Raw genomic sequence first — 57,031 nt, 5'->3', positions numbered from 1 at the left:
CCCAGCAGGCCCAGTTCACCCATCTTCGCCACCAGACCGTCATCGATCCAGCCGGCCTTCTCCCAGGCTTGCGCATGGGGCGCGATTTCGCCGCGGGCAAAGTCCCGGGCCATGTCGCGGATCATGACTTGCTCTTCGCTCAATTCGATATCGTGCATGGTTCAGTTCCCACTCTGTTCAAAACCGCTGAAGAAACTCGCGACGTGCTCGGCGTCCAGCGCCTGCAAGGTCGGCGGGTTCCAGCGCGGTTGCTTGTCTTTATCGATCAGCAAGGCGCGCACGCCTTCGATCAGGTCGCCGCGCGCGAACCACTGACGGTCCAGGTGCAGCTCAAGGGCGAAACAGTCTTCAAGACTCAAGTGCCGACCACGGCGCAGCATTTCCAGGGTGACGCCCATCGCCAGCGGCGAACGGCTCTCCAGCAGGTCGGCGGTGGACTTGGCCCATTCATGGCTGTCGGCGACCGTGACTTCACGCAGTTGCTCAACAATACTCGGCACATCGGGCAGGGCGAAGAAATGGTCGATGGCCGGGCGCAACGCGCTCAGTGGCGCATCGGGAAGTTGTTGGGCTGCGAGCTTCGCCAGCAGACCTTGAAGGTCCTTTAGCGGCGTTTCGTGCCATTCGAGCTGATCGAGGTGCTCGTCGAGGGTGCTGAGTTTTTCGCTTTCCAGATACCAGTCGGCCAGGCCGCAATAAAGCGCATCGGCTGCGCGAATCTGCACGCCGCTGACGCCCAGGTAAATCCCCAATTCCCCCGGAACCCGTGGCAGGAAATGACTGCCACCCACGTCCGGAAAATAACCGATGGCCACTTCCGGCATCGCCAGACGGCTCTTCTCGGTGACCACCCGCAAATCAGCGCCTTGCACCAGGCCCATGCCGCCGCCCAGGACAAAACCGTCCATCAGGGCCAACACGGGTTTGCGGTAGTGGTGAATGGTGAGGTCGAGGGCGTATTCCTCGACGAAGAAATCTTCGTGCAATGTGTCGCCGTTCTTGAAGCTGTCGTACAGCGAGCGGATGTCACCGCCGGCACAGAACGCCTTTTCGCCAGCACCGCGCAAGACCACCGCGTGTACGTGCGGATCCAACGCCCAGGCGTCGAGCTGGCGCTGCAGGTGGCGGACCATGTCCAGGGTAATTGCGTTGAGGCCGGCGGGGCGATTGAGGGTCAGGTGACCGATGTGGTTGCGGACCTCGGCCAGCACTTCGTTTTGCATGGCATCCATGGACGAAGTTCCCTTCGATGAAACCTGAGCAGTCATCACTAACTCCCTGCTTTTATTGTTCTTTATAGAGAAGCTCGCGCGCGAGCGATCCCGGATCGTACCAGTGCAAATTTGTGATGTACAACTGGGATATATGCAGGTACTTCCTGCATATTTGCATGGCTCTTAAAGTGGGAGGAGTGCGGTCAGGAGCTGTGGCTCAGGACTTCACCAATACTGCGACGTTTGGCACGCAACTCACTGATATCGATCAGTTGTTCAAGGTCTTCCGGCAGACATCGAAGAACGCTTCTGTTTCAGCTCAGATGAGAATTAAACAGCGTTGTTTAATAGACATCTCCAGATACTCTCTCAGGCTACACATCCTTGCGTCGTTGCCTACGACTGCGCCAGAATCCGCCGGCTTGTGCGCCTTGGTCCTGGGTTTTATCGTTTCCCCGTCGCTGAAGAACAGCGATGGGGGGTTGGTAGCCCCGGGTTTCCTGTGAGGTGCTAAGCATCACCATTTACGGCGTTTTTTCGTCTCTGTTTTATGGTGGTCATGCACAGGGCGTCCTCGGGCGCGCCGGTCTCCTCACATCCCGGTCTACCAACCTGTGCATGGCCACCACCCGTCGTTTGGTAGCGAGGGCGGTGGCTCCCAAATACGATGAGAGGAGTTTCACCTATGTTCAAACCAACACCCAATCCACCCGAAACGGACGACGTTTCCCCTACGAATCCATTGATTCCAAAAAACTCAACGAGGCCGCCGAACGCGCTCTCGACTTCCACTTCCCGTCCAATGCCGACGTCAAAGCCACCCCGCGAACACGCAGTACCCTGTTTTCCGTAGACCCACAGGCCACGACCGAAACCCTGGCGGTGCATCTGGTCGAGACGCTGGCCTCGGTCGATGTGATGGTGCACCAGTTGGTGGATCATCTGGAGGGTGAGTCGCGTTACGCGCTTTTGGGTATTTCCAATAGCATCATGATGGCGGAGATCACGGCGAACCGGGTGCTGGATAACGTCGGCCCGCAGGGTTAAGCAGATTCCGTAGACCGCACCTATCTGTGGCGAGGGGGTTTACCCCCGTTTGGCTGCGCAGCCGTCGTAAATCCTTGTTCACGCGGTTTAACTGCCAAAGCTGCGGTGTATGGATTTGGGGTCGCTTCGCGGCCCAGAGGGGATAAATCCCCTCGCCACAGGGTTTTCAGCGCTTTGAAGTACAGAGTTCAGTGACGTTATGTGCGACGCGACAACACTTCACCAATACTGCGACGTTTGGCATGCAACTCACTGATATGGATCAGCTGTTCAAGGTCCTCCGAGGTGACATCGAAGAACGCTTCCATCTCCGCCAGGGCCAGTTTCAAGTCCTGAGCGGTAATGGCCAGGCTGTCGATCGGCGGATGATCGGCCGGCACCACGGCCACCGGCTCGCTGGCACGTTTGGGGTAGCGAATGCGCGTCAGGTTGTTGTACGCCAAGGCGCTGAGCAGCAGGGTCGATGCGCCGAGCATCACCGGGCCGAGGGCTTTCCAGTCCAGCGCGATGGTCGCCGGGTCTGCCAGGACCAACAACAGCGCCAAGGCTCCGGCCGGTGGGTGCAGGCAACGCAGCCAGCACATCAGAATCAGCGCCATGCCGGCCGCCAGGCATGCGCTGCCGAGGGTTCGTCCGAGTACGTGAGCGACCAGCAGCGAAACGACGCCGGCACTCAAATATCCGGCAAGAATCGACCACGGCTGGGCGAGCGCGCCGGAGGAAACGGCGAACAGCAACACGGCGGATGCGCCCAGCGGCCCGATCAAATGCTGGGCCACTTCCATGCCGAACACTTGCGCGCACAGCCAGACGCTGAACAGCGTGCCCAGGGACATGCCGATAGCGGCACGGCTCCACTCGGTGGGGCGGGTGTTGATGGCGGCAGGTAACCAGCGAGCGAGCATGAGGCAAACGATCCGTTGGCTAAAATCCAGGAAAAAAAAAGGCTTAACTGGGAAACCCAGAAAGCCCTTGAAGGTGTTCCAACTATTGGGGGAGGAACGAGGCACAGTGTGCCGTTCATTCCCAACACTGACAAATTCATATTAATGCAGTTTGAGTGCATTATTTTTGCTGTAAAGCGACTCGGCGACCGCTCATGAAACACATACACCCGCCCATGGCCGTCAGCGCGCTCAGTGCGTAAAACATCGTCGGCGCCGGTGTGTGCATCAGCAGGAAACCGCAAATCACCGGGCTTAGCGCACCACCGAGGGCCGCGAGGTTCTGTGCACCGTAGTAACTTCCGCGCAGTTCTTCCGGGGCCAGGGTGTCGACGAAGAGGAATTCGGCGGGGTAAATGATCATTTCACCGAGGGTGAAAATGAACATCGCCACGCACCAGCTCATCAGGCTGTCGGCCAGACTGAAGCCGATCAGCCCGACGATAAACAGGCTGGTGCCGCCGGCGATCCAGTAACGCAGCTGTTCGCGCTTGAGGAAACGGCCGATCTGGTATTGCAGCAGGATCACGCTGATGGCGTTGCAGGCGAGCAGAGCGGCCATGGTTTCCAGCGCCCGCTTGGAATCATGGGTTACCAGCAAGTATTGCGACAAGTACAGGGTGAATCGACCGTGGACCACGGTACTGAGCAGGCAACCACAGGTGAACATGATCAGCGTGCGGTCGTTCTTCAGGGTGATCAGCGTCTTGAGAAAACTCTGGGGCTGGCCGATTGCGGGTGTCTGCGCCGAATCCTTGGGGATTCCGATCATCAGGAAGATACTGAAAAATGCGATGCCGCCGGCAATCAGGAACGGCGCAATCGGGTACACGCCGGCAATCACCACACCGAGCATCGGGCCGGTGGCGTAGCCGATGTTGGTCAGGGTGTAGCGCAGGGAAAACGCCTTGGCGCGTTGGCCAATCGGCAGGTTTTCGCTGAGGATCGCCTTAGAGCCGATCAGGAACAGCGCCGAGGCGGTTTCGGTGATGACCAGGGTGGCGGTGGTCAGGTAGAGGTTTTCGGCGAAGGTCAGCAGCACGAAGCCAATTGCGCTGGAGAGCATCGCAAGGATCAGCAGTCGACGCTTCTCGAGGCGGTCGATGATGTAGCCGCCGTAGAGCGCGAGCAGGGTGGCGATGAACACCGCGATGCCCAGCAGCAAACCGACGTCCTGTTGGTTGAGGCCGAGCTTGTTGCTCAGGAACAGCGTGAGCAACGGGCTGGTGATGGCGCGGCTGACGACGATGGTCAGCGAAACGATCATCAACCGGCGGATTACGAGCGAGTAAGTGGCCACGGTGGGGCAAATGTCCTTATTCAGATTTTTTTGTGTTCGACGTGGAACCGAGTCGCCTTCATTCACGGGCAAGCCTCGCTCCTACGGGTTGTTGGTGTCCGCATGATCAACGCATGACCTGTAGGAGCGAGGCTTGCCCGCGAAGAGGCCCGCACAGGCAAAACACCGATTCAAGCGTGTCCAGCCGCCACAATTTTTCGAGCAATTCTCAACGGATTCCCCGGCGCGCCCAAGGGTGGGTCGACACAAAGACTCGCCTGCCGACCGTCCACGGTCCGCACGCGGATGACGGGCTCGCCATCCTCTGACAGTTGCGGATCCACTTCAAGACGAATGCGCGACATCCAGTCAGCAATCCGAGGGTCGCCCCGTTGTGCCTCGTCGTAGGCCTACAGCCGGCAATGACCATGAACCAGCCGGGCGGCGAGGGCATACGGCAAACTCATCTGTGCCGCCACGAGCGTGCTGACATCCTGCCCACCGCACATATACTGAAGAAAGCCGCACAACGAGAATTCGATGTGATCGGCGCCGACCTGCAGTTGATCCATTAGCAACCCCAACGCATCGCACACCGCCGTTCGCCGGGTAAACCGTGAACGGTTTCGTCGTTCAAAACCTTGGTTAAACGTGGGCCGACTTCAGCAGGCCCCAATGTTTCAAAGCCCATGCGCCGATAAAACGCTTCATTCCATGGCACATCGCGAAACGTGGTCAGGGTCAGACCCTGGAGTTCTCGATCCCGGGCACATTCAATGGCCGCTAACAGCAACTTTCGTCCTGCGCCCCGCCCTTGAAAGTATTGGCTGACGGACAGTTCGTGAATATGCAGTTCGTTGTCGATTTCAACCGCACTGACAAATCCCATCACAGCGCCATCGACCGATTGCGCCACCCAAACGTCATCCGTCTCGATTGCCCGTTGATGGTGTTCAGCATCGGGCACCGCAGCGTCGGCGAGCCAGGCCAGTGAAGGGTCACAACGAAATAGCTCCGCCGCCGAGCGCTCGATGGCGGGGAGGGCGGTGGCGTCGTCAAAGTGGGCACGGCGGACAATAAAATTCATGCGCACGACTGTAGCAGCTGCCGAGCAACGCGAGGCTGCGTTCGGCGACGAAGTCGTCGTAAAACCTGCGCATGTGGTCTTCCTGACGCACCGCATTGCCTGATTTTACGACTGCTTCGCAGCCGAACGCTGCCTCGCGTTGCTCGACAGCTGCTACAGGGGTTGTGACAGTGTAATCAAGCGACGACCTGCGCCGCCGGCCACTGCTGATGTGGAATCGGCAGTTTGCGCGATTCACCACGGCCCATCGGGAAGTACAGGAAACCACTGCGTGCCAGGCGTTCGGCGTCGTACAGGTTGCGTCCGTCGAAGATCACCGGCGCCTTCAACCGTTGCTCGATCAGGTTGAAATCCGGCGCCTTGAACTGCTGCCATTCGGTGCAAATGATTAACGCATCGGCGCCGGCCAATACCGATTCCGGTGTGCCCATCAGCATCAACTTCGACTCGTCGGGATACAAATGCTGGGTTTCCTGCATGGCTTCTGGATCGAATGCGCGTACGCTGGCGCCGGCGGCCCACAGCGATTCCAGCAGCACCCGGCTCGGCGCATCACGCATGTCATCGGTGTTGGGTTTGAAGGCCAGGCCCCACACGGCGAAGGTCTTGCCGCGCAAGTCGCCCTTGTAGAATGCGTTGATGCGCTCGAACAGCTTGTGCTTTTGCCGCTGGTTGATCGCTTCCACCGCTTGCAGCAGGTCGCTGGAGCAGTGCGCCTCTTCGGCGCTGTGGATCAGCGCGCGCATGTCCTTGGGAAAACACGAGCCGCCATAACCGCAGCCGGGGTAGATGAAGTGGTAACCGATGCGCGAGTCGGCACCGATGCCCAGGCGTACAGACTCAATGTCGGCCCCCAGGTGCTCAGCCAGTTCGGCGATCTGATTGATGAAGCTGATCTTGGTGGCCAGCATGCAGTTGGCGGCGTACTTGGTCAGCTCGGCGCTGCGCAGGTCCATGAACATGATGCGGTCGTGGTTGCGATTGAACGGCGCGTAAAGGTCGCGCATCACGTCGCGAACATCATCGCTGTCGCAGCCGATGACGATCCGGTCCGGGCGCCGGCAGTCCGCCACGGCGGAGCCTTCCTTCAGAAATTCGGGGTTGGAGACGATTTCGAACTGCAACAAGCGGCCGACCTTGATCAGGCACTTGTCGATATGCGCACGCAAGGTGTCGCCCGTGCCCACCGGCACCGTGGATTTTTCCACCAGAATCACCGGCTGCTCACGATGCCGCGCCACCGCTTCGCCCACCGACAACACGTAGCGCAGATCCGCCGAACCATCGTCCCGGGACGGTGTACCGACCGCGATAAACAGCACCTGACCATGCTGCACCGCGAGTTTTTCGTCGTTGGTGAATTGCAGGCGTTTGGCTTCGAGGCTTTCACGCACCAGGCTGGCCAGCCCCGGTTCGAAAATACTCACGTGGCCCTGTTGCAGCAATTCGACTTTTTTCTCGTCAATGTCCATGCAGACCACGTCGTGGCCGACTTCCGCCAGGACGGCGGCTTGCACCAGGCCAACGTAACCGCTACCAAATACACTGATTTTCATGAGGCACTCCTGAGTTCGGGCGCGCGCGCTGGACGTGAGTTGATGGTGATGACCCCGAGCATGACCAGGGCCACCCCGAGGGTTTTTGAAAGGCTGAAGGTTTCGTTGAACAGCGGCAGGCTGGCGGCCAGCAGATACACCAGCGCGTAGCTGATGCTCAGCAGTGAATAGGCCCGGCTCAGCGGCACATCCCGCAGGGCGGCGAGCCAGCACAGCATTGACAGGGCGTAGGCCAGAATCGCCCCCAGCACCACGGCGACCGCTGTCGGGTCGATGCTGGAAGTCAGCAAGTGTTCGGGTGACGGCAAGCGCGTCATGCTCCAGCGCATGCCCAACTGCGCCGCGCTGCCGAGCAAGACGCTGCCCATGGCGCAGGTGAGTCCGCGACGCAGGCTCATGTGTGTTGCCCCAGCAGAATCACGCCGCCGATCACCAACGCCACGCCCAGCCAGTGCTGGCGGTCGATCGGTTCGTGAAAGACAAACCGGGCGATTAGGGTGATCAGCACGAAATTCAGGCTCAGCATCGGGTAGGCAATGCCGACTTCAAGGCGCTGCAACACCAGCAGCCAGACCAGCAAGCCCAACCCCAGCGAAGCGAGTGCCAGCCACAACCACGGCGAGCGCAGCGAGCGCAGTTTCTCGTCCCAGGCCGACGGCTTCGCGCGCCAGCTCTCGACGGCGTACTTTTGGGCGATCTGGCCCAGACAGGTCAGCAGGCACGCGGCCAACAAAAGTAGCAGGGTCATGACGCGCCCTGTGGAAAGATCAGAATCACCAGATTGCCTTCTTCATAGCGCTTGCCATCCTTGGGCAGTCGTTCAATTTCTTGCAGCTCGTCCTCACCCTTGACCCGCATGACCACGCCGACCGAGCCGTTCTGCCGCGCCTCGTGCATCCACTGTTGAACTTGATCGAGGTCGACGCGCTGCTGCACCGAGTCAGGATAGGCGAGGCCATATTTCAATTCGCCTATCGTGTTGTACAACGCCACGTCCGGGCGCTTCAGGCGCCAGGCCAGGGCCGAAGCGGCGCCGAGATCGTTGCTCAACAGCTTGCTGGTCTGCGCCAGTTCATCGGCGTGATGGAGGATGAACTGGTCGGGCATCTTGTTGGCCACCACCGAGTCGGGCAGCCCGGCGGGCACCAGACCGATCAGCAGCAGGCTGCCGAAGGCCGGTGCGGCCCAGCATTGCAGGGGTCTGAAGGCTTGCAGCAGGTTGGCCATGATCCAGCCGATCAAGCCGATGAACACCAGCATCAGGTTGTGCAGTTCGTGGTCATACAGCGGCTTTTTCAGTTGCAGATAGACCAGTGCAAGCAAGGTGATCACACCCAGTAGCAAGTTCAGCAAACCGTTGATGCCCAAAACCCGGCCTTGCTCCAGCTTCAGTCGTTCGGCCAGGGTATGGCCCAACAGCAAGGCCAATGGCAGCAGGCAGGGCAAGATGTAGCTCGGCAGTTTGCCGTTGCTCAGGCTGAAAAACAGCAGCGGCATCACCAGCCACAGCAGCAGAAAACCGATGCGGGCCTGGCCCCGGGTTTTCCACGCCTGGCGCAGCGCCGACGGCAACAACGCCACCCATGGCAGACTGAACGCCACCAGTAACGGCAAGTAGAACCACCACGGTGCGTCATGCTGGGCGTCGTCACCGGCAAAGCGACGGATGTGTTCGTGCCAGAAGAAGAACCGCCAGTAATCGGGTTCCTGCGAGTGAATCGCCAGCGCCCACGGCAGACTCACCGCGATCGCCACGACAACGGCCACGGGGCCGAAGACCAGCAACTCACGCCAGCGTTTTTGCCAAATCATGAAGGGCAGGGCGATCAGCACCGGCAGCAACCAGGCGAGAAAACCCTTGGTCATGAATCCCATGCCGCAGGCCAGTCCGAGCACTGTCCAAGCGATCAGCCGCGGGCCTCGGTGGACACGGTCAAGCGCGAACCACAGGGCGACCAGGCTCAGATTGACCCAAAAAGTGAATTGCGGATCGAGGTTGGCGTACCCCGCAGCGCCGGCGATGACGGTGAAACTCATGTACAGCAGCGCACAGGCAAAACTCTTGCGCGGCTCGTTCCACAAACGACGGGCGACCAGGAAACACAGCAACACACTCAGGCCCATGCTCAGCGCCGATGCAAAGCGCACACCGAACAGGTTCTGGCCAAACAGGGCCTGGCTGGCGGCAATTACCCAGTATCCGGCTGCCGGTTTTTCGAAATAGCGCAGGCTCATGAAATGCGGCGACACCCAGTCGCCGCTCAGAAGCATGCCTTGGCTGATCTGCGCGTAGCGGGTTTCGTCGGGAATCCATAAGCCGTGGCTGCCCAACGGCAACAGATACGCCAACAAGAAAATCCCCAGCAGCAGCGGCAATCCCCAGCGTTTGCTCATGCGCTTTGCACTCCCAGCCAGCCTTCCCGGCCTTCGAGAGTGCCGCGCACGACGCGTCCTGTTGGCAAACAGTTCGGGGCTGCAGGAAGCAGATCGCCCAAGGGTTTGAAGCAGATGCCACGCTGGCGCGCATCGGCCAACAATCGACGAAAATCATTGGCCATCAGAATCCCTTCTACTTCGGCGTGGATCGTATAGACGTTGAGTTTTTCAGGAGTGAATCGATCGAGGATGAACCCGTTGAAGTCCTTGGCTGCGACGACAGGGCCGACCACTTCATCGAAGGTCGGCAGGTCCACCGGAATCTGCGGTGCCCCCACGCCACCCCCGGCCAACCTCGGTTGGAACAGACCCTGGCCGCGGCAATCGCTGTTGTAGCGAAAGCCGAACGTTTGCTTGGCCTCGATCACGCGCTCGTCCGCGCGCCAACCGGCAGACGCCGAACACTCGACTGCTTGCCCAAGGATGTCGCTGAGGGTGTCGACGCCCAGGCGGATCTGTTCGATCAACTGCGCCTCGCTCCAACACCCGGCATTGGCCTGCCAGCCATGGTGATCCCAGGCGTGCAGCCCGACTTCATGACCCGCATCCCGGGCCTGTCGCATCAGGTGCCCGAGGTCGCGGCCGATGGGTTTGCCCGGCCAGGCGGTGCCAGCCAGCAGAATGTCCCAGCCGTACAGGCCGGCAGCGTTGGAGCGGAGCATTTTCCAGAGGAATTGCGGGCGGATCAGGCGCCACAGATGGCGCCCCATGTTGTCCGGCCCGACGCTGAAGAAAAATGTCGCCTGGACCTGCGCATCATCGAGGATTTCCAGCAGTCGCGGCACCCCCTCACGAGTGCCTCGGTAAGTGTCGACATCGATTCGAAGGCCTGCCTGCATCAGCGCGATTCTTCTGTTGGGGGCGCCGCCATTTCGAGCATGGCCTCGCGCAGGAAGAAATCCAGCGTGTTGCCGATGGTCTCGCTCATCTCCACCGTCGGCGTCCAGTCCAGCAGGCGCTTGGCGTTGGCGATACTCGGTTTGCGGTGGGACACGTCCTGGTAGCCGGTGCCGTAGAACGCCTTGCTTTCCACGTCGCGGAAACCGGCGAACGGCGGGAAGTTGTCGCGCAACGGGTGCGCTTCAAACTGACGCAACAGCTCTTCGCCCAACTGACGAATGCTGGCCTCGTTGTCCGGGTTGCCGATGTTGATGATCTGGCCATTGCAGGCATCGTTTTCGTTGTCGATGATCCGGGCCAGCGCTTCGACGCCGTCGGCAATGTCAGTAAAGCAGCGTTTCTGCTCGCCGCCGTCGAACAGACGAATCGGCGTGCCTTCCACCAGGTTCAGGATCAATTGGGTGATGGCCCGGGAGCTGCCGATCCGCGCCGAGTCCAGCCGGTCCAGGCGCGGGCCCATCCAATTGAAAGGACGGAACAGGGTGAAGTTCAGGTCTTTCTGGCCGTAGGCCCAGATCACCCGGTCAAGCAATTGCTTGGAGATCGAATAGATCCAGCGCTGCTTGTTGATCGGGCCGACGACAAGATTGGAGCTGTCTTCGTCGAAGTGCTGGTCCTGGCACATGCCATACACTTCGGAGGTCGACGGGAAGATCACGCGCTTGTTGTATTTGACGCAGTAGCGCACCAGCTTCAGGTTCTCTTCGAAGTCGAGTTCGAACACCCGCAGCGGGTTGCGGGTGTATTCGATCGGCGTGGCAATCGCCACCAGCGGCAGGATCACGTCGCACTTCTTGATGTGGTACTCGATCCACTCGGAGTGAATGCTGATATCACCTTCGACGAAGTGGAAACGCGGATGGCTGCGCAAGCGCTCAATGGCATCGGAACCGATGTCGAGGCCGTACACCTCGTAGCGGTCGTCGCGCAAAAGCCGTTCGGACAGGTGATTGCCGATGAAGCCGTTGACGCCAAGGATCAGCACGCGGGTGCGACGTGGCGCGCGGCCGGACTCGGCGCCACGCAACACGGAACCGTCGACCAGCCCCAGTTCGCTGGCCAGTTGCGGACCGCTCAGGTACAAGCCGTTGTCGTTACGCTGGCCGGAGTTGATGACCAAAGAGTCTTCGCCACAGGCAATGCGCAGCGGATCAACGCTGATCACGCGGCCCGGTGCCTGGCCTTCGTTGCCCTTGGCAACTTCTGCGCTCCAGACAATCAGCTTATGTTCGCCCACGGCGCAGAACGCGCCGGGGTAAGGCTGGGTGACGGCGCGGACCAGGTTGAACAGTTCTTCGGCGGGGCGCTTCCACACAAGCTTGCCGTCGGCCGGGGTGCGACGGCCGAACACGGTGGCGCTGGATTCGTCCTGCTCCGTTTCGCTGACTCGACCGGCGAGCAGCGCCGGCAAGGCATCTCGCAGCAGGTCGATGGCGGCCATGCGCAATTTTCCGTGCAGGCTCAGCGCGGTGTCGCTGCGCTCAATGCCTATCCGTTGCTGGGCGATGATTGCGCCGGCGTCGGCGCGCTTGACCATGCGGTGCAGGGTCACGCCGGTTTCGCTTTCACCGTTGACCAGCACCCAATTGGCCGGTGCGCGGCCCCGATAGCGCGGCAGCAAAGAGCCGTGCAGGTTGAACGCGCCTTTACGGGCCGTGGCCAACAGCGGTTCGCTTAGCAGGTGGCGGTAGTAGAACGAGAACAGGTAATCGGGATTGAGCTTGCTGACGCGCTCGATCCACAACGGATGATTGGCATCTTCCGGGGCGTGAACCGGGATGCCCCTGCTCGCGCAGAGTTTCGCCACGGAGCCGTAAAAGGCGTTTTCCTTCGGATCATCGGCATGGGTAAACACGGCGGCGATTTCGAAGCCCGAGTCGAGCAGGGTTTCGATGCCGGCACAGCCAATATCGTGATAGGCGAAGACAACAGCTTTTGCGCTCATGAGAGGACCTGATCGGAAGAAGTGGAAGTGAGGCCGTCGACCGTGACAACCGGAGCTGGGGTGGCGGGCTGGCTACGCAGTACCTTCTCGACGAAGAACCGAGGGCGGGCGCGGACGTCGCTGTACATGCGGCCCAGGTATTCGCCCAACAGGCCCATGCCAATGAACTGCCCGCCGGTGAACACGAAGAGCACGGCGAACAACACGAACGTGCCGTCGCCAGCCCATTCGGCGCCGAAGACCAGGCGCAGGACGATCAGCGCGGTGGCGAACAGCAAACCCAGTCCGGCCATGGCGAAACCGACGATGCTCAGCAACCGCAGCGGCGTGGTGGTCATGCAGGTGATCAGGTCGAACATCAGGTTGACCAGGCGCATGGGGCTGTATTTCGATTCGCCGTGCTCACGCTCGGCATGCATCACCAGGATTTCCGTGGTGTGCCGGGCAAAGCTGTTGGCCAGGATCGGAATGAAGGTGCTGCGTTCGCGGCAGGCGAGCATCGCGTCGACAATGCTGCGGCGATAGGCGCGGAGCATGCAGCCGTAATCGCTCATGGCCACGCCGGTTGAGCGCTGCACGGCAAGGTTGATCAGCTTCGACGGCCAGCGGCGCAGCGCCGAGTCCTGACGGTTGTTGCGTACCGTGGCGACCACGTCATAGCCCAGCTCGGCCTGCGCCACCAGACGGGGGATTTCTTCCGGCGGGTTTTGCAGGTCGGCGTCGAGGGTGATCACCACATCGCCTTTGCACTGCTCGAAACCGGCCATGATTGCTGCGTGCTGGCCGTAGTTGCGGTTGAGAATGACCGCCACCACCGGGCTGCACTCGCGATGGGCGGCGTCCTCGAGGATTCGCGCGGAGTTGTCGCGGCTACCGTCATCGACCAGCACGATTTCATAGTCATGGTGCAACTGCTGGCATGCCGCTTCGGTGCGCCGCAGTAATTCGGACAGGCTGTCTTGCTCGTTATAGACCGGGATGACGATCGACACGCAACGGATCGGATAGGGTTTCACAGGCGTCTGTCCAGGGTGTGTTCGATGGCGTCGACCACACGATTGACGTCATCGGTGGTCATGTCGGGGAACAGCGGAATCGAGCACAGCCGCGCCGAGTTCCATTCGGTGTTGGGCAGGTAAATATTGGGGAAACGCTGGCGGTAATACGTGTGCAGGTGCGTGGCGATGAAATGAATGCCAGTGCCGATGTTCTGTTCCTGCAAAGCCTTCATGAACGCTTCGCGATCCAGTCCGCAGCACTCGGCGTCGATGCGCAGGATGAACAGGTGCCAGGCGTGCTGTTGCGGATACGTCGGGATGGTCAGCGGTTGCACCGGTAAACCTTCGAGGCGTTGCAGGTAGGTGCGCGCCAGCTCGGTGCGCTTGGCGTTGATGTCGTCCAGGCGCTCAAGTTGCACCAGGGCGATGGCAGCATTGATGTCGGCCAGGTTGTATTTGAAACCCGGCTCGATCACTTGGGCCTGGGGTTTGCGGCCGTGGGTCAGGCGATCGTAGGCATCAACGCCCAGACCATGAAACTTGAGCATGCGCACCCGGTTGGCCAGCGCGGTGTCGTCGCTGACGAACATTGCGCCCTCGGCGCAGGTCATGTTCTTGATCGCGTGAAACGAGAAGATCGCCGTGCCTTTCGCGCCGACATGCCGACCTTTATAGAAGGTGCCTGCCGCATGGGCGGCGTCTTCGATGATGGGGATGCCGTGTTGGTCGGCCAATGCGTAAAGCGGATCGAGGTCGAAGGCGGCACCGGCGTAATGCACCGGAATGATTGCCCGGGTGCGCGGCGTGATCGCCGCCTCAATGCTGGCCAGGTCACACATGAGCGTGTCACGGTCAACGTCGACGAAGACCGGTTTGGCACCCAGCAGGCAAATCATGTTGGCGGTGGACACCCACGTCTGGGACGGCGTAATGACTTCATCCCCCGGACCGATTCCCAAGGCCAGTAACGTGATGTGCATACCGCCGGTGGCCGAAGAAAGTGCAATGGCATGACGGCAGCCGACATAGTGGGCGAATTGCTCTTCCAGTTGCTGGGTTTTCGGCCCAGTAGTAATCCAGCCGGAGCGCAGTACTTGCTCTACGGCCTCGATTTCTTCATCGCCGATAGTGGGGCGAGAGAAGGGGAGAAACGCCTCATTCATAAGAATCTCCGGGCGAACGGCTTCCTTCAGCGAAATCGCCGAAAGAAGCGTGTTTTCAAGGGGTTGACTGCCGGAGCAGGAAGCCATCAATTGACTTTCCTGGCCGCGACCGGCAGCGTGACGACCCACAAGGGCTCGTCGGGTTGATTGAAGGTTATGCCCGATTTTGTGAAAGGAACATGAAAAACCGGTCTTCGAATCGTTTATCTGAAAGTCATACAGCCACTGTTCAGACTTCTGCCGTTCATCACGATTTTTGGAAGAAAAGTCCTGCCGAAGTGTTCCGCTTTATATGAACGATGTTTCAATCCTTAGTTGTTTTTTACTGAATTGTTTCCACTCAAGGCCGTTTCGTTTGATTGACTTAGCTAATACCGATCCTGTTGCTTCGAAGACCAACCCGATGACCGTCTACCTGGCCCGACTGGCGCCCTCCAGTCAGTTGACCATGCGTTACGTTTTGCAGGATGCGGCCGACCGTTTGGGTTTCGAAGACATGAGCGTCGAGGAGATTCCCTGGCATCAGCTTCAACCCGACAATGTGATTGCGCTGGTCGCGGCCCTGCGCGAAGACGGGTACGCACCGAATACCTCGTCGCTGTACGTCAATGCGGTGCGGGGGGTGATGAATGAAGCGTGGCGCATGAGTCTGATCAGCCAGGAACATTTACTGAAAATGCGCTCGGTGAAGGGCATTGCCGGCACGCGATTGTCCCAGGGCCGCAATCTCAGGCGCTCGTTGATTCAGGAGATGATGGCGGTGTGTGCCGCCGACCCGCGTCCTCAAGGGTTGAGAGACGCAGCAATCATCGGGATTTTGTACGGTTCGGGTATGCGCAAATCCGAGTCGGTGAACCTGGACCTGGCACAGGTGGATTTCAGCGAGCGCAGCTTGCGGGTCACCGCCAAGGGCAACAAACAGTTGATCAAATACGCGCCGGCCTGGGCCTTTGAAAAACTGCAGGCCTGGCTGGAACTGCGCCGTTCGCACCTCAAGGAAGGCGAGGTGGACGACCCGTTCCTGTTCAACCGTATTCGTCGTGGCAGCCACATCACCCGCGAGCGCATCACCAAACATGCGATCTATTACATCGCCCGGCAGCGCGGCGCGCAGGTCGGGGTGAAGATCATGCCGCATGATTTTCGGCGCTCGTTCATTACCCGGGTGATCGAAGAGCACGACCTGTCGATCGCGCAAAAACTCGCTCATCACAGCAACATCCAGACGACGGCCAACTACGATGTGCGCGATGACAACGAGCGGCGTCGGGCGGTGGACCGCTTCGATCTCTGATGGACTTGATTCACGGTTCACTCAACACATGTGCATGGCCGATGGTCGATACGTGAACGGCGCTGCCAGCGGGCGGCGCGTACATGCCAGAGCTGCGCACCATCAATGATCGACCGTGAGGATCGCCGGCGACGGTAGGTTGCAACTCCACGGTCAAGGTGCAGGTGTTGCCGCTGAAATCCCGCTCGGTCACCACGGCGCGGCATCCGGCAACTTCGGTCGGACTGGGCTGGATGCTGACCAGTTGCAATTGCTCGGGGCGCAGCATGATCTGCGCCGATTTGTTGTTACGGTGATTGTTCACCGGAATACGGCCCAGGTCGCAATGGGCCCAACCGGCCTCGATCCGGGCGGGCATGACCACGGCATCCCCGAGAAACAGCGCGGTTTGTTCATCATCGGGATAACGGTAAAGGTCCAGCGGATGGCCCGACTGCACCAGCCGACCGTCGCGCATGACCGCCAGCTGATCGGCAAACGACAATGCTTCACTCTGGTCATGGGTGACCAGGATGGTGGTGACACCGGCATCGCTCAGCAGTCGAGCGACCATTTTGCGCATGGCGCCCCGAAGGCCGGTATCGAGGGCCGAAAACGGCTCGTCCAGCAACATCAAACGCGGTTGCTGTGCCAACGCTCGAGCCAGTGCCACTCGCTGTTGCTGGCCGCCGGAAAGCTCATGGGGCCAACGTTGGGCCATGCTCGAATCGAGGGCTACGCTGTCCATCAACTCGGCGATTCGCTGTTGCTTCGCGTCGCCTTTGGTTGAAAGCCCGAAACCGATATTGGCGGCCACGGTCATGTGCGGAAACAGGGCGCCGTCCTGGGGAACATAGCCAATCAGGCGCTGATGCGCCGGGACCTCGTGGGTGTCGTCGACGAGTGTCTGACCCTCGAGCGAAAGGCTGCCCGTGTCCGGAAATTCGAAACCGGCGATCATTCGCAGCAACGTGGTTTTGCCTGAGCCTGAGGGGCCGACGATGACTGTTCGGCTACCTTTCGGCACCGACAGGCTGACGCTCTCCAGCGCTCGTTGGGAACCGTAATATTTGCAGATCGAGTGGAGCTCCAGAGCGTTCATCGTCCAGCCGTTCGTTTGGATTGGTGATAAAGAATTCCGGTCAACGGAAGTGACAGCACAATCATCAGCAAGGCGTAGGGGGCCGCGGCGGCATAGTCGATTTCGCTGGTCAGTGCCCAGAAACCGGTGGCCAGGGTGCGTGTGCCGTTGGGGGCGAGTAGCAGGGTCGCGGTCAGCTCGTTGGTGATTGCCAGAAAGACCAATGCGGCGCCTGCGGCCGCACCCGGCGCGGCCAGGCGCAGGGTGATCAGCCACAAGGCCCGGGCGGGCGAGCGGCCGAGGCTGCGCGCCATGTTTTCCAGTTCGACCGGTGCCTGCGCGATGCCTGCACGCAAACTCACCAGGGCCCGGGGCAAAAACATCAGCAGATACGCCAGCAATACCGTGATCGTTGTCTGGTAGATCGGCCGGGCGAAATGGATGGTGATGGTCACCAACGCCAGGGCCACGACGATCCCGGGCAACGAGCTGGTGATGTAGTTGCAGCTTTCCAGCAATCGCTGCAGCCGCCCCGGTGAGCGGATCGACAGCCAGGCAATCGGGATGGCGGCGCAGGTGGTGAGGACTGCGCCGCAAATCCCGAACAGCAGGGTTTGTTCCAGCGCCGGCACAAGCTCCGCCCAGTCCCAGACTTGCGTGCCGCCCGCGATCAGCCATCGGCCCAAAGTGATCAGTGGCACACCCAGTGCCAGCGCACAGGTGGTGATTTGCAGCATCAAGCCAAGCACGGTGGCTTGCGCGTCCAGGCGCACCACCCTTTGCTCACGCGCGCTGCCGGAGCCGACCCGGGCGTAACGCGCCGTACCGCGAGCGGCCGATTCGGCGGTCAACATCACCAGGCAACACAGGGCCAGCACGCTGGCCAGCATGTGGGCGGCAGGGCCATTGAAGGTGGATTTGAACTGATCGAAGATCGCCGTGGTGAAGGTGTCGAAGCGAATCATCGCGTACAGGCCATATTCGGCCAGCAGGTGCAGCCCCACCAATAGAGCTCCGCCGCAGATGGCCAGGCGCAATTGCGGCAGCACCACGCGGAAAAAGATTGCCCGGGGCTTGAGTCCCAAGGATTCGGCCACGTCTTCGATCGCCGGATCGAGCCGGCGCAACGTCGCTGCAATCGGCAAGTACAGGAACGGGAAGTAGGCGATGACTGAGACCAGCACCCCGGCAAACAGGCCGTGAATTGGTGGGGCCAGGCTGACCCACGCATAGCTGTGCACGAAGGCCGGCACTGCCAGCGGCGCGATCGCCAACAACGACCAGCCGCGTCGCCCCGGCAGGTTGGTGCGTTCCGTCAACCAGGCCAGGGCCAGACCCAGCACAACGCACAGGGGAATCGTGATCACCACCAGCAACACGGTGTTGGTCAGTAACTCGCCGACCCGTGGCCGGAAAACCAGGGGCCCCAATGTTGCCCAACCGGTTTGTATCGACACGCCGATGACGAAGGCTATCGGCATCAGCGCGAGTAACGAAACCAGCACCGACAAACCGATCACCCACGCGCCACCGCGACCGGCGAAAACGCCACGGGCGCGGCGTCGCAGGTTGTCGGGTATCGCGGCGGGGATACCCGTTGGCAGGGTTTCAGGCATCAATTAAAGCAGTCCCGCCTGAGTCATCAGTTCCACGGCTTTTTTGCTGTCGAGTTTCGAAGCATCGACCATAGGGGCGTCGAGCTGCTGCAAAGGCACCAGTTTTGGATTGGATTGGGCGTTTTTGCCCACGGCGTATTCAAACGATTTGCCGGTCTTGAGAATCTCCTGGCCGTCCTTGCCGGTGATCCATTTCAGCAGCGCCTGGGCTTGCTCCTTGTGTTTGCTGGACGCGAGAACCCCGCCTCCCGAGACGCTGACAAAAGCGCCGGGGTCCTTGTGCTTGAAGTAGTGCAGGGCGGTGTTCTTGCTGTTTTCGCCGGTCTTGGCCTGGTCGCCGAAGCTGTAATAGTGATAAATCACGCCGCTGTCGATCTGTCCTGCATTGACCGCCTTGAGCACCGAGCTGTTGCCGCGATAGGCGGTGAAATTGGTTTTCATCCCTTTGAGCCACTCCAGCGTGGCCGCTTCGCCCTTGAGTTCCAGCACTGCGGCGACGATCGCCTGGAAATCGGCACCGGCCGGCGATGCACCCCAGCGACCTTTCCAGTCAGGACCGGCGAGGTCCATCAGCGACTTTGGCAAATCGGCTTCGGGCAGTTTGCTCGGGTTATAGACAAACACCGTGGAGCGCGCGGCGATCCCGACCCATTTGCCGTGGGCCGGACGATAAGCCGCATCGACTTGCTCCAGAGTGGTCGGCGCAACCGGTGCAAACAGCCCCGCGTTGTCCACCAGCACCATCGCCGGGGAGTTTTCAGTCAGGAATACGTCGGCGGGAGAGGCGGCGCCTTCCTGCACGATCTGGTTGCCCATCTCGGTATCGTCGCCGTTGCGCACAGTGACCTTGATGCCGGTTTCCTTGGTGAAGCCCTCGACCCAGGCTTTGGTCAGGCTTTCGTGCTGTGCGTTGTAGACCACGATGCCGTCGGTGTCCGCTGCAAACACCTGTCCGACACTGAGCAGAGCGGTGGCCAGCAAGGCTGTTTTGAGGAAGGAAGGAATAGGGGTGATCATTCTGTCGGCAGCTCCTGTTCTTTTTAGAAGTCATGCACGTCGATTCGCTGGCAAATCGATGCGAACCGTCTGCAGGGTGTGAGTCGCAGGGAATGTAGAGCGCAAAATGAGAAATCAACGTCAAAGAGACCATTAATACATGTCATTTTCATTCAGATTAGCAGCACCTCGGCCCCTTGCCCGATGGATCTGAATCAAACGATGTCGTCACTGGGTCGAAGGGCAGCCTTTCGATGTTCCGCCGGCGGCCTGACTGATCGCTGCGGCCAGACGCTTGACGTTGTTCTGATGGGCCACCACCAATTCATCAATGCTGGGGCCTGAAGGGGTCTGCAACGTGCTGCGGCAGGTCACCAGCGTGGTATCGCTCTCGCCGAAGTTACGCAGGCGCCATTTGACGTCGATCAATGCGTATTGCCCTGGAACCGAGTCGAAGCGCTGCACATCCAGGCGCACGGACAGTTTGCGCTGAGGATTGTTGTTGAGCAGTTGATCGACCAAGGCGCTGCGCAATTCATCCACCAGGCTCGCGGCCCACCATTCGGTTTCGAGTATCGCCAGGCCGCTGTTGCCCTGGCGGATAACGATCTGCGGACGATCGACCTGGGGCGGCACGCTGAGGCTTTCAATCTGGATCTCCGCAACACCGCCTCTGGATTGATTACCCAACTGCGCCGGAATCAGGGTGTGAAACTGAATCGGATCACTGCGGCAAGCGGTGAGCAGTAACAGCGCGGTGACCACGGTGATCTTTAGCGGAAAAGCCATGGTGTTACTCCTGTGGTCAGTTGCGCGGTGGCGCCTGCAGATCCATCGGTGCGGCGTTGTTGGGGCGGCCGCGAATCAGCGATTCAGGATGCCGTCCCAGGTAGTCCGAGAGTTCACGCAAGGAGCGCGACATGCGTCCGAGTTCGTCCAGGGTCTGGGTCAGTTGTTCGCGCTGCGGCGAGTCTTCGGCCAGCGTCGAACTGGCTGATTGCAGCGTCTTGCTGACGTCGGCCAGGGTGGTTTGCACGCCCGGCAGGGTCTTGGCGTTGAACTGGGCGAGGCCTTTGCGCAGTTCGACTAGGTTGCTGTCCAGATTGCCGGCAATCCGCTCGATCGGCAGTTTGTTGATCTTGTTGACCATGCCTTCGAGTTTTTCCTGCAACTGTTCGAGGCTGCCCGGAATAGTCGGAATACTGACCGGACGGGCGCTCGGATCGAACGCGACTTTCTCGGCATTGGGGTAGAAATCCAGCGCTATGTACAGCTGCCCAGTCAACAGATTGCCGCTGCGGGCCTGGGCGCGCAGACCGTTCTCGATAAAAGAGCCGATCAGGCGCACGCCTGCGGCTTCATCATTGGGATCATGATTCAGCACCTTGAGCATTTTGGTGTGGGCCAGACCCAGGCGCTGCGGGTAGATCACGACGCCGACGTTGACCGGGAAGCTGCGCTTTTTCGCATCGAAATCCAGATTGATCGACACCACTTTGCCGAACTCCACGCCGAGGAATTCCACCGGTGCATCGACTTTGAGGCCGCGCAGGGCCTGGTCGAAACGCAGGCTCAAGTATTGGCCCTTGCCACTGGGTGGGGCGAGGGCGGTTTGCTGGTCGGGGAACAGTTCATAGGCATACTCTTCTGCCGCCGGTTTATCGTTGGGGCTGTACTCCGGCGCGCGGAAGGCGATGCCGCCCACCAACAGCGATGACAACGACTCGGTCTTCACCGCAAACCCATTGGCGCCGACGCTGACATCAATACCGCTGGCATTCCAGAACCGGGTGTTTTCGGTGACATAGGCGTCATTGGGCGAGTGAATGAACAGGTCGATATTCACGCCTTTGCCGTCAGGGTCCAGCGCATAGCCCACCACTTGGCCGACCGGGATTTTTCGGTAATAGACCGGCGAGCCGATGTCCAGCGAACCGAGGTCCTGAGTGTGTAAGGTAAAGCGCTTGCCCGGCTCGCCATAGGTAATCGGTGGCGGGTTTTCCAGGCCTTTGAAGTTTTTCGCGCGATTGTTGGCCTGGCCGATGTCGGCGCCGATGTAGTCGCCGGAGAGCAGGGTGTCGATGCCCGAGACGCCACCGGCTCCGATACGCGGACGCACCACCCAGAACTGCGAGTCTGCGCGAGTGAAGCTTTCCGCCTGTTTGGCCAGTTTGATCGTGGCGTTGACACTCTTCTGGTCGCTGCTCAGTTCCACGTCCGAGACCTGACCGATCACCACATTGCGGTATTTGACCTCGGTTTTGTTGGCAGTTAGGCCGCTGCCGGTATTGAACGTGACGGTGATGGTCGGGCCTTCCTGCATCATGCTGTGGACCACCAGGGAAATGCCCACCAGTACCGCGATGATTGGCACGATCCAGACCAGCGAAACGCTGAAACGACGAGTCTTGATTGGGGCCTGGCCAGGGGTGTGCGGCCCGTCAGTGGCTTGCGACTTCATCCATGTCCTCCTCGGTGTGTGAGTTTTTATCCTGCTCGTTATCCCAGATCAGGCGCGGGTCGAAACTCATCGCTGCCAGCATGGTGAACACGACCACCAGACCAAAAAACAGAATGCCCGGGCGCGGCTGGATATCGGCCAGGGCTTGAAACTTCACCAGTGAGGCCACCAGGGCTACCACGATTACATCGAGCATGGACCAGTAACCGATGACCTCGACAAATCGGTACAGCTTCGATCGCTCCTTGCGCGCCCACAGGCTGTCGCGATGCACCGTGATCAGCAACAGCATCAGGGCGACGAACTTGATGCCCGGCACCGCGATGCTGGCGATAAAAATGATCAGGGCGATGTCCCAGGCGCCGTGCTGCCAGAACTCCAGCACGCCACTCATGATCGTGCTGTCGGCGCCGTTGCCGACCATTTTGGTGTTCATCACCGGCAGCAGATTGGCCGGGACGTAAAACACCAGGGAGGTCAGCAGGTAGGCCCAGGTGCGGGTCAGCGAGTTGCTTTTGCGGTGATGCAACGGCGCGCCGCAGCGCTCGCATTCGTCGGGATTGAGGGTCATGTCACAGGCCAGTCCGCAGCTGTGGCACAGGCACAGGTTGAGTTCGCTGGCGACCGGAGGCCTTGTCATAAGGTGTCCCACAGGTCGCGGACATCACGCCCGGCGATGCGGATCATCATCAGGCTGAGCACGGCCAGGGCAAACAGACCGATGCCGGGCAGTACATCCAGCAACCCGGCAAGTTTGATCACCGCTACCATCGCCCCTAGCAGACAGACTTCGAGCATGCTCCAGGGCCGCAAGGTTTCCAGCCAGCGCATGCAGAACTTGAAACCGGGCGAGCGCCGGGAGGCGAGGGCATAGCTCAGCACCCAAATCAGCAACAACAGCTGGAAAATCGGTGCGATGATCATCGCGATCGCCGCCACCATGGCAATGAACGTGATCGGCCCCAGGCTCAGGGCCAGCACCGAATCCCATAGGGTTGCGCTGTTTTTAAGGCCTTTTAGGCTGATGCTCATGACCGGGTAGAAATTGGCGAAAATCCACAGCATCAACGCGGTATAGGTCAACGCCAGACGTTGCTCCACCGTCAGGCTGTTATAGCGCTGGAGCACGCCGCCGCAGCGTGTGCACAGGGTTTTTTGATGTTTGGCGAGCGTGACTTTTTCATACACGCAGTCGCAGTGCTCGCAGATGATCAGTTGGTCAGTCGTCGCCATAAGCCGCACTCGCCAGGACGCAGGAAAGTCAGAGCACCCCCTCAATATAGAAGTGCCTTGCGATTGAGCAAATCGAAAGGCTTAAACAACTGATTTACCGCGTTATCGTTCATCGCGAGCAGGCTCGTTCCCACAGGGATCGTCGTCGTTCACAAATATTGTGTTCGCTGAAGATCCTGTGGGAGCGAGCCTGCTCGCGATAGCGGTGGGTCAGCCAAGTTGATTTCTAGCCGAGCATCTCGCGTAGGCGATACCAGAACATGCCTAAGGCCAGCAACGGCGAACGCAGCATCGGCCCGCCGGGAAAGGTCATGTGCGGCACGGCGCTGAACACGTCGAACCCTCGACTGTGCCCGGCATGAATCGCTTCGCCCAACAGCTTTGCGCACCAATGCGTGACGTTCAGTCCATGCCCGGAATACCCCTGGGCGTAGAACACGTTCGGGTGCTGACTCAAGCGCCCGACCTGCGGAAAACGATTGGCCGAGATGCCAATCCGCCCACCCCATTGATAGTCGATGCGCACATCGCGCAGTTGCGGGAAGACTTTGAGCATCTGCGGGCGCATATAAGCCGTGATGTCAGCCGGATCACGCCCGGAATAATGACAGGCCCCGCCGAACAGCAAGCGCCGGTCTGCCGAGAGCCGGTAGTAATCCAGGCCGACTTTCTGGTCGCACAACGCCAGATTCTGCGGGATCAATTGCGCGGCAACCTCAGCTGCCAAAGGCTCGGTGGCGATGATGTAGCTGCCGGCCGGGAGCACCTTGCCGCTGAGTTTCGGTTCGAGTTCTTCCAGATGCGCGTTGCAGGCCAGCACCAGGCTACCGGCGCGTACGGTGCCCCCGGCACACCGAACCTGCACCGTGCTGCCATGGATCAATTCGAGTACCGGGCTCTGCTCGAAGATCTGCACGCCAAGGGAGTGCGCCAGCTTTGCTTCGCCCAGCACCAGATTGAGCGGATGCAAATGACCCGAACCCATGTCGACCAGGCCACCGGCGTAGACGCCTGAATCCACTACTTGCTGCCGGATCTGCTCCGGCCCGACCAGACGGGTTTCATGGGCGTAACCTGATTCCGCCAGACTTTGCTGCTCCGCCTTGAACGCAGCGAACTGCGCCTTGGTGTTGGCCAGTTCGCAGAACCCCCAGTGCAGGTCGCACTCAATCCCGTGTTCACGGATGCGATTGCCCACCAGTTCCACCGACTCGATCCCCGCACGCTCCAGATAGCGCACGCCGTCCGCACCGACGTAACGGGTGAAACCGCTGACGTCATGGCCGATGCCGCGGATCAGTTGCCCGCCATTGCGCCCGCTGGCGCCCCAGCCGATCCGCCGTCCCTCCAGCAGAATCACCGAGAGGCCACGCTGAGCCAGTTCGATGGCGGTGTTGACCCCGGTGAAACCGCCGCCAATCACGCAGACGTCGGCCACAAGGTCCGAGGTCAGCGAGGGGTAGGGCGTCAGGCCATTGGCCGTGGCCGCGTAATAGGAATGTGCGTGTTCGTTATTCATTTGTTGGACTTCACTTTGCTCCAGGAACGGGTCATCAAACGCATGATCGCCTGGGGCGGGGTGGTCGAAACGTAGAGTTTGTCGAGGACTGCCTGCGGCGGATAAACCTCAGGGTTGTTCACCAGCTCCGCGTCCATGTAGGCCTTGGCGGCCGGGTTCGGGTTGGCGTAGCCGACCGAGACGCTGACCTTGGCAATCACTTGCGGGTTCAGCAGGTAGTTGATGAAGGCATGGGCTTCTTTCGGGTTGCCGGCATCAGCAGGAATCGCCAGCAGGTCAAACCACAAGTTACTGCCTTCCTTCGGAATGGCGTAGGCGATGTTCACGCCGTTTTTGGCTTCCTTGGCCCGGTTTGCGGCCTGGAACACGTCACCCGAATAGCCGAAGGCCACGCAGATGTCGCCGTTGGCCAGGTCCGACACGTATTTGGAGGAGTGGAAATAGGTGATGTAAGGCCGGATGCTCAATAGCTTGGCTTCGGCCTTTTTAAAGTCCTCGGGGTTCTCGCTGCGCGGGTCCATGCCCATGTAGTTGAGGATCGCCGGGAACACTTCATCGGCCGAGTCCATCATCGACACGCCGCACTGGCTGAGTTTCTTGATGTTTTCCGGTTCGAGCAGCACTTCCCAGGAATCGATGCGGTCGATGCCGAGCACTTGCTTGACCTTGTCGACGTTGTAGCCGATGCCGTTGGTGCCCCACAGGTACGGCACGGAATGCTCGTTACCCGGATCGTTTTTCTCCAGCAGCGCCAACAGCTTCGGGTCCAGGTTCTTGAAGTTGGGCAACTGCGCACGGTCCAGCTTGAGGAAAGCGCCGGCCTTCACCTGACGGGCGAGGAAGTGGTTGGACGGCACGACCACGTCATACCCGGAGCGGCCGGCGAGCAATTTGCCCTCCAGGGTTTCATTGGAATCGAAGACGTCGTAGATCACCTTGATCCCGGAGGTGGCCTGGAAGTCGGCGAGGGTGGTTTCGCCGATGTAATCGGTCCAGTTGTAGACGCTGACGGTGGGCTGAGCCTGGGCAACGGCACTGAACAGCACGGCCAGCGCGGCCGGCGCGATGGATTTCAATAGACGCATTCGACACCTCTTTAGTTATTAGACTGTGTAGGAGCGAGGCTTGCCCGCGAAGGCGGACTGACTGTCAACGATGATGTTGAATGGACCGGCCTCTTCGCGGGCAAGCCTCGCTCCTACAGGGGAACGCGTGATCTCGCGTGGTTTTCAGACACTGAGCATCAAGAACTCACGCTCCCAGGAGCTGATCACGCGCTTGAAGTTCTCGTGTTCGGCACGCTTGACCGCGACGTACCCGCGCACGAATTTGTCGCCCAGATACCGCCCGATGGTTTCGCATTCTTCCATCTGCGTCAGCGCATCTTCGATGGTGATCGGCAGGCGCAGGTTGCGGCGCTCGTAGGCTCGACCTTGCACCGCTGCACTCGGCTCGATGCGTTCAACCATGCCCAGGTAACCGCACAACAAACTGGCCGCAATCGCCAGGTACGGGTTGGCGTCGGCCCCCGGCAAGCGGTTCTCCACGCGCATCGAATCCGGCGTCGAGGTCGGCACCCGCAGGCCGACGGTGCGGTTTTCTTCGCCCCATTCGACGTTGACCGGGGCCGAGGTGTCCGGCAAGAAGCGACGGAACGAGTTGACGTTGGGCGCGAACATCGGCAGCACTTTGGGGATGTACTTTTGCAGGCCGCCGATGTGGTGCAGGAACAGTTCGCTCATCGTGCCGTCGGCATTGGCGAAGATCGGCTGACCGGTGGCAATGTCGACGACGCTCTGGTGGATGTGCATGGCGCTGCCGGGCTCGTCGCCAATCGGCTTGGCCATGAAGGTCGCGGCAACGTTGTGCTTGAGTGCCGCCTCACGCATGGTGCGCTTGAACACGGTGATCTGGTCGGCCAGGTCCAGCGCGTCGCCATGACGGAAGTTGATCTCCATCTGCGCCGGGCCGTCTTCGTGGATCAGTGTGTCGAGGTCCAGGCCTTGCAGTTCGCACCAGTCGTAGACGTCTTCGAACAGCGGGTCGAATTCGTTAGCGGCATCGATGGAAAACGACTGACGACCACTTTCCGCACGGCCCGAACGACCCAGCGGCGCCTTGAGCGGCAAGTCGGGGTCTTCGCAACGTTGGGTCAGGTAGAACTCCATTTCCGGCGCAACAATCGGCCGCCAGCCTTTGTCGGTGTACAGCTGCAGCACTTTCTTCAGCACGTTGCGCGGCGACAGTTCGATCGGGTTGCCGAACTTGTCGAAGGTGTCGTGGATCACGATGGCGGTCGGCTCGATCGCCCATGGAATCACGTACACCGCGTCGGCGACGGGCTTGCAGACCATGTCGATGTCGGCCGGGTCGAGCAGGTCGTAGTAGATGTCGTCATCGACAAAGTCCCCGGTTACCGTTTGCAAAAGCACACTTTCCGGCAGGCGCATGCCTCGCTCATGCAGGAACTTGTTGGTAGGTGCAATTTTGCCGCGTGCAATGCCGGTCAAGTCACTGACCACACACTCGACTTCGGTAATCTTGTGATCTTTCAGCCACGTGAGGAGCTGATCGAAAGGGGCATTCATAAAGACCTCGTTATTGGTTTTTTTAACGCCGGGGAGGATGGTTTCATCCACCACACACTTCCCCTGAGACGCGTTGACGACTATCTTGGGCGAGCCTTGCGGTTCCATCTATCCACTTTCAGCAGCACCAAAACGCACCAAACGAGTGCGTAAGGTCATTCATGTCAGCGTCCAGTCCAATACAGGTTCAAGCGTTCAACACCGACGATGTCGCCGCGCAGATCCGCGCCACGCCGGGTTGGGTCCAGCATTATCAGCAGATGTCGCCGGGGCATTTCGCCGGGCGCGTGCGCTACCTGGACCTGCAAGGCGTGGAGATTTACGAAGAGCAGATGAACACCCGGGTCGAACAGAATTTCAGCGCGCCCGAGGGTTCGCTGGCGTTCTGTTTCGACCGCAGCGACAACGCGCTGTACGTGTTGAATGGTGAAAGCCGCAACATCTGGATCACCCCGGAGAACTACCAGGAAGTCGCCGTGGTGTTCGGTCCTGAGTTCGTGCAACGTCACGGTTTGAATGTCGCGCGGCTGGAAGGCTTGTTCATGTCTCCGCTGAATTCGGGGCAGAACGCATTGTTCAGCCGCTGGTTGAGCGGCACCTTGACCCGGCTCGCCGAAACGCTCGACCCACCCAGCAAAGAAGCGCTGACCCAGCAACTGCTCGAAGACTGCCTGTACATCCTCGACAACGCCTGCGTGTGCCTCGATCGCGGCGGTCTGCAACGCCGCACCGAAGAACGTGCGGTGATGAAGCGCATTGGTGAATGGGCCGCCGATTCACCGGAAGAAACCCTCAACCTGCTGGAGCTTTCCCAAGTGGCCGGGGTTTCACTGCGTCAGTTGCAGCACGCGTTCAAGGCCTTCACCGGGATGACGCCGACCCATTGGCTGCGCCTGCGCCGCCTCAACAGCGCCCACCGCGAATTGCTCGCGCGAACACCGAATGACACGACTGTTGCCGAAGTGGCGATGAATTGGTCGTTCTGGCATTTGGGACGGTTTTCTAGCAGTTATCGGGCGTTGTTCAAGGAGCTGCCGAGTGAAACGCTAAAACGCCATCACCCGTGCAGGAAGTGATTCGCGAGTTCCTCCTCGCCGACAGGGCGCAACACCTTCCTGAAAGCCCGGCTGCTCTCGTTGTTCAAGCCGTGGGCGCGGGTTTCGCCAGTTCAATACCCGCCGCACCCAATCGTTTGAGGATTTCAAACAACAGATCGCTTTTGGTCGTGCCGACGATTCTCGGGCTGCTGACGTAACCGGTGACCGTCAACGTGATGCCTTCGGGGCTCAGTTTGCTGAATCGAACGAAGGGTGCCGGTTTATCGAGGATGGTTTCGTGCTCCTGGTAAGTGTCGAACAGCAGGTTTTGCACTTGCTCGGGGTCGATGTCCAGCGGGAACATCAGCTCCAGTGTCGCCACCCCTTGGGCGCTGCCGCCGAGGGTGACGTTGCGCAGGTTCTGCGAAATCAGTTGTGAGTTGGGCACGATGACGATCGAGCGGTCACTGAGTTGTATTTCGGTGGCCCTGACGTTGATACGGCGGATGTCGCCTTCGACGCCGCTGATGCTGATCAGGTCGCCGACCTTGACCGGGCGTTCGGTCAGGAGAATCAGGCCGGAGACGAAATTCTTGACGATTTCCTGCAAACCGAAACCGATCCCCACCGACAGGGCACTGACAATCCACGCCAGGTTGGTCCACTGGATGCCAAGGGAAGACAACGTCAGCAGAATGACCAGGGCGTAGCCGATGTTGGCGAACAGTGTGCTGAGCGAGGCACACATGCCGGGGTCCATGTCGGTCTTGGGCAGGAACTCGTTATCCAGCCATCGGCGCAGTGAGCGAATCAGGTAGATGCCGATGAACAGGGCCAGCAACGCATTGAGCAAGTGGCCCGGAATGATGTTCAGTTTGCGCAGGCCGTCGCCCCCGAGAATGGCGAACGTCTGGGTGAACAATTGCCCGAGCGTGGTGCCGACGCCACCGACAAACAGTGAAATGACCGCCAGCAGCAATAACCCGGCGCGACTGACACCGGACAGAATGATCGACACTTGCTCAAGGCGTACATCACCGATTCCGAGCAATTGTTTGAGCGCCTTGCCGCTGGGGCTCTTGGATGAAAACAGGTACTCACAGCTGTCTTTGAACAATTGCATCAGCAAGTAGAAGCCCGACAGGATGATAAAACCCCAGACCAGTTGGTACGTGATGAACCGTGCCAGGGAGACGTAGCCGATCAGCAGCGCAAGCAGCGATACAATCGTCGCAATACCGGCCAACGAATAAATCAGGCCAGCGAGGGTAGTACTCGATTCGGGTGCTTCCCCGGTGGCCGCGACGGCTCTGCGGACTTTGCTGGCACGGCGGAACAACGTGCCGATAATCAGCGTGACCACCAGCGCGACCAAACCGCGACCAAAGAGAATGGCGGGCGGGCTCATGCCCGTGACGTTGGTGATTTGTGCCAGCCCGACCAGAATCAGTAGCGTGACGGCCAGTATTCTGGGGAAGGGCTGGATCGCCAGCGCCACGGGATCGGAGATGGCCGGCAGTCGCCAGGAAGGATGGCGGGTCGACAGCAGCGCCCGGCTCAGACCGGTAATCAGGATGCAAACGTAGATGACTTTTTCGAATTCATCGGCAAAGTTCTGAATCAACGGCGACAACGGTAATTGCCGGGTGAGCGCATAAAACAGCAGTTGCATTGCAATAGCAGTGGTCAGCACCGTGGCCACGACAGAGGCCAGTGCGAGCGAACTCCGACGCAAACGTCCTTCCGGCATTCGATGAATACACACCCAGGTCAGCCCACGCTCGGCGATTCTTCGGCCCCAGGACCAAATCCCCAGGGCCAGTACGATCAATGCGGCGGCAAACAGGCGTTCGCCAGGTTGCCAGGCGGCCTTGATTGCGCTGATGGCTTGCTGGATAAAATCACTCAGCCGCTGGCGGTCCTCCTTCAGCGGATTAAATAACGGCGCCCAGAACCCCGGCCCCAGAATACTGCCGCTGCGCAGCGTGACCTCGGTTTCCAGCAGGCTGCGGCGAATGCCGGCGATTTGAATGATGAGACCGGCGGCGTTGTTTCTAAGCGCCGTCAGGGTTTTCAGATTGGAGTCGACCTTGGTCTTTTGCTCGAACAGATAGGCTCTTTGCGTCGCAATATCGGTTTTCTCGGACGCGACATCCTCTTGCGATACCGGCCCCAACACATCCAGTTGCGCTTGCAGTTGCTTCTGCTCGGGCAGCAGGGATGACTGCAGGCTATCCACATCATTGATAAACAACTGAACGGAATCTTGCAGGCCGACCATCTGGGTCAGGTTATTGGCCAGCGAAATCTGTTGTTTGATTCGGTCAAGGCGGATTTGCAGGTCTTGCAGATCACTCTGAGAGATTGCGAACGACGAAGTGCCCGATACAGCGGTTGGAGTCGCCGGCATGTCGGCGGCCGACAGCGCTCCGCTACTGGTTCCAAGCAGCGTAAGCACGACGAAAATCATTAACTTCAATGCATTACGCATAAGAGTGCTCGACTCTGTTGTTGGTCGCTCAACTTATGAGGGTAGGCCATCACGCCAAAACGATCGAAAAAAATCCGGTTCATCGTCCGGATCCGGCAATACCGCGCTGGGAGTGGATGCCGCGTGATCTACACTCTTGGTTGCTCAACAAGGCCCCGGGGAAGTCAACATGAACAAGCTTTCGTCTATTGGCCTGTGTGTTCTATTGTCGGTTTCATGCACCCAGGCCTGGGCTGAAACAGTCGTGCCGATGCACGGACAGACCTCGCAACAAATCCAACTCGATATTGACGACTGCCATGACGTAGCGCTCAGCCAGGGCTCTGCACCGGTGCCTGCTGCAGGTACAACCGTGGCGGAACAGCCCGGGCGTCAGCATGACGAGTTTTATGAGGGGGGCGATGACGCCGCGAAGCTGGCGTATACAAACTGCTTGCAAGGGAAGGGTTATCAGGTGAACCCTTAAAGGGGGGGGCGCGCCTGCACCGGTCTGATGAATTGCATCCACAGAGAGCAGGTGTTGGTTGAACTACACTTCATGTTGCTGAATCAAGCCCGGAATCAGTCATCAGCGTTTTACCCACGCGGTGTTCTTGCAGAGTGACGGGCTGAGCCTGGAGGTGGTTATGAGCAAGGTATCGCCCATCTGCTTGAGCATCGCATTGGCGGTTACATGCACCCAGGGTTGGGCTGCATCGGTCGTTCCGATGAAAGGGCAGAGTTCGCAACAGACCCAGTTGGACATCAATGAATGCAACAGCATCGCGGCCAGCCAGGCCGCGTCGACGGCGCCGCCTCCCTCCGGAGGGCGCCTGAAAGGTGCTGCCGTGGGGGCCGCCGCCGGAGCGGCCGGGGCCCAGGTGCGTGGTAATCAGCATGACGAGGTTTATGATCGCGTCGATGACGACGTGAAGCAGGACTATCGGCAGAATCGCGCCAAGGAAACTGCCGCCGCCGGCGCGGTGGTCGGCGGTTCGCGTCAGCGTCAGGAGCGCCGGGCGCAGCAGAAAACCAGCGCCGCGAACACCTCGACGGCGTACACCAGTTGCCTGCAAGGCAAGGGCTATCAGGTCAATCCCTGAGCTTTTTGCGGCCGTTGCTCGAGCAGATACACCATCAGGCAGGCATACAACGTCACGGCGAGGAACAAGCCCATGCGCACCGCAAACGCGGTGTATACGTCCTTGCCGGCGATGCTGTCCTGAACCGACTGGCCCAACAGGATAATCAGCGTGATCAGGGTGTTGAGCCAGAACCCCGGGCTGAACCGGGTCGGGCTCAGGGCATAGAGTTTGCGCGCCAGTACCAGGCCGAACAGCAGCATCCACAGATAGAACATCCACAGGTGCACAAACAGGCTGAGGGCGCTCCAGAACAGGATCGCCAGCAGGCCTGCGAGCAAGGTCGACCCGACGAGTTCACGGCCGGCGTTGTGGGCGTTGGTCGTAGAGCTTTGCTGACCCAGGCTGACAGCCTTGAGGATGATCGGCAGGTAACCGGCCGGGTCAATCAATGCCAGCAGGAACGTCGGCAACACGATCAGGGTTGCCCGTAGCGCCACCCGACTGACTTCTTCGGCGGGCAGGGTGGGGGCGGGTGGCGGCAAAGGGGCATTTGGCGGATCCGGGAATAACCCGTGACTGAGCGCCACGACCACAACGGCGAGCAGCAAGCCCTTGACCAGGGCACCGATGACCATCGCCGCCAGATCGAATTCGGCGACGCCGGCCGAGGAAATCATCGTCAGGCCAATCACCAGAAAGGTCACGATCAGGGCATTGCCGCCGCGCAGACCAAAGCGGAACACCAGGAACAGACTCAAGCCGACCAGCAGCACGCCGCTGACGGGGTAATAACGCAGGATCGGAATCAACAACAGGCCAAGGCCCGTGGTCAACATCGCGGCCAGTGCGAGCACCACCCCCGCCTTGAGCGGCAACGGGCGATTGAGCGAGGCCAGCAGGATCAGGCACAGCACAGGCGCGATAAAGGGAATCGGCAAGCCCAGGCCGAAGCTCGTGGCAAGGCACAGCGCCGTGCCAGTGGCGAGACGCAATGCGCGCTGTTCCCGGGGCGTGCGTTTAGTAGGCATAGCTCAGCCAGCTCATGAAACCCACAAACAGCCGGCCCAGCGGGTTCAGTGGGTTGCCTTGAGTAGGGAAAGCCATGACTTCGGCCTGCCCGCCGGCACGGATGGCGCGGCTGTCACGCAAGATTTTTCGGGCGTCTTCGGAGAGCTCGATAATCACCGGAAAACGCTGGGCCGGTCGCAGCCAGTCACGGCTGTTCTGCACACTGGGCAAGGTGCCAGGCGCGGGTGTCTGTCCGACACTGACCCCATAACCGACACTGCGCACGCGTCCGTCAAACACTTCGCCCGGGAATGCATCCAGGACGATCGCCACGGGCGTATCGACTTTCACCAGACCGAGGTTGTTTTCAGTCATGTCCGCGCTGATCCAGACATCGTGGATGGCAATCAGGGTCATGACCGCACCACCGGCCGCGGCGAACTGTCCGGCGTCGGTGCGCAGGTCGGTGACCAGACCCGCCGAACGGGCGCGAATCTGCGTATTGGACAGATCCAGCTCGGCTTTCGACAGCGCCGTGGCGGCGCTACGCAGCAGGGCGTTATCTTCCTCGCTGCCGCCTTCTTGCTCGCGCGCTCGTTGCACTTCGGCGCGGGCGGCAGCGACCTGGCTGACCGCCTGTTCACGATTGGCGCGAGACACTTCGAGCAAACGCACGGAAATGGTTCCGGGGTCTTCGCGGTACAAACCTTCCAAGCGTTGATTGTCCTGTTTCGCCTTGAGTTCGTTGGCCTGGGCAGCGCGCAAGTTGGCTTGCGCCGAGGCGATGCCGGCAGTGCTGGCGCCGATCTGCCGACGGGTCGATTCAAGGTCTGCGCGGGCGCGGTCGACGGCGATCTGGTACGGCTGCGGGTCGACCTCGAACAGCACGTCGCCGGCCTTGACGTCCTGGTTGTTGCGCACGTTGACGCGGATGACCCGTCCGGCAACTTCCGAGGCGACCGGAATGACAAAAGCACCCACCCGGGCTTGTTGCGTATAGGGCGTGAAACGGTCGGCCGCCAGGTACCACGCCAGGCTCAGGAGGATCAGGAGCAGCACCCATTTGATACCTTTTTTCGCTGGGTCGGCGGCAGGCTCAGGTGGCTTGGGGGAGGGCGCCTCGGGGACAGGCTGCGCGGCTTCACTCATGGCTGTTTACCTTGTGGGGCAGAGGGGCGGCGGGCTCGCTCAGCAGGTCGCCCCAGTCGGTGCGTTTTTCCATCTGCTGGCGGGTGGCTTCATCGACTTTGGGCTGGGCGCTGTACCAACCGCCACCGAGGGATTTGTAAAGGGCAATCAGATTGCTCACGGCGTTACTGCGGGCGACCAGGTAGTTGTCCTGTTGGTCGAGCAATGCGCGCTGGGCATCGAGCACGCGCTGAAAGTCCGAGTACCCTTCGCGGTACTGCGCGCTGGCCAGCACCAGCGAGCGTTTGGCCGCCACTTCAGCCTCGCTCAGGATGCGTTCGCGCTCCAGCGATTTGATCAAACCAGTGGCGGCATCGTCCGCCTCGCGCGCTGCTTGGCGGACTTTGTCACGGTAGGTCTCGATCAGTTGCTGCAACCGCGCATCCTGAACGCGCACGTTGTTGCTGATCTGACCATGGTCGAACACGTTCCAACGCAGGCTGGGGCCACCGATAAGGTCCAGGCTTCTGGACGTACCGTTGAGCGTGTCGGCCGACCAGACGATGCTGCCGAGCAAGGTCAGCGACGGATAGAAATCACTTTCGGCCACGCCGATCAATGCGGACTGGGCGGCGACATTCAGCTCGGCGGCGCGCACATCGGGCCGACGCAGCAGCAGATTGGCCGGTACATCCTGGAGTACGGCGCGATCGACCAGCGGGATCAAACCTTCGTTTTCCACTCGCTGCGGTAACGCGCCGGGCGGTTGCCCGATCAGCACGGCCAGGGCATTGCGCGTTCGTTGCAGCTGGTCTTCGAGGCTGGGGATAGTGCTCAGGGTGCCGAGGTATTGGGTTTTGGCCTGTTGGAGGTCGAGTTCCGCTTGCTGGCCGCTGTTGAACAGCTTTTCGGTGATCTCGAAATTACGCTTTTGCTGCTTGGCGTTCTCCTGGGCGACGCGTAACCGCGCCTCGGTGGTGCGCAACGAAAAGTAGGTGTCCGCGACCTGGGCGCGCAGCAATACCAGCACGTCTTCATAGTTGGCCTGGGCCGCAAAATAACTGGCGTCGGACGATTCGATGGCTCGGCTGAAACGACCCCAGAAGTCCAGCTCCCAGCCAATGTCGAACCCGGCGCTGTATTGCCAGAAATGGCTGTCCTGGGGATTGGTACCACCCGATTGCCGGCGATTGAAGTACAAGCTGTCGGCGCTGGCCTGCTGCAGTTGCGGGTACAAACCGCTTTGCGCAATGCCCAACTGGGCACGGGCTTCCATCACGCGCAGGCCGGCGATTTTCAGGCTGGAATTATGAGCATCCGACTCGGCGATCAGCTGATTGAGCAGCGGATCGTTGAAGACCTGCCACCATTGGCGGATATCCGGATTCGTTCCGCGTTGACTGGCGTGTTCTAAGGCCGCGGTGTTCCAGTGTTCGACCCACGTTTCGCCCGGCGGCTGAAAGTCCGGGCCCAGCCGCACGCAGCCACTCAGGCCAAGTACGCCGAGCAAGAGGAGGTGGGCTGGCAGTCTCGGCAAGGAACGGCCTCGATGCATCGCATATCGTCCAACCAGGAAAGGTCACTGGAGCATAGCCGTCCAAATGAACAACCGGCTGCTAAGCTTCTCAAGCACCCTAAAATCTTCTGCGATCACTTATAAGGCAGGACACTCATGAGTAGCCCCCAAGGTCATGCTGAACCCCATTCCGCTGGTTGGCGCTTCAAAGTGGGCATCGCCATTATCTGCGTCATGCTGGGTTCGTGGCTGATGGTGCCGATCGCCGCGGCACTCGACATCCCAGGCTCAAGAATCGCTGCGCTGACCGGCGTTTTGTTCATCAGTAATAAAGTCCTGTTGATCCTGGTCATTGCGGTCATGGGCAAGGCCGGGTTCCAGCAGTTGAAAAGTAAGTTGTTCGGTTACGTGTCCGGGCTTGCGCCGTCTGTAGATGCCGAAGTGGGTCCGATTCGTCATCGAATCGGTATCGTGATGTTTTGTCTGCCGCTGATCTCGGCTTTTCTTGAACCCTACGTCGACACGTTTTGGCCGGGGTTCAGACCGAACTTGTGGCAGCTTCAATTGCTGGGCGATGCCATGCTGGTCGGCAGCTTTTTTGTGCTGGGGGGCAATTTCTGGGAGAAGGTGCGGGCGTTGTTTATCCGCACTGCAAAGGTCGTGAATCCCGGGACGGTGTAAAGCTTGCCTGCTAGCGCGAAATGATCCCGTGATCGATCGCGTATTTGACCAGGGCCGCGGGTTTGTCGATGTTCAGTTTGCGGCGGATGCTCAGGCGATGGGTTTCCACCGTGCGCACACTGATGTCGAGCTCGCGGGCCATTTCCTTGTTGTTCAAGCCCTGAGCCATTTTGTACAACACCTGGCTTTCGCGGGGTGTCAGCTCGTTGTCGGTGCTTTTGTCGGCAATCAGCCGCTGGGCGATTTCGGCGCTGTAGAACGTGCCGCCACTGGCGATGGCTTCGATGGCCGCAATGATTTCCCGCGACGGTGAGTTCTTCAGCACATAGCCGCTGGCGCCGGCGCGAACAGATTCACTGACGTATTCATAATTGTCGTACATGCTCAGCATCAGCACCTTCAGCGACGGGTACTGGCTGCGCAGCACGCGAGTCAGCTCAAGACCGTTCATGTCGCGCAGGCTGATGTCGACCAGCAACAAGTCTGGCTGGCAGCGCCCGACCATCTCGATCGCCTGCGCGCCACTCTCGGCTTCGCCCACCACTTCCAGGGGCGCCATGACCGCGAGCAGCGCTTTGATCCCGTCGCGGACCAGGGAGTGATCGTCGACCAGGGCGACGCGGATCGGGTAGGGCAGGTTCATCGCGGGTATTCACTCTTGTTGTATTGGGGTGGGTCAGCGTTTTGCGCCGGGTATTTTCATCGGCAGCAGCACGTCCAGCTCACTTCTTCCGGGCACCGATATCAGGTCGAAATGTCCGCCAAAATGTTCGACACGCTCACGGATATTACGCAGGCCGATGCCCGCGTGGCGACGTTCGACCTGGGCGACGTTGAAGCCGACACCGTCGTCGACCACCGTCAGCCGCACGGACTCTTGTGACCCATGCAGGGTAATCGAAACGTTTTTAGCTTGTGCGTGGCGTTCGATGTTGGTCAGGCCTTCTTGCACAATCCGGAACAGCGAGACCGCTGCGCCGTCGACCAGGTCACAGTCGAATTCATTGTCGTCATAAGTCACGGTGAGACCGCTGCGCTGCTCGAATTCCGCGGCGAGCTGGCCGATCGCCGCCGGCAGGCCCAGGGTGTCGAGCAACGATGAGCGCAGGTCGTGGGAGAGGCTGCGAACCTCGCCAATCGCGTCGCCGAGGCGCGCCGTGGCGTCTTTTAGTGTGTTTAAACCCTTGTCTTGTCCCTGGCCATTCTCCAGCAGCAGACTGGCCAGTTCGAACTGAAACTTGATGGAGACGAGCACCTGACTGATGCCGTCGTGCAGCTCCCGGGAAACCCGTGAGCGCTCTTCTTCCTGAAGGCTGACGATCCGCTGGGTCAGGCGCTGGAGCTTTTTGTCCGCCAGGCGATGCTCGCTGACGTTGAGCGTCATGCCGCTGGCGAAGACAAACAGCACGGCCACGAGGGCCACTGCGGCAATTGCCAGCATGGTCTTGCGGATGCCTTGGGCCACCTCGTCACGCGCCTGCTGGGTGGCGCGCTCAACGTCTTCAAGGTAGATGCCGGTGCCGAGCATCCAGCCCCAACGGTCCAGCATCACCACGTAAGCGAGCTTGTCGGTCACCTGGCCAGAGGAGGGCTTGTTCCAGGCGTAACGCTGGAAACCTTCGCCGGATTGTGCACTTTTGAGCAGCGCCTGAATCACCGGCAACCCGTGGGGATCTTTCATGTCCCACAGGTATTTGCCCACCAGTTCCGACTGGCGCGCGTGCATCAGGCTGCGACCCTCGCGGTCGTAGACGAAGAAGTAGCCATTGATGCCAAAGCTGAGCTTGCGCAGTTCTTCCAGCACTTGTTGCTGGGCGTGCTCGTCACCGTGGCCGTCGTCGTACAGCGGTGCGATCAGGCTCTGCGCCATTTCCACGTAGTTTTTAAGCTCGGCGCGTTTGCTCGCCAGAATGCTGTCTTCGATCAGCTGCGCCTGTTGATCGCCGAGTTGGCGATTCAGGGAAATCACCAACGCGCAGATCACAGCGATCGCCAACACCAGCGGCAGTATCCCGAGCGCGACGATTTTGTGTTTGAGCTGCATCTTGGCTCCTGACCGGACCGAGGGATGGCGATGGCCCGGCATCATATGCCAAAGATACGCGGCTCCAGTAGCGGCGCTGGACGGAATGACCTGTGGCGGTGGCGTCTGTCAGCTGAAATGCAAAACCCTTGCAGGAGCGAGCCTGCTCGCGAAGGCGGTGTGCCTGCCAACATTGATGTTGGATGTGATGGCCTCTTCGCGAGCAAGCCCGCTCCCACAGGGGCTGGTGATTTAATTGACGGATCAGTACATCTACGTAGAACTACGTAGATGGCATGTACGTAGTAACGCGGATTTATTTGTAGACGGCATGCGGGGATATTGGGCCAGCTCCGCACCGCGGACACAATTATAAAAATTACCGCCGCAGTCACTGGCTGTCGGCAGGAGACACGCTATGCCCCGTCTGGCTAAACACCTCGCCTGGTTTGCCGTGGCTGTCCTGGGAGCGTTTGCGCTAAGTGTCGTGGCCCTGCGCCGCGGCGAAGCGATCAACGCCCTTTGGATCGTAGTCGCAGCAGTCGCTATCTACCTCGTCGCATACCGCTACTACAGCCTGTTCATCGCCACCAAGGTGATGCAACTCGACCCCAATCGTGCCACGCCCGCCGTCATCAACAATGATGGCCTGGACTACGTGCCGACCAACAAACACGTACTTTTCGGACACCACTTTGCCGCCATCGCCGGCGCAGGGCCGCTGGTCGGTCCGGTTCTGGCGGCGCAGATGGGCTATCTGCCCGGTACGCTCTGGCTGATTGCCGGTGTAGTGCTGGCCGGTGCGGTTCAGGATTTCATGGTCCTGTTCATGTCCACCCGCCGCAACGGCCGTTCCCTGGGTGATATGGTCCGTGAAGAAATGGGCCGCATCCCCGGCACCATTGCGCTGTTTGGCTGCTTCCTGATCATGATCATCATCCTTGCGGTGCTGGCATTGATCGTCGTGAAAGCCCTGGCCGAGAGCCCGTGGGGGATTTTCACGGTGATGGCGACCATCCCGATCGCGATGTTCATGGGCATCTACATGCGCTACATCCGCCCGGGTCGCATTGGCGAAATCTCCATCGTCGGTGTGCTGTTGCTGCTGGGTTCGATCTGGCTCGGTGGGCTGATTGCCGCTGACCCGGTCTGGGCCAAAGCGTTTACCTTCACTGGCATTCAGATCACCTGGATGTTGATCGGCTATGGTTTTGTCGCTGCGGTATTGCCGGTTTGGCTGATTCTGGCCCCGCGTGATTACCTGTCGACCTTCCTCAAGATCGGCACCATCGTGGCGCTGGCGATCGGCATCCTGATCACCATGCCCGACTTGAAAATGCCGGCACTGACTCAGTTTATCGACGGCACCGGGCCGGTATGGAAAGGCGGGTTGTTCCCGTTCCTGTTCATCACCATTGCCTGTGGCGCGGTCTCGGGTTTCCATGCGCTGATTGCTTCGGGCACCACGCCGAAACTGTTGGCCAGCGAAGGCCATGCGCGTTACATCGGTTACGGCGGCATGCTGATGGAATCCTTCGTCGCCATCATGGCGATGGTGGCGGCTTCGGTGATCGAACCGGGCGTGTACTTCGCCATGAACAGCCCGGCGGCGCTGGTTGGTTCTGATGCTGTTTCGGTGGCTCAGACCGTCAGCAGCTGGGGCTTTGCGATTACCCCGGAAGCGCTGCAAGCGGTGGCCAAGGACATCGGTGAAACCACCATTCTGGCCCGTGCCGGTGGTGCACCAACGTTGGCGGTCGGTATCGCGCAGATCCTGCACCACGTGCTGCCAGGTGAAAACACCATGGCGTTCTGGTACCACTTCGCGATCCTGTTTGAAGCGTTGTTCATCTTGACGGCCGTCGATGCGGGCACCCGTGCCGGACGGTTCATGCTGCAGGATTTGCTCGGCTCGTTCGTACCATCGCTTAAACGCACTGAATCCTGGACCGCCAACCTGATCGCAACGGCCGGTTGCGTGGCGATGTGGGGTTATCTGCTGTACCAGGGCGTGATCGACCCACTGGGCGGCATCAACACCTTGTGGCCGCTGTTCGGTATCTCCAACCAGATGTTGGCGGGTATTGCGCTGATGTTGGCGACCGTCGTGCTGATCAAAATGAAACGTCAGCGCTACGTCTGGGTGACCATGTTGCCAGCCGTGTGGCTGCTGATCTGCACCACCACCGCAGGCTTCATCAAGCTGTTCGATGCCAACCCGGCGATCGGTTTCCTGGCCTTGGCCAAGAAATACAGCGACGCCTTGGCCAACGGCCAGATCCTCGCCCCGGCGAAGAGCATCGACCAGATGCACCACGTGATCTACAACGCCTACACCAACGCAACGCTGACGGCGCTGTTCCTGCTGGTGGTCTTCAGCATCCTGTTCTTTGCGCTCAAGGTCGGCATTGCCGCCTGGGGCAGCAAGGAACGCACGGATAAAGAAGCACCGTACCAGGCACTGCCGCAAGCGTGAGGGAGGAGGGCGCCAAATGTTCAATGACCTGAGTCGCCTCGGTAAATACCTCGGTCAGGCTGCGCGTCTGATGGTGGGCATGCCGGACTACGACACCTACGTCGAACATATGCAGGGCAAACACCCTGACAAGCCGGTGATGAGCTACGAAGTGTTCTTTCGGGAACGCCAGGAAGCGCGTTATGGGAGTAAGGCCGGGCCGAAGTGTTGTTGAACAATGACACTTAGGTAACTGGTCGCTCTCATGGAGCCCGGATGACCAGCGATAGCGATCTCAAGATCGTAATCGCTGGTCATCCGGGCTTTTTTCTTTGCCTTTGCCGTCGTCGCACTACCTGATTGCTCCCCGGCGAGGCATTCGCATTCGCCAGCGGCTATGCTTTTTTTTCAGCCATTCAGCGCGCAGTTGCCGTGCCTTCAATTCATCGGGCTGCCCAACAAGGGGGCCACCAAGTTATGAGCGACTCCAATGTTTCGCCCCCAGTCCCGGAGCCGGGACGTATTGCATCGCGGGTGAAGGCGGGTGATCAGACCGGTTGGGGTCGTTGGATGCCGGGACTGCAGACACTGCGTGGATACCCGATTGCAGGATTGCGCCACGACATCATGGCCGGGCTGGTGCTGACCACGATGCTGGTGCCGGTCGGCATCGCCTATGCGCAAGCTTCAGGCCTGCCCGGCATTTATGGTCTTTACGCGACCATCGTCCCGTTACTCGCTTATGCGTTGTTCGGGCCTAGTCGGATTCTCGTATTGGGCCCGGACTCCTCATTGGTTGCGGTCATCCTCGCCGTCGTCCTGCCACTCTCCGGCGGCGATCCGCAGCGCGCAGTCGCCCTGGCGGGCATGATGGCCATCGTGTCAGGGACGGTCTGCGTCCTGGCGGGGATCGCGCGTCTTGGTTTTGTCACCGAGTTGCTGTCCAAACCGATCCGCTACGGGTACATGAACGGGATAGCCCTGACCGTACTGATCAGCCAACTGCCGAAACTCTTCGGATTTTCGATCGAAGCGGACGGACCGCTGAGAAACCTGTGGGCCATCGCCACGGCGGTCATGGAGGGCAAGACCAACTGGACCGTGTTCACGGTCGGCCTGTCCACCCTGGCAGTCATCTTGCTGCTCAAGGGCCAGAAACGCGTGCCGGGCATTCTGATTGCCGTGGTCGGGGCGACCGTCGCCGTCGGTGTGCTGGACCTCGCCGAGCGGGCAAATGTGTCGATCCTCGGTTCCCTCCCGCAGGGCTTGCCTTCTTTTGCCATCCCCTGGATCACGACCGCCGATATCGTCCCCGTGCTGATCGGTGGCTGCGCCGTGGCCCTCATCTCGTTCGCCGACACCAGCGTGCTTTCCCGTGTCTATGCCGCGAGGACTCGCACCTATGTCGACCCGAACCAGGAAATGGTCGGGCTTGGCATCGCCAACCTGGCCGCCGGGTTCTTTCAGGGGTTTCCCGTGTCCAGCAGTTCGTCGCGCACTCCTGTGGCCGAGGCCGCCGGTGCCAGAACCCAGCTGACCGGCGTGGTCGGCGCGCTGTGTGTCGCCTTGCTGCTGATGGTGGCGCCGAACTTGCTGCAGCATTTACCCACCAGTGCACTGGCGGCTGTCGTCATTGCATCGGCCATCGGCTTGATCGAGGTCAGCGACTTGCGGCGAATTTATCGCATGCAACGCTGGGAGTTCTGGCTGTCGATCGCCTGTACGGTGGGTGTGGCCGTGTTCGGAGCAATTGAGGGCATTGGCCTGGCAATCGTGATTGCCGTCATCGAATTCCTGTGGGATGGCTGGCGTCCGTATTCCGCCGTGCTCGGTCGCGTGGACGGTCTCAAGGGCTACCATGATATCCAGCGCTATCCCGAGGCGCGGCTTATCCCCGGCTTGGTCCTGTTTCGCTGGGATGCGCCGCTGTTTTTCGCCAATGCCGAACAGTTCCAGGACCGAGTGCTGAATGCCTTAGCTGCATCGCCGACGCCCGTGCGTTGGCTGGTCGTGACGGCGGAACCGGTGACCAGCGTGGACGTGACTTCTGCTGACATGCTGGTTGAACTGACCGAAACGTTGCATGCCGCTGGCATCGAGTTGTGTATTGCCGAAATGAAAGACCCGGTCAAGGACAAGCTCAAGCGGTTCGGACTCTTCGCGCAGCTGGGCGAACAGGCGTTTTTTCCAACAATAGGGGCCGCCGTCGACAGTTATCTGCTGACCCACCAGTTGGATCGGCAAGAAGAGGCTCGATGAAGGTAGACAGTTGCGCCATGGACTAGACTGGCGCGGTTGGTTCACGGTGATAAACGTAATAGGCACGCGTGAGGTCTGGGTCATGGCAAAGGACAAGAAACGCACCAAAAAAAGCGACGACAGGGTGAAGTTGTCAAACAAGGACTACCTGAGTGAACTACGCCGATTGCACGTCGAAGTAGTGAAGTTGCAGGAATGGGTGCAGCAAAAGGGCATCAAGATCTGCATTGTCTTCGAAGGCCGCGACGGGGCGGGCAAGGGCGGAACAATCAAGGCGCTGACCGAACGGGTGAGCCCACGTATCTTTCGCGTTGTGGCGTTACCTGCGCCGACCGATCGAGAAAAAAGCCAGATGTACATACAGCGCTACCTGCCACATCTGCCAGCGGCTGGCGAAGTGGTGATCTTCGATCGCAGTTGGTACAACCGAGCGGGGGTCGAACGCGTGATGGGGTTTTGCACCCAGGAGCAGGCGGTCAGTTTCCTGAAAGCTGTCCCCTTGGTCGAGCGCGCAATCGTCGACTCGGGCGTCATGTTGTTCAAGTATTGGCTGGAGGTCAGCCCGCAGGAGCAGACCCGTCGGCTTGAAGCGCGCATCAAGGACGGTCGCAAAATCTGGAAGCTCACGTCAATGGATCTGAAGTCGTACGGCCGCTGGTATGACTACTCGCGAGCACGTGATGACATGTTCAAGGCGACGGATACCGAACATGCCCCATGGCTGGTGGCCAACTCGAACGATAAGCGACGGGCCCGCCTGAACATCATCACCGATTTGCTCAGCCGCATTCCTTATGAAGAGGTGCCGCGAGAGAAAGTGAAGTTGCCCAAGCGTCAGCGGCCAGGCGGTTATCACGAGCCGGATTACCCGCTCAGACGGATTCCCGAAAAGTTCTGAGCGCGTCGCCTCCTCTTTGATTGGCACTAAAGTGAATAAAACGATTGATAAAAACGTATATAAGCTTTAAACGGGAAGATCACTGGCGTACTGCTAGCAACTTATAAGTGGATATCGCCAGTTTTGGCACAGGGAGCGCTGATGAGTTTTCGTCCATTGACCGACTCCCCGCGGCAATCCGGGATCGCCACGCCACTGAAAAGTCGGACGGATGCTGTCGGCATGGCCTGCAAGGGCGATGAAGAAACGGTAGAGCAATTACTGGCCTCGGCGCGCCACTGGGCTCACACCACCGCATGGGTGGTATACCGTGCCGGCGAACAAATGCATCTGGTCGGGCAGGGTGACCCGCAGGTGAAGTGGCCATCCAGCGTTGCCAATGAAGAGTTTGAAGCCTTTTGCCAGACCCGCCGCTTGCACCGATGGCCGACCGGTCGAGGCGAAAGTGTGCTGGGTTGGCTACTCGCGCCCATCAAGGAAGCCGCCGAACCGGCGCTTGCCGAGTTTGCCCGGTGCCTGGGGATTCAGGTACAGACTGATACCCTTGCCCGTGCGCAAATTACTCAGCGTGTGCTGTATGAGATCACCTACCTGGCCAGTTCCACCCGCGATCGGTCAGTGTTTCTGGTGGGGGTCCACCGGTTGCTGGCCAGCCTGATCGACGCCGAGAACTTCTATCTCGCGCTGTATGACCCGCACACCGGCAAGATTGACTACCCGTATTACGTCGACATCATCGACGTTGATGCCGTGGAGGCCGAACACTACGAATACCTTGATGTTTCGCACCTGTCGTTGACCGGCCAGGTGTTGACCACTGGCCAGCCGCTGCTGATCGACGCCGCCGGCATTCGCGCGGCTGAAGCCGAGGGCCGCTTCTACTGCGTGGGGGATCGTCCCGAGTTCTGGATGGGCGCGCCGTTGAAAAATGCCTCGGATGATGTGTTTGGCATGCTGGCCATGCAGGTCTACGACGTTTCCCGTACCTACAGCGCTGAAGACCGTGCGCTGTTTCTGGTGGTAGCCCGTCACGTGGCCATGGCGCTGGACCGGATCCTGCACCGCGAGAACCTGGAAGGGATCGTCATGCGTCGCACCCTGGAACTTTCGGCACTTAACGACGCCTTGAGGCAGGAAGTGGCAGAACGTGAGCGCGCCGAACATCTGCAGAGCGCGCTGTTCCAGATTGCCGAATTGTCGAGGCAGCCTGGCGATATGGCTGAGCTGTTTCAAACCCTGCATGGCATCGTCGGTGATCTGCTGTTCGCGCAGAACTTCTACATTGCACTGTTCGACGACGCGACCAGTGAAGTGACCTTTCCGTATTACGTTGATGAACGGCAGACGACCTGCCCGTTGGCACGACGTGGACGCAGGGGCCTGACTGAGTACGTTATCCGTCAGCGTCGACCTTGCTTGATTGACGCCGGCGAGGCTGACCGATTGCATGCACACGGTGAAATCGAAATTGCCGAAGAGTGTTACCGGTCATACTCCTGGCTGGGCATTCCCTTGTTCGATGGCGATGTGGTGCGTGGTGTGCTGGCGGTACAAAGCTACACCTCGCAAGTGCGGTATACCCTGCGTGACCAGGAACTGCTGACGTTTGTGTCGCGGCACATCGACACAGCGTTGTCGCGACGCACGGCCGCCGAAGCCATCCATTCCGCCAATCTCAAGCTCGAAGCCCGGGTGCAGAGCCGCACCCGCGAACTCGATCACGCCAATGCCAAGTTGCAACACGAAAACTCCCATGATGCGCTGACCGGGTTGCCGAACCGCACGTTCCTGCAACAGCACCTGAATCAGGCCTGGTCGCGATTCGGCAGCGAAGGCGGGCACTTGGCGGTGATGTTCATCGACCTTGATCGTTTCAAGATGGTCAACGACAGCCTCGGCCACCATTTCGGCGATCTGCTGTTGATGCAGACCGCCCACCGTTTGCGCAGCTGCCTGCGTGACACCGACATGCTCGCGCGACTGGGAGGCGATGAGTTTTCGGTGCTCGCTCCCGAGGCGCCGCTGGACGTGGTGATCGAAATCGCCGAACGGATCCTGGTGGCGTTTGACCTGCCGTTTTTTATCAATGGCCATGAGGTTTTCTCGTCCTGCAGTATCGGCATTGTCAGCGCCGACAAGCAGTTCCATCAGGAACCCGCCGACTTGCTGCGCGACGCCGATGCCGCGATGTACCGGGTCAAGAGTGCCGGACGCGACAGCTACGCGGTGTTCAATCAGGAAGTGCGCCGTGAAGTTTCGGACCAGGTCGAGCGAGAAGGGGCCTTGCGCAATGCGCTCAAACGTACCGACGAACTGCGGCCGTATTTCCAGCCGATTGTCAGCGTCGAAAGTGGCGAACTGTTGGCCCTTGAAGCGCTGATCCGCTGGCATCAGCCGGGCGGCCGAGTGATCGCGCCTGGGGAGTTTTTGCCGAATGTCGAGGGTTTGCGTCTGATCGGTCGACTGGACCTGTACATGCTCACCAGCGTCGCAGTGATCCTGGCACAACCCGAGCACGCCAATTGGCCTGCGGTGCACGTGAACTGCTCCAGCTACAGCATGACGCGCCCGGACTTCGCCAGTGATGTGCTTGCCCTGTTGGCGCAGCACCGGGTCGCACCGTCGCGGATCTGTCTCGAGTTGACCGAAGGTGCATTGGTGGCTGAGCCGGCCATTGCCCGGCAGAACATGCAGCAATTGGCCGACAATGGCATGTCGGAGGCCAAATGGCTGCGAAGCCGCTACAGACCGAAATAAAAACACTGCTTAACTCAGCATTGTTGATTTTCAGTTCACTGAATGAGCGGGGCGAAAGGTATGGCTGACAAATTCCGGGTGCTGTTTATCTGCGCTAAAAACGATGTCCGTTCCTTGCTGGCCGAAGCGCTGCTTCGCCACACCGGCTCATCAAATTTCGAAGCTTTTAGTGCTGGCCTTGAACCCGGTGAGGTTGATTCTCGAACCCTGGAGTCTCTGGAGCACATAGGCATAGAGACTAATGGCTTGCGTAGCAAATCGATCGATGAATTTGAAGGGCTAGAGTTTCATTATGTGATCACATTGTGTGATAAGTCTTCCGAGGAGGCTTCACGGATGCCGTCTTCCGATGAAGTGATCATGTGGAGTTTTGAAGACCCGACGACCAGTGAGAAACGTGAGCCTTTCCGTCATGCACTCCAGGAGATTCACGACCGCATCAAAATGTTCGTCACAGTAAAAACAAGGTCGTGATGTTTCGATATTCAGGAGGAAAAAGCTTCTGAGCGTTGTTGCGCAGGCTCCGTGTTTCTGTGCGGTTGCTGCCAAGCTAACTGTGCCTGGACTTCAGCTGCTGCATTTAAAACGCTCTGAGCCCAGTTCTCATCATCCGGACGCACGACCACGACGCGAAAACCGTGATCATAGCCTTCAATCTGCACGCCCTCGGAATCATCGACATGCAAGTCGATATCGAATGCGGGTGGAAACTTCGAAGGGGAGTTCGAAAGCCCATGCGCTGTCAGGGCATGGTTATGCCGAACACTGTTGACCACACCGTCAACGTGGATACCGTGCAGTAATAACCAGCGCCTGATGTAAGACGGTGTCCGACCGGACGACGTGTAGACCCAGATGCTGCATCCCTGTCGGCGTAACTCTCGGGTCAGATCGCGTGTTCCCCTACGCAATGGCTCGCCCAGCCAACGATGAACAAAAGCCGGCAGCCTGCTGTGCTCGACAGCGCAGTGATGGGCTTGACAGGCCAACGTGTCATCGATATCAAACGAAATACGGATGCGTTGGCGGCTGAACGCGTCCATCGGAATGGAACGCTTGATTGCTTGCCACGCTCGACCTCTGGAAACCCGGCATCTGTCGAGCATCGGATACCTGCTCATCATTCGCCCCCCAGATAGACGGGCACTGGTTTGTCGCTCACAAAAAATTCCTTTGGATCAGGCGCTTGTTCTTCCAGGAAGGCTGCATATTTTTTCTTGATCTTGGGCAATTCGTACAAGGCCTTGACGCCATGTTTGGCGGAGTTGCGGATGACGGATGACGGGTTGAAGTAACCCTCGGCGTTGTCCAGTGTCAGTACGAACGGCGGTAGCCCTGCACGCATGAGCAAGTAACTGACGATCAGCGACCCAGTGCGGTTATTGCCCTCAATGAACAATTGCGGCTTGCTGAGGATCCGTACATAGACACCGGCCGCACGCTTCCAGACAGATTCGCTGCGATACGCACAGTACCAGTTGTACAAGTCCTTTATCCCGCCTTCAACGTTGTTGAAGAAGTGTTCTTCGGTAGCCGCGAGGTGCTGAGCGTACTCCAGACGACGTGCCGGGTCTCGGCCGCAGAGAACGGTGGCATTGATCTCCAGCATCAGGTTCAGTTGCTGAAGATCGAACAGATCGACACCACGGGCGACATAGTCGTCAATCAGCGCATAGCCATCAACCACATTGCGCAGCACTTCGTCAGTCAAGGGATCACGCGGCTCGGTGAAGTGCCTGCTGAGCTCGGCAAAGCGACCCTGCACCTTACGGAGTGCACGCTCGATTGCTGGCAAGTCAAGACGACGCTTTGCGGACATTGGCAATCCTGATTAGAAGTGTTAGAGGTAAAAAGACCGAAGGCATGCCAATGTCGTTTGCCATTGGCTGCTTTCGGTCTTGACCGGACGTTTGTCGATTAGCTGAATTTGCCGCTGATGTAATCGCTCGTCATTTGCTCGCGGGGATTGTCGAATATCTGGGCCGTGGGGCCCATCTCAACCAGATAGCCGGTACGCGTGCCCTGGGAAATATCCACCGAGAAAAATGCCGTCGTGTCAGCGACACGGATCGCCTGCTGCATATTGTGGGTGACCAGCGCGATGGTGTAATCCTTCTTCAACTCGACCATCAATTCCTCGACACGGCGGGTGGCAATCGGGTCGAGTGCCGAGCACGGCTCATCCAGCAACAGGACTTCCGGCTCGGTCGCGATGGCGCGGGCGATACACAGCCGTTGCTGCTGGCCCCCCGAAAGGGACAGGCCGCTGACCTTGAGCTTGTCTTTTACTTCATCCCACAACGCCGCGCCCTGCAGGGCGTGCTTGACGCGATCACCCAGATCGCCCTGGTAGCGATTGAGGCGCAGGCCAAAAGCGACGTTATCGAAAATGCTCATGGAGAAAGGGTTTGGTTGTTGAAACACCATCCCGATGTAGCGGCGCACAACCACGGGATCAACACCCTTTCCATAGACATCTTGCCCGAGGAAATGCACATGGCCCTCGAAACGAAAGCCTTTTACCAGATCATTCATTCGATTGAGGCTGCGCAGCACCGTACTTTTGCCGCAGCCGGAGGGGCCGATGAATCCGGTGATCTTGTTTTTTTCGATTGGCACATGGCTGTCACGTACCGCCATGAAGTTGCCGTAGAAAATCTTGTCCAGCTTGCAGTCCATGACCACAGGTACCTGGGCCTCGAGCGGAGCGACTTTTTGCGCAGATAATACATTCACACTATTTGCTCCCATTCTCAAAACTTTGGCTTGCCGAAAATACGGCTGACGATATTCACGATCAGCACGATCATCACCAACACCAGTGATGCCGCCCAGGCGAGCTCAAGCTGATTGTCGAACGGCATGCCGGAGAAGTTGTAAATCAGTACGGCCAGCGACGCGGTCGGATTCATCACCGCCAGGTTGCCGTCGTGGTAGATCCAGTAGTTGCTGAACAGGGCCGTAAACAACAACGGCGCGGTTTCGCCAGCTGCACGGGCCACCGCCAGCATTACGCCGGTCAGGATCGCCGGCAGGCCGGTAGGCAATACGATTTTCCAGATCACCTGCGATCGGGTGCAGCCCATGCCGTAGGCGGCATCCTTCATGATCTTGGGCACCATCCGCATCGACTCTTCAGCGGTGAGCACGACGATAGGCAGCATCAGTACGGCCAGTGCCACACCGCCCGCCGGTGCCGAGTAGGTACCGGTGGTCATCACCACCAGGGCGTAGGCGAAAACCCCGGCCAGAATCGATGGCAGACCGGTGAGCATCTTGGCGGCGAAGCGCGCGGCGTTGGCCAGCTTGCTGTCCGGTCCCAGTTCAGCCAGAAAGATGGCCGCCATGATGCCGACCGGCACCGCGATTGCAGCCGCGATACCGACCATGACAAAGGTGCCCGCCATCGCGTTGCCGAATCCGCCGCCCGTCTCGAACCCGGTCGGAGGTAGCTCGGTGAACACCTCAAGGCTGAGGCGGGCACCACCCCGCGTGATCAGCATGTAAAGCACGGAAATCAGGGGTACGCTGGCCAGCAGGGCGCCAGCCCAGACCAGCGTGGTAAGCACCAGACTGCGCAGGGCGCGGCCTTCGAATTTGCGCTGCAAGCTTGGCAGCGCGCTGGAGGTGGACGTGAGGTCAGTCATCATTTAGTACCACGCTGGGCATAGACCATGATCATGGAGCCGATGATGTTCACGATCAGGGTGATCAACATCAGGACCAGTGCGGCATACATCAACACCTCGATCTCGGTCGGTCCCGCCTCGGGGAAATTCAGCGCCAACAAGGCGGCCAGCGTATTGGCGGGTGCAAACAGAGAAAGGGAAATATTGTTCGAGTTGCCGACCAACATGGCGAGAGCCATCGTTTCACCCAAGGCCCGGCCCAGACCCAGCACCAGCGAGCCAAAAATGCCGGTGGCAGCGGAGGGCACCATGACCTTGAGAATCGCTTCCCAATGGGTGGTCCCCATGCCATAGGCCGCCTGTTTGGTTTTCATCGGAACGCCCGTGAGGGCATCCTGCGAAACGGCAGCAATGGTCGGCAGAATCATGATGGCAAGTACCAACGCGGCAGGTAGCAGTCCTGGTCCACTCAAAGTCGTACCAAAAAAGGGTATCCAGCCAAGCTCGCTGTTCAGCCAATCCGTGAGAGGTCGAATGGCCGGGATCACCACGTAGATTCCCCACAGTCCGTAAACGACGCTGGGAATGGCCGCGAGCAATTCAACAATGGTGCGAAAAACGGCCGCAAGTTTCGCGGGCAGGAAATCCTGGGTCAGGAAAATCGCCATGCTGACGCCGAAAAAGCCCGCGATCACCAATGCGATGAAGGCGCTGTAGAGCGTGCCCCAGATGGCCGGCAGAATGCCGTACTTGCCCTGGTTCACGTCCCACACGGTCCCCAAAAGGACGTCCAGACCGTGTTTCTCCATGCCTGGAACGGCCTTGCGTCCTACCTCGAACACCAAGGCAAAGACCAGCGCCAGAACGAGAACCACACCTATGCGCGCAAGCGCGCGGAAGGTGCGATCAACCAGGAAATCCTTTGCAGACGGTGGGCGGCAGGCAGAGTCCGGGTTAACCGGTACGACAAATGGCTTGTTCATGGGCTATTCCGGCGTAGGGGAGAACTCTCCGGCGAGGCTAGAAAGCACACGCCGAGAGAGGCCTCGCGAGCGTCACTGGATGTTGGCGGAAGCTTTGCGAACCTGATCGACGACCGATTGCGGCAGGGGGATGTAGCCCATGGAATCGGCAATCTTCTGACCCTCAGTCAGGCTGTACTCGACCATTTCACGCATGGCTTTGGCCTTGGCCGGGTTCTCGTTTTGCTTGCGGAAGATCATCCAGGTGTAGGAAGTGATCGGGTAGGACTTGGCACCATCCGGATCAGGCAGCCAGGCCACCAGGCTTTCAGGCATCTTCACCGCAGCCAGAGCTTCGGCACCGCTTTCCGCGTTCGGCACAACGTAATTGCCGGCCTTGTTCTGCAACTGGGCAAAGTCGACCTTGGCCAGCTTGGCGAAGCCGTATTCGATGTAGCCAATCGCACCTGGGGTCTGGCGTACGGTGGCCGTCACACCATCATTCTTGGGCGATTTGATGAATTTGTCGCTGGCCGGCCAGTTGACGGTGTTGCCTTCACCCAGCGCCTGCTTGAATTCCGGATTGATAGCCGCCAAGTGCTTGGTGAATACCGCGGTAGTACCGCTGGAGTCTGCACGCACGACAACGGTGATCGGCGTAGCAGGCAATTTCAGCTCCGGATTGGCCGCGACGATCTGCGGGTCGTTCCATTGGGTGATCTTGCCCAGGAAGATGTTGGAGTAAACGTCGCGTGGCAATTTCAGCGCTTTAGGACTGCCCGGCAGGTTATAGGCCAGGACGATTTCACCCGCGGTCATCGGCAACAACTGCGCCCCTTCGGCAACCTTGGCGATGTCCTCGTCTTTCATCGCCGAGTCGCTGGCGGCGAAATCAACGGTTTTGTTCAGAAAGTCCTGCACACCTGCACCGCTGCCCTTGGATTGATAATCCACGGTGACGCCAGCGGTTTTCTTGCTGAAATCCTTGAACCAAGTGAGGTAAATCGGAGCCGGAAAACTGGCGCCGGAACCTGTCAGGCGAACGCTTTCTGCAGCGAAAGACACTGAGGTTGCACAAAGAGAAACCGTAATGGCGAGCGCAGCAGACTTCATCAAATTTTTCATCGAAGGAACTCCTTGTGATAGGGGGCTCCGGAACTCTGCAACAATCTTGTTACGCTTTTATGAAAGTCGGATGGCACAAGATCCCGCTGACTGAATTGTCTGCCAGCTCGATATCGCCTTGCACCCGTAGCCGCCTTTGATACGAGCCTGCTTTGAAGCAAAAGTTTTTGTAATTACTTCGTAACAAAGTACGACTAACACTGACTCAGGCCCTTCCCGACGCGAGTTGCTCCCATGCTATCAACCGAAGACACCCTGATACAGCGCATCCACCGTGAGCTGCTTGATCACAGTGACGAAGAGCTGGAACTGGAATTATCCGAAGACGGCACTGACCTGAATGCTCTGTTCGATGAGCAGGTAGAGGAAGGAAGTGAGAAGGAAGCTCGAAGAGTTTATTTCAGCGAACTATTCCGCCTGCAAGGCGAATTGGTGAAGCTGCAAAGCTGGGTGGTAAAGACAGGCCACAAAGTAGTCATTCTGTTCGAAGGTCGTGATGCCGCGGGCAAAGGTGGTGTCATCAAACGCATTACCCAACGGCTCAATCCTCGCGTGTGTCGGGTTGCCGCGTTGCCTGCACCCAATGACCGCGAACGTACTCAGTGGTACTTCCAGCGCTACGTCTCACACCTGCCGGCAGCGGGTGAGATCGTGCTCTTCGACCGTAGTTGGTACAATCGCGCAGGCGTCGAACAGGTGATGGGTTTTTGCAACGCCGATCAGTACGAAGAGTTCTTCCGCACCGTACCAGAGTTCGAAAGAATGCTTGCACGCTCCGGCATTCAGCTAATCAAATATTGGTTCTCCATTTCCGACCAGGAACAGCACCTGCGCTTTCTCAGTCGCATTCACGACCCGCTCAAACAGTGGAAACTCAGCCCCATGGATCTGGAGTCCCGTCGGCGCTGGGAAGCCTATACCAAGGCCAAGGAAGTGATGCTGGAACGCACCCACATCGCCGAAGCGCCATGGTGGGTGGTGCAAGCCGATGATAAGAAGAAAGCAAGACTTAACTGCATCCACCACCTGCTCGGGCAGATGCCCTATGAAGAAGTAGAGCTACCGGTGATCGAACTACCGCAACGCGTAAGACAGGAGGATTACTCCCGCAGTCCGACGCCACCGGAACTCATCGTTCCTCAAGTCTATTAAAGAGAGGCTGGAGCGGGGCGCCCTTCGATTGGAGAGCAGCATTCGAAGCCGGATAGCCTGAACGACCGCCTCGCAAGCCTTCTAATTGCGGTGAAGTCGGGGCACAGTGCCCCGGCATTTATAAGTCAGAAGCGAACGTGGCGTCCCCCTGTAACCCTGAGGTTTTCAAGCGGTATACGTCGACGGTTTTGGACACGCATAAAGCTCGGCCGCCCTATAAAACCTTGATGATGCTGGCTGCGGAGGTGTTGGTCGTTATCAGTGGCAGTGCGTATGCGTATTGGCGGATGAAAACGATGACGCAGAAGGAGCCGGCGCCGATCGTTCACCAGGAACAAATCCCAGCATCGCAGCAAGCGGCCATCTCGTTGGGATCGTCAGTCGAGGATTCCAGACCGGTTTGGACTGAACAGACGATTCAGCCGCTCAGAGCAGCGAAGCTTCTGCAGTAGCGTCTTCGACGCCACAGCAGTTATAACTGAACTAAACAGTCATTTAGTATAGTTATAACTATATAGCATCAAAAGAGTAGGGTAGCTCATCCTTGAACGCTATCTTCCAAAAATGGACGATATCGCTCAAGGTGAGAAAATCAGCATCTGCCAATCAGGGAAAAAACATCAATGGATCATTTCCCAGGCTGGATGCTGGAAAGCGCGCACAGCTACCTAAAAGCAGCCGAGCTTCTGGATGCGCAACATCTACCGCACGTAGCGCAAGTCAATGCAGCGATCGGCATGGAGATCCTGCTAAAGAGCTTTTGTAGTGGTCTAATGAAACCGGACACCCATATAGGCGAGAATGCTCGCCAGATCGAGGTGTCAGATGACCAAACAACGCCGTTCCTTTTCCGCTGAGTTCAAGCGCGAGGCTGCCGACCTCGTGCTCAAGCAAAACTACAGCTACATCGAAGCCAGCCGTTCACTCGGCGTCGGCGAGTCGGCCCTGCGCCGTTGGGTTGACCAGGTTCAGAAGGAACGCCAAGGCGTTACTCCGCAGAGCAAAGCGCTGACATCAGAGCAGCAGAAAATCCAGGAGCTGGAAGCCCGGATCGCCCGCCTTGAACGGGAGAAATCGATACTAAAAAAGGCTACCGCGCTCTTGATGTCGGAAGATCACGAGCGTACGCGCTGATCAATCAGCTGAGCGTCCACGAGCCGGTTGATTGGCTGTGCCAAGTGTTTGAAATCAACCGCTCAAGTTACTACGCCCACCGCCTCAAGCGTCGAACGCCTGATGTCGAACGGCTTCGGCTACGCAGCCGGGTGAGCGAGTTGTTTTCGCAAAGTCGCAGTGCTGCCGGCAGCCGTAGCATTCTCTCGTTGATGCGTGACGATGGTGAGCAACTCGGTCGGTTCAAAGTACGCAGCTTGATGCGTGAGCTTGACCTCGTGAGCAAACAGCCAGGGTCTCATGCTTATAAACGGGCGACGGTTGAGCGGTTGGATATCCCGAACATCTTGAATCGGGAGTTCGATGTCCCGGCACCCAACCAAGTGTGGTGCGGCGACATCACCTACATTTGGGCTCAGGGGAAATGGCATTATCTGGCTGTCGTGATGGATCTTTGCGCGCGCCGGGTGGTGGGCTGGGCGTTGTCGGAAAAGCCGGACGCCGAGCTGGTTATCAAGGCGCTGGATATGGCCTACGAACAACGAGGAAGGCCTCAGGGCCTGCTGTTTCACTCGGATCAAGGGTCGCAGTACGCGAGTCGTTTATTTCGCCAGAGGCTGTGGCGTTATCGCATGCGCCAGAGCATGAGTCGCCGGGGAAATTGCTGGGACAATGCGCCGATGGAGCGCGTGTTCCGCAGTTTGAAAACCGAATGGATACCGACTCTGGGTTACAGAACGGCCCAAGAAGCCCAGCGCGATATCAGCCATTTCTTGATGCATCGGTACAACTGGATTCGACCCCATCAATTCAACGGTGGGCTGGCGCCAGCTCGGGCCGAAGAAAAACTTAACGTCGTGTCCGGGATTAGTTGACCACTACATTTCTTTCTATTCCTGACCTGAACCAGGGAACGACAGGTGAAACCTACGACCTTGATAAGGATGCCATTAAGGCGGCTCACAAACGCCTTCAGGACTCGGGGAAAACCGATCGTAACCAACGTCTTGATGGGCATGATTTGTTGACGCTATTTCATGCCGTTCCTGAACAGATCCGGCGAAGCCTGGCACCGGACAGCCAAGAAGATTGCTTTGAGAGATATCGACGCGTGTTCACCAACAGCCGGTATCCATACGAGTCCAACAGCGCAAAATTTTCTGACCCGATTCTGATGAGGATGCTGCGGTGGACGTTGGCCAACGTGGTTGGATATCACAAAGAGCGTGGATCGCAGGATGCATTCATTATGAGTTACATCGCCAGGCAGCAAGCTGGCCCAGGTGATGCGTAATGCGTAAGAGGCAGTGTCTGCCTTCAAATCTGACCACAGAGCCCCCCAGACCTGTATAGAGCGCTTCGCATAATGTATATTATGTTAAATAGTGTGTCGGTATGGAACTTCTACCAAGGGTTCTTTCAAGCAACCTCGCGATGGTGCGCCAATCGCGGTTTAAGTGGAAAGCCCCTTGCTATTCCCCTCAAACCCTTGATTCCCGAGGGCTTGAGCGCATTCAGCATGCCAATGCGACAGGTTTTTTTAACGAAATCAGTGGAAAAATCTGTTAGGTAAAAATTCGTAAACTACTGATTAACAACAATATTTATTAATTAAGCTCAAATGTAATAGCTCCCTAGCCCAAGGAGAAATTAATGGACTGAGATCCGAAGGTGCGAATCCATGGCTGCCCTGAAACCCACGAAAGACAGGGGTTCCAGCGATTTTTGAGGAAATGAGTGGACATTCCCACCCTCCGTTTCCTGAGACGAAACAAGTGGACATTCCATGCCAACAGAGCGCTGCCAAGGTCTTTCCGTAGACCTGCTGAAACTCAGCGTCCGCTTGCACACCAGCCCCTAAACCGAAGCCTCTCAAAGCCGCTGCAACTTCCTCAAAGCCCCGTAATACCGGGCCAGCGCCATATCCACCATCGTTCGTGTTGCAATCACGCACTGATGCATGCCTGCTCGCCGCCGCTCCTGAACGACATGATCAACAACACGTAGCTGGATCGTGGCCTCCCTCGATGACGCCGTTGTTTATTAAAACAATAAGTGGAAATGCCATGTGCTAATCGTACTTAAAACCCGTGAAACCCACAAAAACAGGGCTCTCTCAGGTATTCAACGAAATAAGTGGATGTTCCAGAGGGCGTTTCCATTTAAAGATTTAAATGGAAAAACCATTCGTGCTTTTCCACTCATTTATTGAGATCTGCCTGGACTACGTTGCAGCGCATATCATTCGGTCAATGCAGAGCCTGAAGCATGAATTACACAACAATTGCCACTGACCGTGTGCCGAGAAAAGCCGCTCCAACAAGCCTAACTCCGCTTTAAGCCCACAAACCCCAAAGAAGCAAAAACAGAATTCAGCGTGTAGCACTACCCTCCCCT

At 59.0% G+C, this 57,031-nt stretch carries 50 protein-coding genes and 3 pseudogenes (1 of these 53 only partly in view); 16 read left to right on the top strand and 37 right to left on the bottom strand.

Going from position 1 to position 57,031, the window contains the following annotated elements:
* The 3 genes and pseudogenes from ACA068_RS15760 to ACA068_RS15750 form a co-directional block, all read right to left on the bottom strand.
* Positions 1-158, bottom strand: the beginning of a protein-coding gene (locus tag ACA068_RS15760) for an acyl-CoA dehydrogenase family protein (RefSeq protein WP_497303005.1). 994 nt of this gene lie to the left of the window's left edge; 158 of the gene's 1,152 nt are visible here — the first part of the coding sequence; it begins with the start codon at positions 156-158; its stop codon lies off the left edge, out of view.
* A gap of 3 nt (positions 159-161) precedes the next feature.
* Complete coding sequence (locus tag ACA068_RS15755; protein WP_497303003.1) at positions 162-1,268, bottom strand: enoyl-CoA hydratase/isomerase family protein; 1,107 nt, start codon at positions 1,266-1,268, stop codon at positions 162-164.
* A gap of 149 nt (positions 1,269-1,417) precedes the next feature.
* Positions 1,418-1,533 (bottom strand): annotated as a pseudogene (locus tag ACA068_RS15750) (HPP family protein); the annotation flags it as partial.
* Between the two features lie 366 nt (positions 1,534-1,899).
* Between ACA068_RS15750 and ACA068_RS15745 the strand changes: the two are divergent.
* Positions 1,900-2,261: pseudogene (locus ACA068_RS15745) on the top strand (DUF6124 family protein).
* Positions 2,262-2,458: 197 nt separating this feature from the next.
* On the opposite strand, the gene ACA068_RS15740 reads toward ACA068_RS15745, so the two are convergent.
* The 12 genes and pseudogenes from ACA068_RS15740 to arnB form a co-directional block, all read right to left on the bottom strand.
* The gene (locus ACA068_RS15740) at positions 2,459-3,166 is read right to left on the bottom strand and encodes an HPP family protein (RefSeq protein ID WP_497303001.1); all 708 of its coding nucleotides are present in this window, start codon (positions 3,164-3,166) and stop codon (positions 2,459-2,461) included.
* A gap of 160 nt (positions 3,167-3,326) precedes the next feature.
* A complete protein-coding gene (locus tag ACA068_RS15735; RefSeq protein ID WP_497302999.1) occupies positions 3,327-4,505 on the bottom strand; it encodes an MFS transporter in 1,179 nt (392 codons plus the stop codon).
* Positions 4,506-4,611: 106 nt separating this feature from the next.
* Positions 4,612-5,074, bottom strand: a pseudogene (locus ACA068_RS15730) (MmgE/PrpD family protein); the annotation flags it as partial.
* Entirely contained in the window at positions 5,056-5,571 is a 516-nt protein-coding gene (locus tag ACA068_RS15725) for a GNAT family N-acetyltransferase (RefSeq protein ID WP_497302997.1), read from the bottom strand. The pseudogene ACA068_RS15730 and the gene ACA068_RS15725, both read right to left, overlap by 19 nt.
* 176 nt (positions 5,572-5,747) lie before the next feature.
* Positions 5,748-7,127 carry a UDP-glucose dehydrogenase family protein gene (locus tag ACA068_RS15720; RefSeq protein ID WP_497302995.1) on the bottom strand — a complete coding sequence of 460 codons (1,380 nt, stop codon included), beginning with the start codon at positions 7,125-7,127 and terminating at the stop codon, positions 5,748-5,750.
* On the bottom strand, positions 7,124-7,525 hold the full coding sequence (gene arnF, locus ACA068_RS15715) for a 4-amino-4-deoxy-L-arabinose-phosphoundecaprenol flippase subunit ArnF (protein WP_497302993.1): 402 nt from the start codon (positions 7,523-7,525) through the stop codon (positions 7,124-7,126). The genes ACA068_RS15720 and arnF overlap by 4 nt, the downstream gene beginning before the upstream one ends.
* Complete coding sequence (gene arnE, locus ACA068_RS15710) at positions 7,522-7,875, bottom strand: 4-amino-4-deoxy-L-arabinose-phosphoundecaprenol flippase subunit ArnE (protein ID WP_497302991.1); 354 nt, start codon at positions 7,873-7,875, stop codon at positions 7,522-7,524. The genes arnF and arnE overlap by 4 nt, the downstream gene beginning before the upstream one ends.
* Entirely contained in the window at positions 7,872-9,521 is a 1,650-nt protein-coding gene (gene arnT, locus ACA068_RS15705) for a lipid IV(A) 4-amino-4-deoxy-L-arabinosyltransferase (RefSeq protein ID WP_497302989.1), read from the bottom strand. The genes arnE and arnT overlap by 4 nt, the downstream gene beginning before the upstream one ends.
* Positions 9,518-10,402, bottom strand: a complete 885-nt coding sequence (gene arnD / locus ACA068_RS15700) for a 4-deoxy-4-formamido-L-arabinose-phosphoundecaprenol deformylase (RefSeq protein WP_497302988.1) — start codon at positions 10,400-10,402, stop codon at positions 9,518-9,520. Before arnD ends, arnT begins: the two co-directional genes overlap by 4 nt.
* Positions 10,402-12,408, bottom strand: a complete 2,007-nt coding sequence (arnA, locus tag ACA068_RS15695) for a bifunctional UDP-4-amino-4-deoxy-L-arabinose formyltransferase/UDP-glucuronic acid oxidase ArnA (protein ID WP_497302986.1) — start codon at positions 12,406-12,408, stop codon at positions 10,402-10,404. Before arnA ends, arnD begins: the two co-directional genes overlap by 1 nt.
* Positions 12,405-13,424, bottom strand: coding sequence for an undecaprenyl-phosphate 4-deoxy-4-formamido-L-arabinose transferase (gene arnC, locus ACA068_RS15690; protein ID WP_497302985.1), 1,020 nt, complete (start codon positions 13,422-13,424; stop codon positions 12,405-12,407). Before arnC ends, arnA begins: the two co-directional genes overlap by 4 nt.
* Positions 13,421-14,569 (bottom strand): UDP-4-amino-4-deoxy-L-arabinose aminotransferase, encoded by a 1,149-nt coding sequence (gene arnB, locus ACA068_RS15685; protein WP_497302983.1) that lies wholly within the window; start codon positions 14,567-14,569, stop codon positions 13,421-13,423. The genes arnC and arnB overlap by 4 nt, the downstream gene beginning before the upstream one ends.
* A 403-nt stretch (positions 14,570-14,972) precedes the next feature.
* Between arnB and ACA068_RS15680 the strand changes: the two genes are divergently transcribed.
* Complete coding sequence (locus ACA068_RS15680) at positions 14,973-15,863, top strand: site-specific integrase (RefSeq protein ID WP_497310606.1); 891 nt, start codon at positions 14,973-14,975, stop codon at positions 15,861-15,863.
* 10 nt (positions 15,864-15,873) lie between these two features.
* Here the strand turns inward: ACA068_RS15680 and ACA068_RS15675 are convergent, their stop codons facing one another.
* The 10 genes from ACA068_RS15675 to ACA068_RS15630 all read right to left on the bottom strand — a co-directional run bounded on the left by ACA068_RS15675 (position 15,874) and on the right by ACA068_RS15630 (position 27,336).
* Positions 15,874-16,944: an ABC transporter ATP-binding protein gene (locus ACA068_RS15675; RefSeq protein WP_497302982.1), complete on the bottom strand. Its 1,071-nt coding sequence runs from the start codon at positions 16,942-16,944 to the stop codon at positions 15,874-15,876.
* The gene (locus tag ACA068_RS15670; RefSeq protein ID WP_497302981.1) at positions 16,941-18,539 is read right to left on the bottom strand and encodes an ABC transporter permease; all 1,599 of its coding nucleotides are present in this window, start codon (positions 18,537-18,539) and stop codon (positions 16,941-16,943) included. The genes ACA068_RS15675 and ACA068_RS15670 overlap by 4 nt, the downstream gene beginning before the upstream one ends.
* Before the next feature lie 3 nt (positions 18,540-18,542).
* A complete protein-coding gene (locus ACA068_RS15665; protein WP_497302979.1) occupies positions 18,543-19,556 on the bottom strand; it encodes an iron ABC transporter substrate-binding protein in 1,014 nt (337 codons plus the stop codon).
* A gap of 207 nt (positions 19,557-19,763) precedes the next feature.
* Entirely contained in the window at positions 19,764-20,324 is a 561-nt protein-coding gene (locus ACA068_RS15660; RefSeq protein ID WP_497302977.1) for a PqiC family protein, read from the bottom strand.
* A gap of 16 nt (positions 20,325-20,340) precedes the next feature.
* Positions 20,341-21,996 carry a PqiB family protein gene (locus ACA068_RS15655; RefSeq protein ID WP_497302975.1) on the bottom strand — a complete coding sequence of 552 codons (1,656 nt, stop codon included), beginning with the start codon at positions 21,994-21,996 and terminating at the stop codon, positions 20,341-20,343.
* Entirely contained in the window at positions 21,977-22,636 is a 660-nt protein-coding gene (locus tag ACA068_RS15650; RefSeq protein ID WP_497302973.1) for a paraquat-inducible protein A, read from the bottom strand. The genes ACA068_RS15655 and ACA068_RS15650 overlap by 20 nt, the downstream gene beginning before the upstream one ends.
* Positions 22,633-23,229, bottom strand: coding sequence for a paraquat-inducible protein A (locus tag ACA068_RS15645; protein ID WP_497302972.1), 597 nt, complete (start codon positions 23,227-23,229; stop codon positions 22,633-22,635). The genes ACA068_RS15650 and ACA068_RS15645 overlap by 4 nt, the downstream gene beginning before the upstream one ends.
* Before the next feature lie 226 nt (positions 23,230-23,455).
* A complete protein-coding gene (locus ACA068_RS15640; protein WP_497302970.1) occupies positions 23,456-24,748 on the bottom strand; it encodes an NAD(P)/FAD-dependent oxidoreductase in 1,293 nt (430 codons plus the stop codon).
* A complete protein-coding gene (locus tag ACA068_RS15635; RefSeq protein ID WP_497302968.1) occupies positions 24,745-25,833 on the bottom strand; it encodes a polyamine ABC transporter substrate-binding protein in 1,089 nt (362 codons plus the stop codon). Before ACA068_RS15635 ends, ACA068_RS15640 begins: the two co-directional genes overlap by 4 nt.
* Before the next feature lie 144 nt (positions 25,834-25,977).
* Complete coding sequence (locus tag ACA068_RS15630; RefSeq protein WP_219097407.1) at positions 25,978-27,336, bottom strand: glutamine synthetase family protein; 1,359 nt, start codon at positions 27,334-27,336, stop codon at positions 25,978-25,980.
* Positions 27,337-27,497: 161 nt separating this feature from the next.
* Between ACA068_RS15630 and ACA068_RS15625 the strand changes: the two genes are divergently transcribed.
* The gene (locus ACA068_RS15625) at positions 27,498-28,412 is read left to right on the top strand and encodes a helix-turn-helix domain-containing protein (RefSeq protein WP_497302966.1); all 915 of its coding nucleotides are present in this window, start codon (positions 27,498-27,500) and stop codon (positions 28,410-28,412) included.
* 64 nt (positions 28,413-28,476) lie between these two features.
* Here the strand turns inward: ACA068_RS15625 and ACA068_RS15620 are convergent, their stop codons facing one another.
* Positions 28,477-30,864 (bottom strand): DUF3772 domain-containing protein, encoded by a 2,388-nt coding sequence (locus ACA068_RS15620; RefSeq protein WP_497302964.1) that lies wholly within the window; start codon positions 30,862-30,864, stop codon positions 28,477-28,479.
* 169 nt (positions 30,865-31,033) lie between these two features.
* On the opposite strand from ACA068_RS15620, the gene ACA068_RS15615 reads away from it, so the two are divergent.
* Entirely contained in the window at positions 31,034-31,330 is a 297-nt protein-coding gene (locus ACA068_RS15615) for a hypothetical protein (protein WP_497302963.1), read from the top strand.
* Positions 31,331-31,490: 160 nt separating this feature from the next.
* The gene (locus ACA068_RS15610) at positions 31,491-31,946 is read left to right on the top strand and encodes a hypothetical protein (protein WP_497302961.1); all 456 of its coding nucleotides are present in this window, start codon (positions 31,491-31,493) and stop codon (positions 31,944-31,946) included.
* Here ACA068_RS15610 and ACA068_RS15605 read toward each other — a convergent pair.
* The 3 genes from ACA068_RS15605 to ACA068_RS15595 are packed head-to-tail and all read right to left on the bottom strand — an operon-like array spanning position 31,931 to position 35,619.
* The gene (locus ACA068_RS15605) at positions 31,931-32,956 is read right to left on the bottom strand and encodes a DUF2955 domain-containing protein (RefSeq protein ID WP_497302959.1); all 1,026 of its coding nucleotides are present in this window, start codon (positions 32,954-32,956) and stop codon (positions 31,931-31,933) included. The two genes, ACA068_RS15610 and ACA068_RS15605, sit on opposite strands and share 16 nt — an antisense overlap.
* Positions 32,946-34,085 (bottom strand): HlyD family secretion protein, encoded by a 1,140-nt coding sequence (locus ACA068_RS15600; RefSeq protein ID WP_497302958.1) that lies wholly within the window; start codon positions 34,083-34,085, stop codon positions 32,946-32,948. The genes ACA068_RS15605 and ACA068_RS15600 overlap by 11 nt, the downstream gene beginning before the upstream one ends.
* Positions 34,078-35,619 carry an efflux transporter outer membrane subunit gene (locus ACA068_RS15595; RefSeq protein ID WP_497302956.1) on the bottom strand — a complete coding sequence of 514 codons (1,542 nt, stop codon included), beginning with the start codon at positions 35,617-35,619 and terminating at the stop codon, positions 34,078-34,080. The genes ACA068_RS15600 and ACA068_RS15595 overlap by 8 nt, the downstream gene beginning before the upstream one ends.
* A 117-nt stretch (positions 35,620-35,736) precedes the next feature.
* Between ACA068_RS15595 and ACA068_RS15590 the strand changes: the two genes are divergently transcribed.
* Entirely contained in the window at positions 35,737-36,261 is a 525-nt protein-coding gene (locus ACA068_RS15590; RefSeq protein ID WP_497302955.1) for a transporter suffix domain-containing protein, read from the top strand.
* A gap of 10 nt (positions 36,262-36,271) precedes the next feature.
* On the opposite strand, the gene ACA068_RS15585 is transcribed toward ACA068_RS15590, so the two are convergent.
* Both ACA068_RS15585 and ACA068_RS15580 read right to left on the bottom strand, forming a co-directional pair.
* Positions 36,272-36,904, bottom strand: a complete 633-nt coding sequence (locus ACA068_RS15585; protein ID WP_497302954.1) for a response regulator — start codon at positions 36,902-36,904, stop codon at positions 36,272-36,274.
* Positions 36,905-36,937: 33 nt separating this feature from the next.
* A complete protein-coding gene (locus tag ACA068_RS15580) occupies positions 36,938-38,305 on the bottom strand; it encodes a cache domain-containing protein (protein ID WP_497302952.1) in 1,368 nt (455 codons plus the stop codon).
* A gap of 397 nt (positions 38,306-38,702) precedes the next feature.
* Here ACA068_RS15580 and ACA068_RS15575 point away from each other — a divergent pair, with 397 nt between their 5' ends.
* The 6 genes from ACA068_RS15575 to ACA068_RS15550 all read left to right on the top strand — a co-directional run bounded on the left by ACA068_RS15575 (position 38,703) and on the right by ACA068_RS15550 (position 47,127).
* Positions 38,703-40,760, top strand: a complete 2,058-nt coding sequence (locus ACA068_RS15575; protein WP_497302951.1) for a carbon starvation CstA family protein — start codon at positions 38,703-38,705, stop codon at positions 40,758-40,760.
* Positions 40,761-40,776: 16 nt separating this feature from the next.
* Positions 40,777-40,974, top strand: a complete 198-nt coding sequence (locus ACA068_RS15570; RefSeq protein ID WP_010460111.1) for a YbdD/YjiX family protein — start codon at positions 40,777-40,779, stop codon at positions 40,972-40,974.
* A 242-nt stretch (positions 40,975-41,216) separates the two neighbouring features.
* The gene (locus ACA068_RS15565; RefSeq protein WP_497302949.1) at positions 41,217-42,998 is read left to right on the top strand and encodes a SulP family inorganic anion transporter; all 1,782 of its coding nucleotides are present in this window, start codon (positions 41,217-41,219) and stop codon (positions 42,996-42,998) included.
* A gap of 82 nt (positions 42,999-43,080) precedes the next feature.
* Positions 43,081-43,896 carry a polyphosphate kinase 2 gene (gene ppk2, locus ACA068_RS15560; protein ID WP_497302948.1) on the top strand — a complete coding sequence of 272 codons (816 nt, stop codon included), beginning with the start codon at positions 43,081-43,083 and terminating at the stop codon, positions 43,894-43,896.
* Positions 43,897-44,037: 141 nt separating this feature from the next.
* The gene (locus tag ACA068_RS15555) at positions 44,038-46,653 is read left to right on the top strand and encodes a sensor domain-containing phosphodiesterase (RefSeq protein WP_497302946.1); all 2,616 of its coding nucleotides are present in this window, start codon (positions 44,038-44,040) and stop codon (positions 46,651-46,653) included.
* Positions 46,654-46,713: 60 nt separating this feature from the next.
* A complete protein-coding gene (locus ACA068_RS15550; RefSeq protein WP_497302945.1) occupies positions 46,714-47,127 on the top strand; it encodes an arsenate reductase ArsC in 414 nt (137 codons plus the stop codon).
* Between the two features lie 11 nt (positions 47,128-47,138).
* On the opposite strand, the gene ACA068_RS15545 is transcribed toward ACA068_RS15550, so the two are convergent.
* From ACA068_RS15545 to pstS, 6 genes are all read right to left on the bottom strand, one after another.
* On the bottom strand, positions 47,139-47,774 hold the full coding sequence (locus ACA068_RS15545) for a hypothetical protein (RefSeq protein ID WP_497302944.1): 636 nt from the start codon (positions 47,772-47,774) through the stop codon (positions 47,139-47,141).
* Positions 47,774-48,472 (bottom strand): hypothetical protein, encoded by a 699-nt coding sequence (locus tag ACA068_RS15540; RefSeq protein WP_497302942.1) that lies wholly within the window; start codon positions 48,470-48,472, stop codon positions 47,774-47,776. The genes ACA068_RS15545 and ACA068_RS15540 overlap by 1 nt, the downstream gene beginning before the upstream one ends.
* A gap of 98 nt (positions 48,473-48,570) precedes the next feature.
* Positions 48,571-49,332 carry a phosphate ABC transporter ATP-binding protein PstB gene (pstB, locus tag ACA068_RS15535; protein ID WP_218232072.1) on the bottom strand — a complete coding sequence of 254 codons (762 nt, stop codon included), beginning with the start codon at positions 49,330-49,332 and terminating at the stop codon, positions 48,571-48,573.
* Between the two features lie 74 nt (positions 49,333-49,406).
* Positions 49,407-50,300: a phosphate ABC transporter permease PstA gene (gene pstA / locus ACA068_RS15530; protein ID WP_497302940.1), complete on the bottom strand. Its 894-nt coding sequence runs from the start codon at positions 50,298-50,300 to the stop codon at positions 49,407-49,409.
* Complete coding sequence (gene pstC / locus ACA068_RS15525; RefSeq protein WP_497302938.1) at positions 50,300-51,265, bottom strand: phosphate ABC transporter permease subunit PstC; 966 nt, start codon at positions 51,263-51,265, stop codon at positions 50,300-50,302. The genes pstA and pstC overlap by 1 nt, the downstream gene beginning before the upstream one ends.
* A 72-nt stretch (positions 51,266-51,337) precedes the next feature.
* Positions 51,338-52,369, bottom strand: a complete 1,032-nt coding sequence (pstS, locus tag ACA068_RS15520) for a phosphate ABC transporter substrate-binding protein PstS (protein ID WP_497302937.1) — start codon at positions 52,367-52,369, stop codon at positions 51,338-51,340.
* Between the two features lie 234 nt (positions 52,370-52,603).
* Here pstS and ppk2 (ACA068_RS15515) point away from each other — a divergent pair, with 234 nt between their 5' ends.
* The 4 genes from ppk2 (ACA068_RS15515) to ACA068_RS15500 all read left to right on the top strand — a co-directional run bounded on the left by ppk2 (ACA068_RS15515) (position 52,604) and on the right by ACA068_RS15500 (position 55,928).
* The gene (ppk2, locus tag ACA068_RS15515) at positions 52,604-53,521 is read left to right on the top strand and encodes a polyphosphate kinase 2 (protein ID WP_497302935.1); all 918 of its coding nucleotides are present in this window, start codon (positions 52,604-52,606) and stop codon (positions 53,519-53,521) included.
* 623 nt (positions 53,522-54,144) lie between these two features.
* Positions 54,145-54,378, top strand: coding sequence for a hypothetical protein (locus ACA068_RS15510; protein ID WP_497302933.1), 234 nt, complete (start codon positions 54,145-54,147; stop codon positions 54,376-54,378).
* Positions 54,347-55,509, top strand: a protein-coding gene (locus tag ACA068_RS15505; RefSeq protein WP_497302891.1) for an IS3 family transposase whose coding sequence is annotated in 2 segments (ribosomal slippage) — positions 54,347-54,602 and positions 54,602-55,509 — 1,164 coding nt in all. Because the reading frame shifts where the segments join, the coding sequence is not laid out codon by codon here. Before ACA068_RS15510 ends, ACA068_RS15505 begins: the two co-directional genes overlap by 32 nt.
* A complete protein-coding gene (locus ACA068_RS15500; RefSeq protein ID WP_497302931.1) occupies positions 55,506-55,928 on the top strand; it encodes a hypothetical protein in 423 nt (140 codons plus the stop codon). Before ACA068_RS15505 ends, ACA068_RS15500 begins: the two co-directional genes overlap by 4 nt.
* Positions 55,929-57,031: the final 1,103 nt, after the last annotated feature.

The sequence above is a fragment of the Pseudomonas sp. LBUM1660 genome (assembly GCF_059695935.1).
This window is presented reverse-complemented; position numbering and strand designations above follow the sequence as displayed.

What these genes read in the sequence shown, in the direction of transcription:
- ACA068_RS15645 (WP_497302972.1), bottom strand. Translation starts at nt 23,229, where the DNA reads ATGGCGACGACTGACCAACTGATCATCTGCGAGCACTGCGACTGCGTG.
- ACA068_RS15565 (WP_497302949.1), top strand. Translation starts at nt 41,217, where the DNA reads ATGAGCGACTCCAATGTTTCGCCCCCAGTCCCGGAGCCGGGACGTATT.
- ACA068_RS15680 (WP_497310606.1), top strand. Translation starts at nt 14,973, where the DNA reads ATGACCGTCTACCTGGCCCGACTGGCGCCCTCCAGTCAGTTGACCATG.
- ACA068_RS15590 (WP_497302955.1), top strand. Translation starts at nt 35,737, where the DNA reads ATGAGTAGCCCCCAAGGTCATGCTGAACCCCATTCCGCTGGTTGGCGC.
- ACA068_RS15580 (WP_497302952.1), bottom strand. Translation starts at nt 38,305, where the DNA reads ATGCAGCTCAAACACAAAATCGTCGCGCTCGGGATACTGCCGCTGGTG.
- ACA068_RS15660 (WP_497302977.1), bottom strand. Translation starts at nt 20,324, where the DNA reads ATGGCTTTTCCGCTAAAGATCACCGTGGTCACCGCGCTGTTACTGCTC.
- arnB (WP_497302983.1), bottom strand. Translation starts at nt 14,569, where the DNA reads ATGAATGAGGCGTTTCTCCCCTTCTCTCGCCCCACTATCGGCGATGAA.
- ppk2 (WP_497302935.1), top strand. Translation starts at nt 52,604, where the DNA reads ATGCTATCAACCGAAGACACCCTGATACAGCGCATCCACCGTGAGCTG.
- pstS (WP_497302937.1), bottom strand. Translation starts at nt 52,369, where the DNA reads ATGAAAAATTTGATGAAGTCTGCTGCGCTCGCCATTACGGTTTCTCTT.
- pstC (WP_497302938.1), bottom strand. Translation starts at nt 51,265, where the DNA reads ATGAACAAGCCATTTGTCGTACCGGTTAACCCGGACTCTGCCTGCCGC.
- ACA068_RS15755 (WP_497303003.1), bottom strand. Translation starts at nt 1,268, where the DNA reads ATGACTGCTCAGGTTTCATCGAAGGGAACTTCGTCCATGGATGCCATG.
- ACA068_RS15720 (WP_497302995.1), bottom strand. Translation starts at nt 7,127, where the DNA reads ATGAAAATCAGTGTATTTGGTAGCGGTTACGTTGGCCTGGTGCAAGCC.
- ACA068_RS15675 (WP_497302982.1), bottom strand. Translation starts at nt 16,944, where the DNA reads ATGAACGCTCTGGAGCTCCACTCGATCTGCAAATATTACGGTTCCCAA.
- arnE (WP_497302991.1), bottom strand. Translation starts at nt 7,875, where the DNA reads ATGACCCTGCTACTTTTGTTGGCCGCGTGCCTGCTGACCTGTCTGGGC.
- pstB (WP_218232072.1), bottom strand. Translation starts at nt 49,332, where the DNA reads ATGGACTGCAAGCTGGACAAGATTTTCTACGGCAACTTCATGGCGGTA.
- ACA068_RS15670 (WP_497302981.1), bottom strand. Translation starts at nt 18,539, where the DNA reads ATGCCTGAAACCCTGCCAACGGGTATCCCCGCCGCGATACCCGACAAC.
- ACA068_RS15740 (WP_497303001.1), bottom strand. Translation starts at nt 3,166, where the DNA reads ATGCTCGCTCGCTGGTTACCTGCCGCCATCAACACCCGCCCCACCGAG.
- ACA068_RS15625 (WP_497302966.1), top strand. Translation starts at nt 27,498, where the DNA reads ATGTCAGCGTCCAGTCCAATACAGGTTCAAGCGTTCAACACCGACGAT.
- ACA068_RS15545 (WP_497302944.1), bottom strand. Translation starts at nt 47,774, where the DNA reads ATGAGCAGGTATCCGATGCTCGACAGATGCCGGGTTTCCAGAGGTCGA.
- ACA068_RS15640 (WP_497302970.1), bottom strand. Translation starts at nt 24,748, where the DNA reads ATGAATAACGAACACGCACATTCCTATTACGCGGCCACGGCCAATGGC.
- ACA068_RS15610 (WP_497302961.1), top strand. Translation starts at nt 31,491, where the DNA reads ATGAGCAAGGTATCGCCCATCTGCTTGAGCATCGCATTGGCGGTTACA.
- ACA068_RS15595 (WP_497302956.1), bottom strand. Translation starts at nt 35,619, where the DNA reads ATGCATCGAGGCCGTTCCTTGCCGAGACTGCCAGCCCACCTCCTCTTG.
- pstA (WP_497302940.1), bottom strand. Translation starts at nt 50,300, where the DNA reads ATGACTGACCTCACGTCCACCTCCAGCGCGCTGCCAAGCTTGCAGCGC.
- ACA068_RS15510 (WP_497302933.1), top strand. Translation starts at nt 54,145, where the DNA reads ATGGATCATTTCCCAGGCTGGATGCTGGAAAGCGCGCACAGCTACCTA.
- ACA068_RS15555 (WP_497302946.1), top strand. Translation starts at nt 44,038, where the DNA reads ATGAGTTTTCGTCCATTGACCGACTCCCCGCGGCAATCCGGGATCGCC.
- arnD (WP_497302988.1), bottom strand. Translation starts at nt 10,402, where the DNA reads ATGCAGGCAGGCCTTCGAATCGATGTCGACACTTACCGAGGCACTCGT.
- ACA068_RS15570 (WP_010460111.1), top strand. Translation starts at nt 40,777, where the DNA reads ATGTTCAATGACCTGAGTCGCCTCGGTAAATACCTCGGTCAGGCTGCG.
- ACA068_RS15650 (WP_497302973.1), bottom strand. Translation starts at nt 22,636, where the DNA reads ATGACAAGGCCTCCGGTCGCCAGCGAACTCAACCTGTGCCTGTGCCAC.
- ACA068_RS15630 (WP_219097407.1), bottom strand. Translation starts at nt 27,336, where the DNA reads ATGAATGCCCCTTTCGATCAGCTCCTCACGTGGCTGAAAGATCACAAG.
- ACA068_RS15655 (WP_497302975.1), bottom strand. Translation starts at nt 21,996, where the DNA reads ATGAAGTCGCAAGCCACTGACGGGCCGCACACCCCTGGCCAGGCCCCA.
- arnT (WP_497302989.1), bottom strand. Translation starts at nt 9,521, where the DNA reads ATGAGCAAACGCTGGGGATTGCCGCTGCTGCTGGGGATTTTCTTGTTG.
- ACA068_RS15600 (WP_497302958.1), bottom strand. Translation starts at nt 34,085, where the DNA reads ATGAGTGAAGCCGCGCAGCCTGTCCCCGAGGCGCCCTCCCCCAAGCCA.
- ACA068_RS15585 (WP_497302954.1), bottom strand. Translation starts at nt 36,904, where the DNA reads ATGAACCTGCCCTACCCGATCCGCGTCGCCCTGGTCGACGATCACTCC.
- arnF (WP_497302993.1), bottom strand. Translation starts at nt 7,525, where the DNA reads ATGAGCCTGCGTCGCGGACTCACCTGCGCCATGGGCAGCGTCTTGCTC.
- ACA068_RS15540 (WP_497302942.1), bottom strand. Translation starts at nt 48,472, where the DNA reads ATGTCCGCAAAGCGTCGTCTTGACTTGCCAGCAATCGAGCGTGCACTC.
- ACA068_RS15605 (WP_497302959.1), bottom strand. Translation starts at nt 32,956, where the DNA reads ATGCCTACTAAACGCACGCCCCGGGAACAGCGCGCATTGCGTCTCGCC.
- ACA068_RS15665 (WP_497302979.1), bottom strand. Translation starts at nt 19,556, where the DNA reads ATGATCACCCCTATTCCTTCCTTCCTCAAAACAGCCTTGCTGGCCACC.
- ppk2 (WP_497302948.1), top strand. Translation starts at nt 43,081, where the DNA reads ATGGCAAAGGACAAGAAACGCACCAAAAAAAGCGACGACAGGGTGAAG.
- ACA068_RS15575 (WP_497302951.1), top strand. Translation starts at nt 38,703, where the DNA reads ATGCCCCGTCTGGCTAAACACCTCGCCTGGTTTGCCGTGGCTGTCCTG.
- ACA068_RS15620 (WP_497302964.1), bottom strand. Translation starts at nt 30,864, where the DNA reads ATGCGTAATGCATTGAAGTTAATGATTTTCGTCGTGCTTACGCTGCTT.
- ACA068_RS15550 (WP_497302945.1), top strand. Translation starts at nt 46,714, where the DNA reads ATGGCTGACAAATTCCGGGTGCTGTTTATCTGCGCTAAAAACGATGTC.
- ACA068_RS15635 (WP_497302968.1), bottom strand. Translation starts at nt 25,833, where the DNA reads ATGCGTCTATTGAAATCCATCGCGCCGGCCGCGCTGGCCGTGCTGTTC.
- ACA068_RS15725 (WP_497302997.1), bottom strand. Translation starts at nt 5,571, where the DNA reads ATGAATTTTATTGTCCGCCGTGCCCACTTTGACGACGCCACCGCCCTC.
- arnA (WP_497302986.1), bottom strand. Translation starts at nt 12,408, where the DNA reads ATGAGCGCAAAAGCTGTTGTCTTCGCCTATCACGATATTGGCTGTGCC.
- ACA068_RS15615 (WP_497302963.1), top strand. Translation starts at nt 31,034, where the DNA reads ATGAACAAGCTTTCGTCTATTGGCCTGTGTGTTCTATTGTCGGTTTCA.